44 protein-coding genes, 1 tRNA gene and 1 riboswitch are annotated in these 42,826 nt (G+C 72.1%); of the genes, 20 read left to right on the top strand and 25 right to left on the bottom strand.

The annotated features are described in order from the left end of the window. Positions 1-52 precede the first annotated feature (52 nt). The 4 genes from STRAU_RS26640 to STRAU_RS26625 form a co-directional block, all read right to left on the bottom strand. A complete protein-coding gene (locus STRAU_RS26640; protein WP_016643500.1) occupies positions 53-1,177 on the bottom strand; it encodes a GNAT family N-acetyltransferase in 1,125 nt (374 codons plus the stop codon). 9 nt (positions 1,178-1,186) lie between these two features. After that, positions 1,187-1,837, bottom strand: a complete 651-nt coding sequence (locus STRAU_RS26635; RefSeq protein ID WP_016643499.1) for an HD domain-containing protein — start codon at positions 1,835-1,837, stop codon at positions 1,187-1,189. A 170-nt stretch (positions 1,838-2,007) separates the two neighbouring features. Next, the gene (locus STRAU_RS26630; RefSeq protein WP_016643498.1) at positions 2,008-2,331 is read right to left on the bottom strand and encodes a DUF4031 domain-containing protein; all 324 of its coding nucleotides are present in this window, start codon (positions 2,329-2,331) and stop codon (positions 2,008-2,010) included. After that, positions 2,328-2,714, bottom strand: a complete 387-nt coding sequence (locus STRAU_RS26625; protein ID WP_016643496.1) for a hypothetical protein — start codon at positions 2,712-2,714, stop codon at positions 2,328-2,330. Before STRAU_RS26625 ends, STRAU_RS26630 begins: the two co-directional genes overlap by 4 nt. An 83-nt stretch (positions 2,715-2,797) precedes the next feature. Here STRAU_RS26625 and STRAU_RS26620 point away from each other — a divergent pair, with 83 nt between their 5' ends. Both STRAU_RS26620 and murQ read left to right on the top strand, forming a co-directional pair. Beyond that, positions 2,798-3,706 carry a MurR/RpiR family transcriptional regulator gene (locus STRAU_RS26620; RefSeq protein WP_016643497.1) on the top strand — a complete coding sequence of 303 codons (909 nt, stop codon included), beginning with the start codon at positions 2,798-2,800 and terminating at the stop codon, positions 3,704-3,706. A gap of 58 nt (positions 3,707-3,764) precedes the next feature. Further along, complete coding sequence (gene murQ, locus STRAU_RS26615) at positions 3,765-4,715, top strand: N-acetylmuramic acid 6-phosphate etherase (protein WP_016643495.1); 951 nt, start codon at positions 3,765-3,767, stop codon at positions 4,713-4,715. Between the two features lie 12 nt (positions 4,716-4,727). Here the strand turns inward: murQ and STRAU_RS26610 are convergent, their stop codons facing one another. From STRAU_RS26610 to thrC, 7 genes are all read right to left on the bottom strand, one after another. Next, positions 4,728-5,924: a mannosyltransferase family protein gene (locus tag STRAU_RS26610; protein WP_106968049.1), complete on the bottom strand. Its 1,197-nt coding sequence runs from the start codon at positions 5,922-5,924 to the stop codon at positions 4,728-4,730. 165 nt (positions 5,925-6,089) lie between these two features. Next, complete coding sequence (locus tag STRAU_RS26605; RefSeq protein WP_016643492.1) at positions 6,090-6,545, bottom strand: hypothetical protein; 456 nt, start codon at positions 6,543-6,545, stop codon at positions 6,090-6,092. Beyond that, the gene (locus STRAU_RS26600; protein WP_037662067.1) at positions 6,538-7,035 is read right to left on the bottom strand and encodes a SigE family RNA polymerase sigma factor; all 498 of its coding nucleotides are present in this window, start codon (positions 7,033-7,035) and stop codon (positions 6,538-6,540) included. The genes STRAU_RS26605 and STRAU_RS26600 overlap by 8 nt, the downstream gene beginning before the upstream one ends. Before the next feature lie 201 nt (positions 7,036-7,236). After that, the gene (groL, locus tag STRAU_RS26595; RefSeq protein WP_016643490.1) at positions 7,237-8,862 is read right to left on the bottom strand and encodes a chaperonin GroEL; all 1,626 of its coding nucleotides are present in this window, start codon (positions 8,860-8,862) and stop codon (positions 7,237-7,239) included. A 304-nt stretch (positions 8,863-9,166) separates the two neighbouring features. Next, positions 9,167-9,370, bottom strand: coding sequence for a cold-shock protein (locus STRAU_RS26590; protein ID WP_005315736.1), 204 nt, complete (start codon positions 9,368-9,370; stop codon positions 9,167-9,169). Between the two features lie 419 nt (positions 9,371-9,789). Continuing rightward, positions 9,790-10,065, bottom strand: coding sequence for a MoaD/ThiS family protein (locus STRAU_RS26585; protein WP_016643489.1), 276 nt, complete (start codon positions 10,063-10,065; stop codon positions 9,790-9,792). Positions 10,066-10,175: 110 nt separating this feature from the next. Then, entirely contained in the window at positions 10,176-11,507 is a 1,332-nt protein-coding gene (gene thrC / locus STRAU_RS26580; RefSeq protein ID WP_016643488.1) for a threonine synthase, read from the bottom strand. Further along, positions 11,501-11,658, bottom strand: a riboswitch (SAM riboswitch). (Overlaps the previous gene by 7 nt.) Positions 11,659-11,837: 179 nt before the next feature. Between thrC and STRAU_RS26575 the strand changes: the two genes are divergently transcribed. Together STRAU_RS26575 and STRAU_RS26570 are read left to right on the top strand one after the other, a co-directional pair. After that, positions 11,838-12,809 (top strand): glucosyl-3-phosphoglycerate synthase, encoded by a 972-nt coding sequence (locus tag STRAU_RS26575; protein WP_016643487.1) that lies wholly within the window; start codon positions 11,838-11,840, stop codon positions 12,807-12,809. A 99-nt stretch (positions 12,810-12,908) separates the two neighbouring features. Beyond that, on the top strand, positions 12,909-14,297 hold the full coding sequence (locus tag STRAU_RS26570; protein ID WP_016643486.1) for an alpha,alpha-trehalose-phosphate synthase (UDP-forming): 1,389 nt from the start codon (positions 12,909-12,911) through the stop codon (positions 14,295-14,297). Between the two features lie 171 nt (positions 14,298-14,468). On the opposite strand, the gene otsB is transcribed toward STRAU_RS26570, so the two are convergent. The 3 genes from otsB to STRAU_RS26555 are packed head-to-tail and all read right to left on the bottom strand — an operon-like array spanning position 14,469 to position 16,912. After that, positions 14,469-15,323 carry a trehalose-phosphatase gene (otsB, locus tag STRAU_RS26565; RefSeq protein ID WP_016643485.1) on the bottom strand — a complete coding sequence of 285 codons (855 nt, stop codon included), beginning with the start codon at positions 15,321-15,323 and terminating at the stop codon, positions 14,469-14,471. Positions 15,324-15,338: 15 nt separating this feature from the next. After that, a complete protein-coding gene (locus STRAU_RS26560; protein WP_052029292.1) occupies positions 15,339-15,611 on the bottom strand; it encodes a DUF3263 domain-containing protein in 273 nt (90 codons plus the stop codon). A gap of 29 nt (positions 15,612-15,640) precedes the next feature. Beyond that, positions 15,641-16,912, bottom strand: a complete 1,272-nt coding sequence (locus STRAU_RS26555; protein WP_037662044.1) for an ABC transporter substrate-binding protein — start codon at positions 16,910-16,912, stop codon at positions 15,641-15,643. Positions 16,913-17,123: 211 nt separating this feature from the next. On the opposite strand from STRAU_RS26555, the gene STRAU_RS26550 reads away from it, so the two are divergent. The 5 genes from STRAU_RS26550 to STRAU_RS26530 all read left to right on the top strand — a co-directional run bounded on the left by STRAU_RS26550 (position 17,124) and on the right by STRAU_RS26530 (position 22,223). Then, complete coding sequence (locus STRAU_RS26550) at positions 17,124-18,020, top strand: SIS domain-containing protein (RefSeq protein ID WP_016643482.1); 897 nt, start codon at positions 17,124-17,126, stop codon at positions 18,018-18,020. Between the two features lie 109 nt (positions 18,021-18,129). After that, entirely contained in the window at positions 18,130-19,101 is a 972-nt protein-coding gene (locus STRAU_RS26545) for an ROK family protein (protein ID WP_016643480.1), read from the top strand. A 7-nt stretch (positions 19,102-19,108) separates the two neighbouring features. Then, positions 19,109-20,257: an N-acetylglucosamine-6-phosphate deacetylase gene (gene nagA, locus STRAU_RS26540; protein ID WP_016643479.1), complete on the top strand. Its 1,149-nt coding sequence runs from the start codon at positions 19,109-19,111 to the stop codon at positions 20,255-20,257. 110 nt (positions 20,258-20,367) lie between these two features. Further along, on the top strand, positions 20,368-21,303 hold the full coding sequence (locus STRAU_RS26535; RefSeq protein WP_016643478.1) for a 1-phosphofructokinase family hexose kinase: 936 nt from the start codon (positions 20,368-20,370) through the stop codon (positions 21,301-21,303). 71 nt (positions 21,304-21,374) lie between these two features. Next, entirely contained in the window at positions 21,375-22,223 is an 849-nt protein-coding gene (locus tag STRAU_RS26530; RefSeq protein WP_016643477.1) for a class II fructose-bisphosphate aldolase, read from the top strand. Positions 22,224-22,288: 65 nt separating this feature from the next. Here STRAU_RS26530 and STRAU_RS26525 read toward each other — a convergent pair whose 3' ends face one another. Further along, entirely contained in the window at positions 22,289-23,323 is a 1,035-nt protein-coding gene (locus STRAU_RS26525) for a CBM35 domain-containing protein (RefSeq protein WP_016643476.1), read from the bottom strand. Positions 23,324-23,490: 167 nt separating this feature from the next. Then, a complete protein-coding gene (gene cdgB / locus STRAU_RS26520; protein ID WP_016643474.1) occupies positions 23,491-25,167 on the bottom strand; it encodes a diguanylate cyclase CdgB in 1,677 nt (558 codons plus the stop codon). A 362-nt stretch (positions 25,168-25,529) separates the two neighbouring features. Here cdgB and STRAU_RS26515 point away from each other — a divergent pair, with 362 nt between their 5' ends. Next, a complete protein-coding gene (locus tag STRAU_RS26515) occupies positions 25,530-26,102 on the top strand; it encodes a flavin reductase family protein (RefSeq protein WP_106968051.1) in 573 nt (190 codons plus the stop codon). Between the two features lie 29 nt (positions 26,103-26,131). Here the strand turns inward: STRAU_RS26515 and arfB are convergent, their stop codons facing one another. After that, positions 26,132-26,575 carry an alternative ribosome rescue aminoacyl-tRNA hydrolase ArfB gene (gene arfB / locus STRAU_RS26510; RefSeq protein ID WP_016643472.1) on the bottom strand — a complete coding sequence of 148 codons (444 nt, stop codon included), beginning with the start codon at positions 26,573-26,575 and terminating at the stop codon, positions 26,132-26,134. A gap of 251 nt (positions 26,576-26,826) precedes the next feature. Between arfB and STRAU_RS26505 the strand changes: the two genes are divergently transcribed. After that, positions 26,827-27,402, top strand: a complete 576-nt coding sequence (locus STRAU_RS26505) for a TerD family protein (RefSeq protein ID WP_016643471.1) — start codon at positions 26,827-26,829, stop codon at positions 27,400-27,402. Positions 27,403-27,490: 88 nt separating this feature from the next. Here the strand turns inward: STRAU_RS26505 and STRAU_RS26500 are convergent, their stop codons facing one another. Continuing rightward, positions 27,491-28,972 carry a M1 family metallopeptidase gene (locus STRAU_RS26500; RefSeq protein WP_016643469.1) on the bottom strand — a complete coding sequence of 494 codons (1,482 nt, stop codon included), beginning with the start codon at positions 28,970-28,972 and terminating at the stop codon, positions 27,491-27,493. Positions 28,973-28,984: 12 nt separating this feature from the next. On the opposite strand from STRAU_RS26500, the gene STRAU_RS26495 reads away from it, so the two are divergent. From STRAU_RS26495 to STRAU_RS26480, 4 genes are all read left to right on the top strand, one after another. Beyond that, positions 28,985-29,530: a hypothetical protein gene (locus STRAU_RS26495; protein ID WP_016643470.1), complete on the top strand. Its 546-nt coding sequence runs from the start codon at positions 28,985-28,987 to the stop codon at positions 29,528-29,530. Between the two features lie 102 nt (positions 29,531-29,632). Beyond that, positions 29,633-30,886 (top strand): NAD(P)-binding protein, encoded by a 1,254-nt coding sequence (locus STRAU_RS26490; protein ID WP_052029287.1) that lies wholly within the window; start codon positions 29,633-29,635, stop codon positions 30,884-30,886. Positions 30,887-30,989: 103 nt separating this feature from the next. Further along, positions 30,990-32,024 carry an alcohol dehydrogenase catalytic domain-containing protein gene (locus STRAU_RS26485; protein WP_016643467.1) on the top strand — a complete coding sequence of 345 codons (1,035 nt, stop codon included), beginning with the start codon at positions 30,990-30,992 and terminating at the stop codon, positions 32,022-32,024. An 84-nt stretch (positions 32,025-32,108) separates the two neighbouring features. After that, entirely contained in the window at positions 32,109-33,398 is a 1,290-nt protein-coding gene (locus STRAU_RS26480; protein WP_016643466.1) for a GNAT family N-acetyltransferase, read from the top strand. A gap of 61 nt (positions 33,399-33,459) precedes the next feature. Here the strand turns inward: STRAU_RS26480 and STRAU_RS26475 are convergent, their stop codons facing one another. The 3 genes from STRAU_RS26475 to STRAU_RS39200 form a co-directional block, all read right to left on the bottom strand. Continuing rightward, a complete protein-coding gene (locus STRAU_RS26475; RefSeq protein WP_016643465.1) occupies positions 33,460-33,936 on the bottom strand; it encodes a GNAT family N-acetyltransferase in 477 nt (158 codons plus the stop codon). A gap of 62 nt (positions 33,937-33,998) precedes the next feature. Continuing rightward, a complete protein-coding gene (locus STRAU_RS26470; protein ID WP_052029284.1) occupies positions 33,999-34,937 on the bottom strand; it encodes an aminoglycoside phosphotransferase family protein in 939 nt (312 codons plus the stop codon). Between the two features lie 95 nt (positions 34,938-35,032). Next, positions 35,033-35,869 carry a DsbA family protein gene (locus STRAU_RS39200; protein ID WP_016643462.1) on the bottom strand — a complete coding sequence of 279 codons (837 nt, stop codon included), beginning with the start codon at positions 35,867-35,869 and terminating at the stop codon, positions 35,033-35,035. Between the two features lie 58 nt (positions 35,870-35,927). On the opposite strand from STRAU_RS39200, the gene STRAU_RS26460 reads away from it, so the two are divergent. Further along, positions 35,928-37,328, top strand: a complete 1,401-nt coding sequence (locus STRAU_RS26460; protein WP_016643464.1) for an NAD(P)/FAD-dependent oxidoreductase — start codon at positions 35,928-35,930, stop codon at positions 37,326-37,328. A 61-nt stretch (positions 37,329-37,389) separates the two neighbouring features. Here STRAU_RS26460 and STRAU_RS44735 read toward each other — a convergent pair whose 3' ends face one another. The 3 genes from STRAU_RS44735 to STRAU_RS26450 form a co-directional block, all read right to left on the bottom strand. Continuing rightward, positions 37,390-37,485 carry a YceI family protein gene (locus tag STRAU_RS44735; RefSeq protein WP_016643461.1) on the bottom strand — a complete coding sequence of 32 codons (96 nt, stop codon included), beginning with the start codon at positions 37,483-37,485 and terminating at the stop codon, positions 37,390-37,392. A gap of 40 nt (positions 37,486-37,525) precedes the next feature. Continuing rightward, positions 37,526-37,921, bottom strand: coding sequence for a YceI family protein (locus STRAU_RS26455; protein WP_016643460.1), 396 nt, complete (start codon positions 37,919-37,921; stop codon positions 37,526-37,528). Positions 37,922-38,035: 114 nt separating this feature from the next. Beyond that, on the bottom strand, positions 38,036-38,509 hold the full coding sequence (locus tag STRAU_RS26450; protein WP_016643459.1) for a carboxymuconolactone decarboxylase family protein: 474 nt from the start codon (positions 38,507-38,509) through the stop codon (positions 38,036-38,038). 155 nt (positions 38,510-38,664) lie between these two features. On the opposite strand from STRAU_RS26450, the gene sigJ reads away from it, so the two are divergent. Further along, complete coding sequence (gene sigJ, locus STRAU_RS26445; protein WP_016643458.1) at positions 38,665-39,663, top strand: RNA polymerase sigma factor SigJ; 999 nt, start codon at positions 38,665-38,667, stop codon at positions 39,661-39,663. Positions 39,664-39,745: 82 nt separating this feature from the next. On the opposite strand, the gene STRAU_RS26440 is transcribed toward sigJ, so the two are convergent. Beyond that, positions 39,746-39,819: transfer RNA gene (locus STRAU_RS26440), tRNA-Thr, on the bottom strand. Between the two features lie 222 nt (positions 39,820-40,041). Here STRAU_RS26440 and STRAU_RS26435 point away from each other — a divergent pair. The 3 genes from STRAU_RS26435 to STRAU_RS26425 all read left to right on the top strand — a co-directional run bounded on the left by STRAU_RS26435 (position 40,042) and on the right by STRAU_RS26425 (position 42,747). After that, entirely contained in the window at positions 40,042-41,178 is a 1,137-nt protein-coding gene (locus STRAU_RS26435) for an ABC transporter ATP-binding protein (RefSeq protein ID WP_016643457.1), read from the top strand. A 243-nt stretch (positions 41,179-41,421) separates the two neighbouring features. Then, on the top strand, positions 41,422-41,880 hold the full coding sequence (locus tag STRAU_RS26430; RefSeq protein WP_016643456.1) for a hypothetical protein: 459 nt from the start codon (positions 41,422-41,424) through the stop codon (positions 41,878-41,880). 132 nt (positions 41,881-42,012) lie between these two features. Next, positions 42,013-42,747 carry a nucleotidyltransferase family protein gene (locus STRAU_RS26425; protein ID WP_016643455.1) on the top strand — a complete coding sequence of 245 codons (735 nt, stop codon included), beginning with the start codon at positions 42,013-42,015 and terminating at the stop codon, positions 42,745-42,747. Positions 42,748-42,826: the final 79 nt, after the last annotated feature.

Below are 42,826 nucleotides of genomic sequence, written 5' to 3'. Positions count from 1 at the left end.
GACCCCGCCGCGGAGCGGCGGGGTGCGGAGGGCGCGGCGGCCGGCGGTGTCCTCAGGGCCTGCGGAGCTCGAAGGCCGCGTCGGCGCCGCGGTCCGCGGTGCGGGTGAAGCCCGCGCGGGCGAGGACGGCGTGCGACGCGGCGTTGTCCGGGTCGGCGAGCGCACGCAGCCCGGTCGGGCCGGCGTGGTCGGCGTGGTCGCCTCCGGCGGCGCCGTCCGGGATGGCCAGGGCGAAGTCGGTGAGCGCGCGCAGCGCCTGCGTGGCGTACCCGTTGCCGCGGGCCGCCGGGGCCAGGTTGTAGCCGACCTCCGCCCAGCCCTCCTCGTCGGGCACCCCGTGGAACCCCGCGGCCCCGACCGCGAGCTGGTCCTCGGCACGGACGACGGCGAACATCCCCCACTCGGGCCGGTGCGTCCCGGCGGCGTACGCCTTCGCGACCCGGGAGGCGGCCCCCCGCGTCCCGTCGGAGGGCCCGCCCTCGGCCCAGGCGATGCCGCCCGTACCGCCCGCGGCGAGATCCGCGGCGGCGTCCGGGGCCACCTCGACCAGCTCGACGGGCCCGGCGGCCAGGTGGATCGGGTTGTGCCAGCGCCACCGCTCCAGGCGGGCGTGCCCCGCGCGCTCACCGCGCCCGGTGGCCCACAGCAGCACCGCCCAGTGCCCCTCCCCGTCCCGGGCGGGCGGCACCTGCGGGAACTGCCGCGCGAGCACCGCCTCGCACAGCTCCGCCGGAGGCTCGTAGGCGAGGTCGAAGGCCCGCAGGATGTCGTGCGTGTGCAGGATCAGCTCGATGACCCCCATCGCCGCGAAGCCGGCCGCGTCCGCGCTGCCGTGCGGGTACGGATGCCACCCCCGCACCCCGGCGGGCGTCGTCCGGACGACCGCCGCGAGCAGCCCCGCCGTCGCCTCGACGGCCCACACCGCGCCGTCCGCGCCGGTGCCCTCGTCCAGCTTGGCCTCGACGGGGACGTAGACGCCGGTGCCCGCCGTGCGCCCGGTGAGCTGCGTCGCGTACGCAGTGAAGTCACCGGCGATGTGCTCGGCCGTGTCCAGGCAGCTCCAGTCGAGGCCGCCCGCGGGGCGCGTCCAGTCGTACTCCGCCGTCGCCACCGCGCGCAGCGCCCGCACCGCGTGCGCCGTCGCCTCGTCGATCCGTTCCCCACCGTTGAAAAGCATGCGGCGAGGCTACGTGAGCAGGTCCAGCTCCGTCGTGAGGTTTTCCCGGGCGCGGGACTCCCAGTGCGCGGCGCCGTACTCCGTGCGGAACAGCCGGGGCAGCGCGAGCAGTTGGCGCAGCACGTCCGCCCGCCCCGCGCGGAACGCCTCGTCGGGCACGAACGCGTACTCCGCGCGGACGGCGGCGGCGTACGCGGCGTACGCGTCCGGCTCCGCCGCGAGGATCGCGAGGTCCGCGTCGCACAGCACCTCGCCGTTGCGGTCGCCGCCGGCCGGGTCGTGGGTGACCGTGAGCCGGACCAGGCGGGCCACCTCGGCGGTCGCCTCCGGCGCGAGCCCCGCCTCGGGCAGCGCGCGTTCCGCGAGGCGGGCGCTGCGCTCCTCGTTCTCCGAGCGGTCGGGGGCGTACACCGCGTCATGGAACCACGCCGCGAGCCGCACGAGGTGCGGGTCGTCCGCGTACCCCTGGAGGGTGTCGACGTGGGTGAGCACGGCGGCCAGGTGGGTGCGGGTGTGGTAGCGGCGGTGGGGCTCCGACCAGCGGGCGAGGAGGTTCTCGGCGTACGGGTCGGGGTCCGGGCCGTCGCCGGTTCCCCGGGCCTTGAGGAGGGCTTCGCGCCAGCGGGCTCGCAGGGACGTGAGGTCGACGTGGTCGGGCATGGGGCGACCCTAGTCGGCCCTAAGAAGGTCGGTGCGGTTCGTCGCAGTTCGGCAGCGCCCCCGAAGGGGCGCGGGGCTGTATCGATATGCGGCTCCGCCGCGCGGGCGCGACCAGCCACGACGAAGCCGCAGACATTTGATGGCCCATCGCGGCACTTCCAGCGGAGCGCTCAGTCTGCCTGCCCGGAGGGCTCTCCCGGGGCGGCACCGTCCGGCAAGGATCCGTCCGCCGCGGCCCGGCCCTTGGGCCGTCTCAACCCCGCCCCCGTAAGCCGCCGCACCAGCTCCTTGGAGCCGACCTCCACCGCCCCCGCCCGCACGGCGTCCTCGTACCGGTGCGAGGGCAGGTCGTAGTGGTCGCGCTCGAAGGCCCGCTCCGGCACCCCGATCCGCGCGGCGAAGGCGTGCAGTTCCTCGTACGAGACGTCGCTGACCAGGTGCGACCAGAGGCGTCCGTGCCCGGGCCAGGTGGGCGGGTCGATGTAGAGGGTCACCGCCGCACCGCCCCGAGCGACCCCACGGCCGCGACCACCACACCCGCCTTCGCGCACACCCAGTGCGGGTCGGCGCCCAACTCCGGCTCCACGTCCAGCGCGTGCAGGTCCTCGGAGCCGCACACCGGGCACAGCGGCCAGCGCCCGTACCGCTCCAGGAGGGCGTCCTGCACGTCCTGGGCGACGAGCCCGGCGACGTAGTCGACCCCGTCGGGCCACTGCTCCACCCACCAGCGCCGCTGCGCCACGGATTCCTCGACGAACGAGACCACGTCCGGCTCGGCCACCTCGTCCGCGACCAGGTCGGCGAGGACCAGCGCGCGGGCGGCGTGCAGCGCCCGCTCCAGCGGGCCGAGGGGGGCGGGGGATGCTGAGGAGTCCATACAGCCATTGTGCGCCCCGCCGCACACCGCACCCGGCCCGCCGGAGCCTTGACCCTCCCCCGCCCCGAAAATATCTTTCAGGAGTGACCAACAACGTGAAGGAAGTTTTCGCGGGTGGAGCGCCCCCGGCCCCCGCCGCCCTCGCGGCCAAGGTGCGCACGCTGGCGCCGTCGATGACCCGCTCCATGCAGCGGGTCGCCGAGGCCGTCGCGGGCGACCCGGCGGGGACCGCGGCGCTCACGGTCACCGGCCTCGCCGAGCTCACCGGCACCAGCGAGGCGACGGTGGTCCGCACCGCCCGCCTCCTCGGCTACCCCGGCTACCGGGACCTGCGCCTGGCCCTCGCGGGCCTCGCCGCCCAGCAGCAGTCGGGCCGCGCGCCCGCCGTCACCGCGGACATCGCCGTCGACGACCCGCTGGCGGACGTCGTCGCGAAACTCGCGTACGACGAGCAGCAGACCCTCGCCGACACCGCCGCCGGACTCGACACCGTCCAGCTCGGCGCGGCCGTCGGCGCGCTGGCGGCCGCCCGCCGCGTGGAGGTGTACGGCGTCGCGGCGTCCGGGCTCGTCGCCCAGGACCTCGCCCAGAAACTCCTGCGCATCGGCCAGATCGCGCACGCCCACTCCGATCCGCACCTCGCCGTCACCAACGCGGTGACGCTCCGCGCCAAGGACGTGGCGATCGCGATCACCCACTCCGGGTCGACCGGCGACGTCATCGAGCCGCTGCGGGTCGCCTTCGAGCACGGCGCCACGACGATCGCGATCACCGGGCGTCCCGACGGCCTGGTGTCCCAGTACGCCGACCACATACTGACCACGTCCACGGCCCGCGAGAGCGAGTTGCGTCCCGCGGCGATGTCCTCTCGGACGAGTCAGCTCCTTGTCGTGGACTGCCTGTTCGTCGGCGTCGCGCAGCGTACGTATGAAACAGCCGCACCCGCGCTGGCGGCTTCGTATGAGGCACTGGCACACCGACACCGCAGGTGACACCGAACGACCACCGCCCGACTGCCCACCCTTTGTGTAGCGAAAGAGCCGCACCCCTATGACCTCCACGCCCACCGGGCCCGCCGCCTACGGCGAGCTCCGTGCCCAGCTGGCGAATCTGACCACCGAGGCGTTCCGGCCCGAGTTCTCCGAGATCGACCGGCTGTCCACGGAGGAGATCGCGCGCATCATGAACGGCGAGGACGCCACCGTGCCCACGGCCGTCGCCGCGCAGCTGCCCCGCATCGCCGCCGCGATCGACGCCACGGCGGAGCGGATGGCGCGCGGCGGGCGTCTGGTCTACGCGGGCGCGGGCACCGCCGGACGCCTCGGTGTGCTCGACGCGTCCGAGTGCCCGCCGACGTTCAACACCGACCCGGGCGACGTCGTCGGCCTGATCGCGGGCGGCCCGACCGCGGTGGTCACCTCGATCGAGGGCGCGGAGGACCGCAAGGACCTGGCGGCCGCCGACCTGGACGCGCTGGCCCTCACCGCCGACGACACCGTGGTCGGCGTCTCCGCGTCCGGCCGCACCCCCTACGCCGTCGGCGCCGTCGAGCACGCCCGCGCCCGCGGGGCCCTGACGGTCGGCCTGTCCTGCAACGCCGGCAGCGCCCTCGCGGCGGCGGCCGAGCACGGCATCGAGGTCGTCGTGGGCCCCGAACTCCTCACCGGCTCCACCCGGTTGAAGGCGGGCACGGCCCAGAAGCTCGTCCTGAACATGCTCTCGACGATCACGATGATCCGCCTCGGCAAGACCTACGGGAACCTCATGGTCGACGTGCGCGCCTCCAACGAGAAGCTGCGCGCCCGCTCCCGCAGAATCGTCTCCCTCGCCACGGGCGCCTCCGACGAGGAGATCGAGGCCGCCCTCGCCGCCACCGACGGCGAGGTGAAGAACGCCATCCTCACCCTGCTGGGCGGAGTCGACGGCCCGACGGCCGCCCGCCTCCTGACCGCGTCCGACGGCCACCTCCGCGCGGCCCTCGACAACTCCCGTACAAAGTAGGGCGGTTGGACGTCACCCCGCCCACCGCCCGGTCGTGAACGCCAGCGCGAACACCGTCGTGAGCGGCGCGAGCACGCACACGAGGGTGTTCGTGACCCAGGCACGGCGCAGCGACCAGGCCGCGAGGCCGGTCCACAGGGGCCACCACAGGAGGGTGGCGCGGGGCAGGGACATGTACCAGTACGAGGTGCCGAGCGCCCAGAGGCTCAGGGCGAGGTACGTCGCCTCGGGCCAGCGGCGGCGGCGCAGCAGGACGGCCAGGAGCGCGAGCCCGACGACCATGGCCACGAGTTCGGCGAGGAACATGAGGGCGTACCCGGAGCGGTACTCGCCGTCGAAGGCGGCCCGCCAGGTGTTCGCCCACGCCTCCCACGGCGCGTGGAACTCCCGGTTCCAGCCGCGTTCCTGGGCGTGCTTCCAGGCCATCCAGTCGCCGGTGAGGGTGTGCAGGTACCAGGTGTAGAGGAGGGCGGGCAGCGCGGGCAGGGCCAGCCACGGCAGCGGGCGCCAGCGTCGCCCGGCCTCGCGGCGGCCCCGGCTCACGAGGAACTGCACGGCAAGCGCCGCGGCGAGGAAGAGGCCGCTGACCCGGGTGGCGGTGGCCGCCGTCGCGAGCAGCGCCGCCAGTGGCCAGCGCCCCCGCACCGCGGCGAGCCACGCGGGCAGGGCGAACGCCAGGAACAGGGACTCCGTGTAGCCGGCGGCGAGGAAGACGGCGCAGGGCGAGAGCAGTACGAGCACCACGGCCCGCCGTGCCAGTACCTCGCTTCCGTGGAGCCCCGCGATCCGGCCGAGCGCGACCATCGCCACCGCCCCGCTCACCAGCGAGATCAGCAGCCCGGCCAGGCCCCAGTGCGGCAGCACCGTGTGCACGGCCCGCAGCGCCATCGGGAAGCCGGGGAAGAACGCCTCCTCGTTGGTGAAGCCGGGCCGCGCCTCGGCCGCCCGCACATAGCCGTGCTCCGCTATGTGCTGGAAGTGCATCCAGTCCCACTGCTCCCAGACGCTCAGCACGGGCGCGCCGCGCTTGGCACCCGGGTCACGGGGGAACAGCCACGCCCCGCAGTAGGCGGTGAGCCACAGCCCGGCGCGGGTGAGCAGATAGATCTGGAGCACCTGCCGGTCACCGGGCGCGAGCCGGCCCCCGGCTGAGCCAGCCCCGGCCGCACGCGGCACCGTCCGGGCAGGACTCTGCAAGACCGTGGGCATAGGTGATCTCCGCTGCGAGAAAAAGGGGCGGGCGGCTGGGAAATAGCCCGTCCGGCGTTTGAGGACGAGGCCGTGGGGGGGGGGGGGGGGGGGGGCAGGCAAAGGCCGGAGGGGGCGCACCCGCTCGGGGGTAGCGGCACACCCCCTCCGGGGGAGCGGCAACCCCTACTCGGGGGGCGCCGCGCTGGTGGGCGGATACGTCCGCGTAGGCGGCGGCCCGGTCGAGGCCGCCGTGTTCGGCGGCGGCACCGTGCCGGACGCCCCCGTGGAGGGCGGCATCGTGGCCGAGGACGTCGGCGACGAGGACGTCGGCAACGAGGTGGGCGGCGGCGAGTCCCCCGAGGACGGCGCGGGCGCCTCCGTCCCGCCGGCGGGCCGCACGGTCTCCTCGCCCGGGCCCGCCGCCCCGACGAGCACCCCGCTCACCCCGCCGAAGACGACGACGGCGGCGGCCGCGAGAACCGCGAGGCGGCGCCGGCGCACGCGGTCGCCGCGCTCCGTGATGTGCGCCGCGGGCACCGGGGCGGCCCGCCCCTGCCCGCGGTCGGCGAGCCCCCTGAGCGCGGCGGCCAGGGTGATGTCGTCGTCGGGACGGTGCCCGTGGCGCGGCTCCTCAGCCACCGTGCGCCTCCTGCGTCTGGGAATCCCGCAGCCGGGGCGCGAGCGCGGCCCTGCCACGGGAGAGATGAGTCTTGACCGTGCCGGTGGACAGGCCCGTCTCCTGGGCGATCTGCTCGACGGACAGATCGCACACGTAGCGCAGGGCCACGGTCCTGCGCTGCTGCGGGGACAGCTCCTTGAGCGCCTCGACCAGGACGACCGAGCCCGGGTCGGGTGCCTCGGCCGCGCCCGGGCCGCCGTGCCGCTGCCAGGCCCGCTCGGCCCGGAACAGGCCCTGCCTGCGGCGCAGCGCGAGCCGCCAGGCGACCGTCCGTATCCATGCCTCGGGCGCGGCCTCGCGCCGCAGCCGCCCGCGCCTGCTCCACGCCTTGACGAACGCCTCCTGCACGACGTCCTGCGCCTCGTGCAGATCGCCGAGCATCACGTAGAGCTGTCCGGTGAGCCGTCTGACCGCGTGGGCGTAGAACTCCTCGAATTCCTCAGCGGTCAATGCCGTGCTCCCCATCTGGTCGGTACACCTTCTCTAGACCTGGCGGCCCTCCTCCGGTTGACACCGTCCGCGAACTTTTTTTCACGACCCCCTCGGCGCCCGGCGCCCGGGCCCCGGACACGCCGAAGGGGCGGCACCCTCCGCGAGGAGAGTGCCGCCCCTTCGTACAGCTCAGGACAGCCGATCAACCACTGGGGCCGATCAGAAGTCCATGTCACCGCCCGGCATGCCGCCCGGAGCGCCCGCCGCGGCGGCCTTCTCCGGCTTGTCGGCGATGACGGCCTCGGTGGTGAGGAACAGCGCGGCGATGGACGCGGCGTTCTGCAGGGCGGAACGCGTGACCTTCGCCGGGTCGATGATGCCCTCGGCGATCATGTCGACGTACTCGCCGGAGGCGGCGTTCAGGCCCTGGCCGACGGCCAGGTTGCGCACCTTCTCCACGACGACGCCGCCCTCGAGGCCGGCGTTGACCGCGATCTGCTTCAGCGGGGCCTCCAGGGCCAGCTTCACAGCGGCGGCACCGGTGGCCTCGTCACCCTCGAGCTCGAGCTTCTCGAAGACCGAGGAAGCCTGCAGCAGGGCCACGCCACCACCGGCGACGATGCCCTCCTCGACGGCCGCCTTGGCGTTGCGCACGGCGTCCTCGATGCGGTGCTTGCGCTCCTTGAGCTCGACCTCGGTCGCGGCACCGGCCTTGATGACCGCAACACCGCCGGCGAGCTTCGCCAGGCGCTCCTGCAGCTTCTCGCGGTCGTAGTCGCTGTCCGAGTTCTCGATCTCGGCGCGGATCTGGTTGACGCGGCCCTGGACCTGGTCGCTCTCACCGGCGCCGTCGACGATGGTCGTCTCGTCCTTGGTGATGACGACCTTGCGGGCGCGGCCGAGCAGGTCGAGACCGGCGTTCTCCAGCTTGAGGCCGACCTCCTCGGAGATGACCGTGCCACCGGTGAGGATGGCGATGTCGCCGAGCATGGCCTTGCGGCGGTCGCCGAAGCCCGGGGCCTTGACGGCGACGGACTTGAAGGTGCCACGGATCTTGTTGACGACCAGCGTGGACAGGGCCTCGCCCTCGACGTCCTCGGCGATGATCAGCAGCGGCTTGCCGGACTGCATGACCTTCTCGAGGAGCGGAAGGAGGTCCTTCACGTTCGAGATCTTGGAGTTGACGATCAGGATGTACGGGTCGTCGAGCGACGCCTCCATACGCTCCATGTCGGTGGCGAAGTACGCCGAGATGTAGCCCTTGTCGAAGCGCATGCCCTCGGTGAGCTCGAGCTCCAGACCGAAGGTCTGGGACTCCTCGACGGTGATGACGCCTTCCTTGCCGACCTTGTCCATGGCCTCGGCGATGAGCTCGCCGATCTGGGTGTCGGCGGCGGAGATGGAGGCGGTCGAAGCGATCTGCTCCTTGGTCTCCACGTCCTTGGCCTGCTCGAGCAGGGCGCCGGAGACGGCCTCGACGGCCTTCTCGATGCCGCGCTTGAGGGCCATCGGGTTGGCGCCGGCCGCGACGTTGCGCAGGCCTTCCTTGACGAGCGCCTGGGCCAGGACGGTCGCGGTCGTCGTGCCGTCACCGGCGACGTCGTCCGTCTTCTTCGCGACCTCCTTGACCAGCTCGGCGCCGATCTTCTCGTACGGGTCCTCGAGCTCGATCTCCTTGGCGATGGACACACCATCGTTGGTGATCGTGGGGGCGCCCCACTTCTTCTCGAGGACGACGTTGCGACCCTTGGGGCCCAGGGTCACCTTGACGGCGTCGGCGAGCTGGTTCATGCCGCGCTCGAGGCCGCGCCGTGCCTCCTCGTCGAACGCGATGATCTTGGCCATGTGAAGTGGTCCTCCCGGACAGGGGTGGAAAATCCGGACCGCACTGGTGCCCGCGACGGACGGCCTGCATCCCTTGTGGTTCCTTGCCCCACCCGGTCTGCGGACCTCACCGGCCCGATCCAAGTTCTGTCACTCTCACTCGTAGAGTGCTAACGCCAATGATTAGCACTCGACCCCCGAGAGTGCAAGGTCGCCTCGAAGAGGCGTCGAGCGTGCGCCCGGCGCGCGCGAAGGGCCCGCACCCCGTCTCCGGAGTGCGGGCCCTTCGTCTGCGTCGCTTCGGTGGCCGATCGCGTCAAGCCGCTCAGACGGCGAGCTTGACCATGTCCGCCTGCGGACCCTTCTGGCCCTGCGAGATCTCGAACTCGACTCGCTGACCTTCTTCAAGGGTGCGGTAGCCGTCCATCTGGATCGCGCTGTAGTGGACGAAAACATCCGCACCACCGTCGACCGCGATGAAGCCATATCCCTTCTCCGCGTTGAACCACTTGACGGTGCCCTGAGCCATGCCTAACTCCCCTATTACTGGCCCTTGCGCAGACCCGCACTTCGCGGACCCGGGTCAGACCTCACCCCCCATGGGTTGGGGGTGTGCGCCGGAACGCGTCGACCGCGGCTGAATGTATCTGTCCAACTGCCCTCTGCAACAGGTCAATCGGACGAGAATTCTGGGCACGCCCGATCGCCGATATGCGGAGAATTCAGCCGAGTTCGGGGCAAGTCGGGCCCGACAAATGCCACTTAAGGCGCAAAAGGGCAGGACACTTTGGCTGTTTCTTGTCGGCCTGAGACCGACTTCGAATATGCGCGGGGCACGGCGCGGGAGAAGAACGAAGCTCCATTCCCAACTGTACCGCGATCAACCATACAGAATTGCCCCCTCCGCTTCTCTCGCGGAGGGGGCAATCACGGTGACGCTGCGTACGTTCAGCCGCCCGCGACGGCCGGAATGATCGAGACACCGGCACCGTCCGGCGTCGCGGTCTCAAGACCCTGCTCGAACCGCACGTCGTCGTCGTTGACGTACACGTTCACGAACCGCCGCAGCTTGCCCTGGTCGTCCAGGACCCGGGCGGCGATCCCGGTGTGCTTCTTCTCCAGATCAGCGATGACCTCACCGAGGGTGCCCCCTTCGGCAGCGACTTCGGCCTTGCCACCGGTGTAGGTGCGAAGAATGGTAGGGATGCGGACTTTGACACTCATGGGTTCACCTCAGTGGTTCGGGAGGGAGAGCGCCCCGTAAGGGGCGCGGGGAACTGCGCGAGGACGGACCACGACCCGCAGTCGGCAGCGGGCACAAGCCCCTACGGCGCCTAGCCGGCCAGCCCCGCGGAGCGGAACGCGTCAAGGCTAGGAGCGATGGTGGCCGTCGCCTGCGACGTGGCCGCCACCGCGTCGAGGGTCTTCAGACCGTCACCGGTGTTGAGGACCACCGTGGTCAGGGAGGGGTCGATGAGGCCCGCCTCGACCAGCTTCTTGGCGACGCCGACCGTCACCCCGCCCGCGGTCTCCGCGAAGATCCCTTCCGTGCGAGCAAGAAGCTTGATCGCGTCGACGACCTGCTCGTCGTTCACATCCTCCACCGCACCACCGGTGCGCCGGGCGATGTCCAGGACGTACGGCCCGTCGGCCGGGTTGCCGATGGCGAGCGACTTGGCGATCGTGTCCGGCTTCTGCGGGCGCACGACGTCGTGCCCCGCCTTGAAGGCGGTCGACACCGGCGAGCACCCCTCGGCCTGCGCACCGAAGATCTTGTAGGGCTTGTCCTCCACGAGGCCGAGCGCGATGAGCTCCTTGAGACCCTTGTCGATCTTCGTGAGCTGCGAGCCCGAGGCGATCGGGATGACGAGCTGATCGGGAAGGACCCACCCCAGCTGCTCGCAGATCTCGTACGCGAGGGTCTTGGAGCCCTCGCCGTAGTACGGCCGCAGATTGACGTTCACGAAGCCCCAGCCCTCGCCCAGCGGGTCGCCGATGAGCTCGGAGCAGAAGCGGTTCACGTCGTCGTAGTTGCCCTCGATGCCGACGAGCTCGCCGCCGTAGACCGCGGCCATGACGACCTTGCCCTGCTCCAGGTCGTGCGGGATGAACACGCAGGACCGGAAGCCGGCGCGGGCCGCGGCCGCGCCCACCGCGCCCGCCAGGTTGCCCGTGGACGAGCAGGACAGCGTGGTGAACCCGAAGGCGCGGGCGGCCTCGAGGGCCTGCGCGACGACGCGGTCCTTGAAGGAGTGCGTGGGGTTGCCGGAGTCGTCCTTGATGAACAACTTGCCCGGCTCGACGCCGAGTTCCCGGGCGAGGTTGTCGGCCTGGACGAGCTTGGTCCAGCCGGGGTTGAGGTTCGGCTTGTCGGCCACGTCGGCGGGGACGGGCAGCAGCGGCGCGTACCGCCAGATGTTGGCGGGGCCGGACTCGATCTTCTCGCGGAGGGCTTCCGGGTCGCCGAGCGGCAGGTCGTAGGCGACTTCGAGGGGGCCGAAACACTCGGCACAGGCGAAGATCGGGCCCAGGTCGAAGCGGGTTCCGCACTCGCGGCAGGAGAGGCCGGACGCGGGGCCGAGGTCTACGGTGCCCGGGGCGGATGCGGCGGCGGGGGTGGTGGCGACAGTCTGCACAGCCATGGAGGCGAGGCCCTTTCTCCTCATCTTCCTCGCGACGCATCTCGCCGCGAGACGGAATTGGCACCTTCCCTAGCCGGGAGCCTCGCGGCGCCGCGACGGCGGCGTACGTACGAGACCGGCTGGAGGGTTGCCGGGGCTTCAACGGGCCGTATCCCTCTGCCCCTCTGGATGAGCGGTATTCGATTGTGGGTTTCAGTTGTGGGTTTCAGTTGTCGATCTTGTTGTCGATCCGGAACGCGGCGGCGACCCCCGACATGCGATGGTCACCGGCGTTGTTCAAGACTGTAACCGAAGCCTTGGACCCTTGAGATAGTCGTCCGATGCGCGAGATGGATCACAACCGGGAGGACGCGCGTGCTGGAAGAGGTCGAGCGCTGGCTGAGCAGGCGTTCCTGGTCCGTCGCCGACCGCCCGACGCATCAGCTCACCGCCGCCAAGCGTGCCGCAGGCGCCTCGGTGAGCGTCGTGCTGCCCGCGCTCGACGAGGAGGAGACGGTCGGTGAGATCGTCGCCGAGATCCGCCGTGAGCTGATGGAGAAGGTCCAGCTCGTCGACGAGCTGGTGGTCGTCGACTCCGGCTCGGCGGACCGCACGGCCGAGGTCGCCGCGGCCGCCGGGGCGCGGGTGGTGCACCGGGACGACATCCTGCCGCGGCTGCCCGCGATGCCGGGCAAGGGCGAGGTGCTGTGGCGCTCACTCCTGGTCACGGGCGGTGACATCGTGGCGTTCGTCGACGCCGACCTGAAGGAGTTCTCGGCGGACTTCGTCACCGGGATCGTGGGGCCGCTGCTCACCGATCCCGACGTGGACTTCGTGAAGGCGATGTACGACCGCCCGCTCGGCGAGGCCGCAGGTCGGGGCGGCCGTCTCGCCGGAGGCGAGCAAGGAGGAAGGGTGACCGAGCTGATGGCGCGCCCCCTGCTGAACATGCACTGGCCGCAGCTCGCGGGCTTCGTGCAGCCGCTCGGCGGGGAGTACGCGGCCCGCAGGTCGCTGCTCGAACGCCTCCCGTTCCCCGTCGGGTACGGCGTGGAGGTCGGCCTGCTCGTCGACGCGCTGCACACCGTGGGCCTGGACGCGCTCGCGCAGGTCGACGTCGGCGTGCGCAGGCACCGGCACCAGGACGGGCAGGCGCTGGGGCGGATGGCGGCGGCGATCTACCGCACCGCGCAGCTGCGGCTCGCCCGCGCCCATCTCGTACGCCCCGAACTCACGCAGTTCGTGCGCGGCGAGGACGGCTTCGAGCCGCGGACGTACGCGGTGGACACGGAGGAGCGGCCGCCGATGACGGAGGTGGCGGAGTACGCGGCGCGGCGGGTCGCCTGAGCCCGGCCGTATACGGCCCGGCGGGTTCGCCTCCGGCAGAGATGTGACGTTCCCCGGACGTACGTTTGAGGGTTTCCGTGAGCGGCTAGGTTTCGGCACATGGTTTCCGAGCAAGCGGTCGCCCAGGTCCTCGTCGCGTCCAACCGCGGCCCGGTGACGTACTCCCTCGGTGACGACGGGACGCTGGACGCCAAGCGGGGCGGTGGCGGGCTCGTCTCCGGGCTCAGCGCCATCGGTGACGAGGCGGACGCGCTGTGGGTGTGCTCCGCGCTGGGCGAGGGCGACCGGGAGGCCGTGCGGCGCGGCATCGGCGAGCCGGGCGTGCGGATGCTCGACATCGACGCCGCCGTGCACGCCGACGCGTACAACGGCATCGCGAACTCGGTGCTGTGGTTCGTGCACCACATGCTGTACCAGACGCCGTTGGAGCCCGCTTTCGGGCCGGAGTTCCGGGCGCAGTGGGCTTCGTACGAGACGTACAACCGGGCCTTCGCCGAGGCCCTCGCCGAGAGCGCCGCCGACGGCGCGGCGGTGCTCGTGCAGGACTACCACCTGACGCTGGTGCCGGGGATGCTCCGCGAGCTGCGCCCCGACCTGCGCATCGGGCACTTCTCGCACACGCCGTGGGCGCCCGTCGACTACTTCCGGATGCTGCCGGACGACATCGCGGAGCAGGTGCTGCGCGGGATGCTCGGCGCGGACCGGCTCGGGTTCCTCACCGGGCGGTGGGCGGACGCGTTCACCGAGTGCTGCGTGGCGGTCCTCGGCGGTACGTCGGGGACGCGCGTCGGGGTGCACGGGCTCGGGGCCGACGCGGACTTCCTGCGGGAGCGGGCGCGGCGGGCGGACGTCGAGGAGCGGCTTTCCGCGCTGCGGGAGCAGATCGGGCCCGACCGGAAGGTCATCGTCCGGGTGGACCGGACCGAGCTCTCCAAGAACATCGTGCGCGGGCTGCATGCCTACCGGCTGCTTCTGGAGGAGCGGCCGGAGTGGCGCGGGCGGGTCGTGCATGTCGCGTTCGCCTATCCCTCGCGGCAGGATCTCGCGGTGTACCGCGACTACACCGCGGAGGTGTCGCGGGTCGCCTCCGCGATCAACTCCGCGTACGGGACGGATGACTGGACGCCCGTCCTCCTCCACGTCAAGGACGACTTCGCGCGCTCGCTCGCGGCGTACCGGCTGGCCGACGTAGCCCTCGTCAATCCCATCCGGGACGGGATGAACCTCGTGGCCAAGGAGGTGCCGGTCGTCTCCGACGAGGGGTGTGCGCTGGTGCTTTCCCGGGAGGCCGGGGCCTTCGAGGAGCTCGGGGAGGACGCGGTCGTCGTCAATCCGTACGACGTTTCCGGCACGGGGCAGGCGCTGCATGCAGCGCTCACCATGTCCTCCGCGGAACGCGCGGAGCGCACGAAGCGGCTGGCCGCGGCCGCGACGGCTCTTCCGCCGTCCCAGTGGTTCCTGGACCAGTTGCACGCCCTGGCCCCCTGACAAGCCCCGCCGCTCCGCGGCGGGATCTCTCCCACCCGCCCACCCGTTTCCAGCCGACCAGCGGCTTCGGGCCGTAGTCCACGCCCCGGTCGGCCAACGGTCCGCGTCGGCCTGCCTCCCGGTGCCGGGCACGGCAGTTCGGCGTCTGCAGCAACCGGTTCTTACCTGCTGTCAAGGCAGTTGAGTGGCCAAGGTCGACAGGAGGGTCACCACGCCCGGGGGGCCGGGGACCACCAGGTCGGCTCGGTCGGAGAGTTCCGTGACCTCCGCGCTGCCGCTGCACACCAGGAGGCCGCGTACGTCCCCGCCGGAGCGCAGCTTGTCGACGGCGGCGAACGCGGGCAGGTCCCCGAGGTCGTCCCCGGCGTACAGGACGGACTCGGCGCCCACCTCACGTACGTAGTCGACGAGAGCCACCCCCTTGTCGACACCCGGGGGCCGCAACTCCAGGACGAGGCGGCCGGGTTCGACAATCAGCCCGTGGCGGGCGGCCAGCTCGGCCAGCGGTCCGCGCAGGGCGTCGAACGCGGCCTGCGGATCGCGCGCCCGCCGCGTGTGCACCGCGACAGCCCGCCCCTTCTCCTCGATCCAGGTACCCCGCCACGCGCCGATCGCGTCCAGGAACCCGGGAAGCTCGGCCCGCACCGCGGCGACCCCGGGGTGCGGCTCCGCGGCCTGGACGGTCCCGCTGACGGCGTCCCACCGCTCGGCGCCGTAGTGCCCGAGGACGACGAGGCGCTCGAGCCCGGGCACCCCGGCGAGCCCGCCGTAGCGGACGGCGACCCCGGCGGGCCGGCCGGTGACGACGGCGACGGAGCGGACCTTCGGCGCGAGCGCGGCAAGCGCGGGCACCGCGTCCGGGTGGGCCCGCGCCTGCTCCGGGTCGGGCACGATCGGCGCCAGCGTCCCGTCGAAGTCCAGGGCGATCACGGCGCGTTCGGGCCGGGCCAGGATCGCGGCGAGCCCGTCCCGCCCGGCGGGCGTCAGCGGCTGCGGCAACGGCGAGGAGTGCGTCAGGTCACCCATGGCCCGACCATAACCTCAACGCTCGGCGCGCCGCGCCTGTCGAACCCGCCGGAGTCGGTTCACGGTGACCGGATCGTGGGCGAGGGCGCGCTCGTCGTCGAGGAGCGCGTTGAGGATCTGGTAGTAGCGGACCGGGGCCAGCCCCAGCTCCTCACGGATGGCCCGCTCCTTGGCACCGGGCCCGGCCCAGTTGCGCCGCTCAAGGGCGAGCACCGCCTTGGCGCGCGCGGAGAGGCCGCCGTCGCCGGGGCGACCGTCGTGCTCCGGCAGGAGACCGTCGTCCGTCATGGCGTCCACGCTAACCCGCCCCGGACGCCTTACTGCGCGTTCTCCTCCGCGGCCGCCTTCGACTCGATCTGGCCGAGGATGGCCTTGGGGTTGCCGTTCGGGCCGACGGTCTTGCCGATGTACTTCTTGACCTGCACGGAGACCTGCGCCCACGACACCTTGCCGACGGGGTAGAGCTGCGAGGTCGGCAGCTCCTTCAGGAACTCGCCGAGCTTCGCCGCGTCCTTCTTGTTCCCCGCCATCTCCTGCGACGCGGAGGTCGTCACGGGCAGCAGGTCGTACTCCCGCGAGAAGTCCAGGACGTTCTTCTTGCTGTAGACGAAGTCGAGGAAGTCGCCGATCTCCTCGCGGTTGCCGTTCTGCTTGAAGGCCATCATCCAGTCGGCGACGCCCATCGTGGACTGGGCCTTGCCGTTGACGCCGGGCAGCGGCACCATGCCGTACTTCAGGCCCTTCTTGGCCGACATCTGCATCAGCGTCGGGTGGCCGTTGAGCATGCCGACGTCGCCGCGCGTGAAGGCCGCGAACGCCTCGGCGCGGTCCAGCTCGGCGGGCGGGGTCGGGCCGGTGAGGCCCTTGCCGACCATCTCGTCCTTCAGCCATTCGAAGGTGTTGATGTTCTGCTTGGAGTCGATGGCGTACGAGTCGACGTTGTCGGTGTAGCCGCCGCCACCGGCGAGCAGCCACTGCATCGTCTCGGCCTGCGCCTCCTCCGGGCCGAGCGGCAGCGCGAAGGGGATCTTCACGCCGCGGGCCTTCAGCTTCTGCGCGGCGGCCTGCAGCTCGGGCCAGCTCTGCGGCGGCTTCACGCCGGCGCTCTTGAACAGCTTCTCGTTGTAGAAGAGCAGGCGCGTGGACGCGGCGAACGGCATGCCGTACTGCACGCGGTTCACCTCGCCGGCCTTCGAGAGCGGCGCGAGGAAGTCGGCCTGGGTGGGGATGGAGAGCAGGTCGTCGGCGCTGTACAGCTTGTCCTGCGCGGCGTAGTCGGCGTACGCGCCGATCTGGGCGAGGTCGGGGGCCTCCCCGTCCTTCACCATCTCCTTGACCTTGCGGTCGACGTCCGTCCAGGAGTAGACGCTCACGTCGACCTTGATGTTCGGGTTCTCGGCCTCGAACTTCTTGGTCAGGTCGGCCCAGTACTTCTTGGAGCTGTTGGCCGGGGAGTCGCCGTAGTCGGCGGCGACGAGTTTGAGGGTGACGTCACCGGAGTCGCCGGAGTCACTGCCGCAGCCGGCGAGCAGCGCCGTCATGCTCAGCGCGGCCACCGCCGCGGTCAGACCTGTCACGCGCCGCTGCACTGCTGTTCCCACCCTCGTCGTTCCTTGCTGAACAGCGAGTTTCCCTCGCGTTCCGATACAAGGTCTACACCACCCGAGTATCACTTCTGCAACGGCCTTGGCTTATTGCCGGGTCCCGCGCCTTGCTGCTAAGCACTGCACTGGGCACGGCCCACCGTGCCGCACGTCCACCACCTGGGACAACTCCCGCACCGGCAAGGAGCCTTGGCACATGTCGCGTACCGCAGAAGAGATAGCCACCCAGCCCGACTGCTGGCGGCGGGCCGCCGAGGCCGCGGCCGCGTTCGACGGGCTGCCGAAGCCGGGCGAGCGGGTCGCCGTCACCGGGTGCGGCACGTCCTGGTTCATGGCGCTCGCGTACGCGGCGCTGCGGGAGGCGGCCGGGCAGGGCGAGACGGACGCGTTCGCGTCGTCCGAGTTCCCCTCGGGGCGGGCCTACGACCGGGTGGTCGCCATCACCCGGTCCGGTACGACGACGGAGGTCCTGGAACTCCTCGGCGCCCTCCGCGGTGTCGTACCGACGCTCGCCCTCACCGGCGACCCGGCCACTCCCGTCATGGACGCGGCGGACGCGGTGGCCGTCCTCGACTGGGCCGACGAGGAGTCCGTCGTGCAGACCCGGTTCGCCACGACGGCGCTCGCGTTCCTGCGGGCGGGGCTCGGCGACATCCCCGGGGTGAAGTCGGTCGCGGAGGCGGCGGCCGACGCGGAGGTCGCCGTCTCCGAGCCGCTGCCGCCCGCCGTCCTCGCGGCCGAGCAGTGGACGTTCCTGGGGCGGGGCTGGACGTACGGGCTCGCCCTCGAGGCGGCCCTGAAGCTGCGGGAGGCCGCCGGGGAGTGGACCGAGGCGTACCCGGCGATGGAGTACCGCCACGGGCCCATCGCCATCGCCGGGCACGGCCGGGTCGTCTGGATGTTCGGGGCGCTTCCGGAGGGCCTCGCCGACGATGTCGCCCGGGTCGGCGGCGTCCTCGTCGCCCACGACGCGGTGGACCCCCTCGCCGACCTCGTCCGCGCCCAACGCCTGGCCGTCGCCCGCGCCGAGTCCCGCGGCCAGAACCCCGACCGCCCCCGCAACCTGACGCGGAGCGTAATCCTGGGCGGCTAGCCCCCCGGGGGGTGGGCCTCGCGGGTGCGCTGGGGCGCCCCTGCGAGGCCCCCCGGCCGCAGCAACATGTGGACTAGACCTCTTGCGGGTCACACGCGACACTGTCCCCGTGAGACATGTCATCGCCCTGGACGTGGGCGGCACAGGAATGAAGGCCGCCCTGGTCGGGGCGGACGGCGCGCTGCTGCACGAGGCCCGCCGCCCGACCGGGCGGGACCGAGGCGCCGACGCGGTCGTGGAGTCGATCGTCGACTTCGCGGCCGACCTCCGCGCCCACGGCCTCGCCCACCTCGGCGAACCGGCGGCCGCGGCAGGCGTCGCGGTCCCCGGCATCGTCGACGCCGAGAACGGCATCGCGGTGTACGCGGCCAACCTGGGCTGGAGCGACGTACCCCTGCGCGGCCTCCTCAGCGCCCGCCTGGAAGGCATCCCCGTGGCGCTCGGCCACGACGTGCGCACCGGCGGCCTCGCCGAGGGCCGCCTGGGCGCGGGCAAGGGCGCCGACCGCTTCCTGTTCGTGCCGCTCGGCACCGGCATCGCGGGCGCCATCGGCATCGACGGCGGCATCGAGCCCGGCGCGCACGGCTCGGCCGGCGAGATCGGCCACATCGTCGTACGCCCCGGCGGCCCGCCCTGCGGCTGCGGCCAGCGCGGCTGCCTGGAGCGCCTCGCCTCCGCCTCCGCGGTGAGCGAGGCGTGGGCGAAGGCGAGCGGCGACCCGGCCGCGGACGCCGCGGACTGCGCGAAGGCCGTCCGCTCCGGCGACCCGCGCGCCCTGGACGTCTGGCAGAACGCGGTGGACGCCCTCGCCGACGGCCTGCTCACCGCCCTCACTCTGCTGGACCCGCACACCCTGATCATCGGTGGCGGCCTCGCGGAGGCCGGGGAAACCTTGTTCACACCGCTGCGCGCGGCCGTCGCCGCCCGCGTGGTCCAGTTCCAGACGCTGCCCGAGATCGTCCCCGCGGCGCTCGGCGACGCGGCGGGCTGCCTGGGCGCGGGCCTGCTCGCGTGGGACCTGCTGGACGCCGCAGAAGCCACGAACCCGACCACCCCCACAACCCCGACTCCCCGGAGGTAGCCACCTGATGGCCACTAGCAAGGTTCTCGCCGGTGCTCAGGTGGTACTGCCCACCGGGACCGTCCCAGGCGGCCGCGTGATCGTCACCGAGGGCGGCCGCATCGCGGGGAGCGCGCCCGCGGACCCCGAAGCGATCGAGACGATCGACCTGACCGGCCACTGGCTGGTCCCCGGCTTCGTCGACGTGCACAACCACGGCGGCGGCGGCGCATCCTTCACCAGCGGCACGGCCGAGGACATCCTGCGCGGCGTACAGACGCACCGCCTGCACGGCACCACGACGGTCGTGGCCTCGACGGTCACCGGCGAGATGGACGTTCTCGCGCAGCGCGCGGGCCTGCTCTCCGAGATCGCCGAGCAGGGCGACATCGCCGGCATCCACTTCGAGGGCCCCTTCATCTCCCCGTGCCGCAAGGGCGCCCACAGCGAGGCCCTGCTGCGCGACCCGGACCCGGCGGAGGTCCGCAAGCTCGTCGACGCGGCCCGCGGCCAGGCCCGCATGGTCACCCTCGCCACCGAACTCCCCGGCGGCATCGACTCCGTACGCCTGCTCGCCGAGCACGGCGTGATCGCGGCGATCGGCCACACCGACGCCACGTACGAGCAGACGAAGGCCGCCATCGACGCGGGCGCCACCGTCGCCACGCACCTCTACAACGCGATGCCCGGCCTCGGCCACCGCGCCCCCGGCCCCATCGCCGCCCTCCTGGAGGACGAGCGGATCACCGTCGAGCTGATCAACGACGGCACGCATCTGCACCCGGCCGCCTTCGAGCTGGCCTTCCACCACGCGGGCGCGGGCCGCGTCGCCCTCATCACGGACGCGATGGACGCGGCGGGCTTCGGCGACGGCACCTATCTGCTCGGCCCGCTGGAGGTCGAGGTGAAGGAGGGCGTCGCGCGGCTCACGGAGGGCGGCTCGATCGCCGGCTCGACGCTGACCATGGACCGCGCGTTCAAGCGCTCGGTGACCGTCGACAAGCTGCCCGTCGAGGACGTCGTCGCGGCGATCTCCGCGAACCCGGCCAAGCTCCTCGGCATGTACGACCGGATCGGCTCGCTGGAGCCCGGCAAGGACGCCGACATCGTGGTCCTGGACGCGGAGTTCACGCTCAAGGGCGTGATGCGCAAGGGCGATTGGGTCATCGAACCTTAATTCACCCGATACCCGAGGCGGTTGGTCCGAGGTCTGGGCCAACCGCCTTCTTTTTGGCATGATCAGGCCCCGAAAGCTGTACGTGGCACGCGCGGTCCGGGGGTGAAGCAGTGATCGTCACGGTCACGCTGAACGCCGCCCTGGACCTCACGTACAAGGTTCCCTCCCTCACCCCGCACGCCTCGCACCGCGTCACCGAAGTGACCGAACGCGCGGGCGGCAAGGGCCTGAACGTCGCCCGCGTGCTCGCCGCGCTCGGCCACGAGGTGACGGTGACCGGCTTCGCGGGCGGCGACACCGGCCGCACCCTGCGCGACCACCTCGCCCGCGTCCCCGGCGTCACGGACGGCCTGCGCGCCGTCGCCGGCGCCACCCGCCGCACCCTCGCCGTCGTGGACGCCCGCACCGGCGACACCACCCAGCTCAACGAGCCGGGCCCGACCGTCTCCCCCGCCGAGTGGGCCGGATTCGTCCTCTCCTACGAGGAGTTGCTGAGCGGCCCGGACGTGACGGCCGTGGCCCTGTGCGGCAGCCTGCCGCCCGGCGTGCCGGTGGGCGCGTACGCCCTGCTGATACGCGCCGCGCGCGCCGCCGCCGTGCCCGTGCTGCTCGACACCAGCGGCGAACCGCTGCGCCGCGGGGTCGCCGCCCGCCCCGACATCGTCAAGCCGAACGCCGACGAACTCGCCGAACTCACCGGCGCCCACGAACCCGCCCAGGCCACCCGCGACGCCCGCCGCCGCGGCGCCCACGCCGTCGTCGCCTCGCTCGGCGCCGAGGGCCTGCTCGCCCTCACCCCCGAGGGCACCTGGCGCGCCACCCCGCCCGGCCGCGTCCGCGGCAACCCGACCGGCGCGGGCGACTCGGCGGTCGCGGGCCTGCTCTCCGGCCTCGTCCGCCATCTGTCCTGGCCGGACCGGCTGAGCCGCGCGGTGGCTCTGTCGGCGGCGACGGTCGCGGCTCCGGCGGCGGGCGAGTTCGACGCGGCGGTGTACGAGGACGTGCTGCCGAAGGTCGCCGTGACGGGGAAGCCGTCGGCGGCGTGAGGGCGGGGTACGGCGGGGCTCAGGCGTAGCACAACGGGCCGTCACGGGCCCAGGAATGGGGATGGGTCAGCATGCCACTCACCACCACCGGCGAACTCGTCGCACGGGCGGCCGCGGAAGGGCGCGGCGTCGCGGCCTTCAACGTCATCACGCTGGAGCACGCGGAGGCCATCGCGCTGGGCGCGGAGCGCGCGGGCACCGCGGCGGTCCTCCAGATATCCGAGAACGCCGTCAAGTTCCACGGCGGCCGCCTCGCCGCGATCGCCGCGGCGGCCACCGCCGTCGCCCGCGCCTCCTCCGCCCCCCTCTCCCTCCACCTCGACCACGTCACGGACCCCGAGCTGCTGCGCGCCGCGCACGCGGAGGGCTTCAGCTCGGTGATGTTCGACGCGTCGAAGCTGAGTTACGCCGACAACGTCAAGGAGACCGCCGAGGCGGTGCGTTGGGGCCACGAGCGCGGCATCTGGATCGAGGCGGAGCTGGGCGAGGTGGGCGGCAAGGCCGGCGAGGCCCCCCTGGACGCGCACGCCCCCGGCGCCCGCACGGACCCCGCCGAGGCGGCCGCCTACGTCGCCGACACCGGCATCGACGCCCTGGCCGTGGCCGTCGGCTCCTCCCACGCGATGACGGAGCGCACGGCCACCCTGGACCACGACTTGATCCGCTCCCTGCGCCAGGCCGTGCCCGTCCCCCTGGTCCTGCACGGCTCAAGCGGCGTACCCGACCCGGAGATCCGCCAGGCCGTCGCCTCCGGCATGACAAAGATCAACGTGGGCACGGCCCTGAACACGGCGTTCACGGGCGAGGTGCGGGAGTACCTCGCGACGCATGCGACCGGGGTCGACCCCCGCAAATACCTGACCCCGGCCAGAGAGGCGATGGCCGGGGTGACGGAGTCGTTCCTGCGGCTCGTGGTTTAAGCCCGTCCGGCGTTTGAGGACGCGGCAGCCCCCTGGTTACGGGAAGGGGCGGGGTTGGGGAGAACTCACTCCTTGACGTGGCCCGCCTTCAACCACACCCGATCAAGCACAGCCTCACACTCGTCCCCCGCCTGGCAGGACACAGAGATCGTATTCGTGCCCTTGTTGAGCTGGACGAAGGCGAACGTCTTCGTCCACCCCTTGTCCCAGGCACCTTCCTTCGCCCCGGTGAAGTTGTCCATGTTGAGCTTCCGCCCGGAAGGGGTCCCGTTGATGCCGAGCGTGGTCTCGGCGGCCTTGCCCGGCACGGAGTACCCCACGAAGACGGTGTAGGCGCCGCTCTTGGGGATCCCGTCGACGTTCCAGGTCACCTGCGCGCCGGGCTTGTCGAGCCCGGCCACGTACACGCCGCCGGCGGACTTGGCCCCCTCGATGTCGGACGCGGTGGTGGTGCCGCCCTCCAGCTTGAGCGCCTTGGCGTCGGTCTTGGGCAGCTCGGCGTCGGGCTTCTTGCCGTCGTCGCCCTTGGAGGCGGTGGGGCTCGGCTCCTCGGGGGCGGACTGGTTCTGGGACGGACCCGCCTGGTCCTTGTCGTCGCCCCCGTCGCCCCCGCCGAACATCATCGCGGCCCCGATGCCGAGGGACACGACGGCGACGACGGCGATGGCGCCGATCAGCAGGCCCTTGGTGTTGGGCCCCCGCCCGCGCCCCCCGCCGCTCCCGGCTCCGGCGTGCGTGCCGGGCGCACCGGGCCCGCCCGCGTGCCGCATGGGCGCGGTGACGCCGTGCTGTGCCTCCGGCGCGGCGTAGTGGGCGTTGGGTTGCCCGGGCGCCTGCCGCGGCGCCTGGGCGGGCGGCGGGTAGCCGTACGCCGGGGCCTGGCCCTGGGCGTGACCCTGCTGGCCCTGCTGCCCGTACTGCCGCTCGCCGACCGCGCGCACGTGGTTGTACGAGGACCGCGGCCCCGGGTAGCCGTACCCGCCGCCCCCGGAGGGCGGTGTCGCGCCGGCCGCCTGGCCGTCCGCGTACAGGTAGCCGAACGGGTCGTCATCGCCCTCTGGCGCGCGCGGCGTGTGCTCGCCGTTATTGCCGGGCGTCATTCGCAGGTCACTCCCTCGCATCGCGGATGCGGCGAGCCTACCCGCTTCGGGTGACCGCCCAAGGTGACCTTGACAGCATCACGTACAACAACACGGACAACATCACAGACACCGCCACTGACGCCACCACAGGCGCCATCAGGGGCGACAGCGTGCGGAGTTGGCCCTCACCCGGCCCGCCGGTGCTGCTTGGCACGGGAACGTTTCTCGACGTACATCCGCTGATCCGCGGAATGCAACACTTCGTCCGCGGACATCCCGCAATGTGCCCATCCGATGCCGAAGCTGGCGCCCACGCGCACGGCGCGGCCGTCCACCCGGATCGGCGGGATGATCGCGTTCCGCAGCCGCACCGCGAGGTCCTGCGCGTCGGCCCGGCCGAGCCCGTCCGCGAGCACCACGAACTCGTCGCCGCCGAGCCGCGCCACCGTGTCGCCGTCCCGGACGCCGTTGGTCAGGCGCCGGGCGACCTCGATGAGGACGGCGTCACCGGTGTGGTGCCCGAAGCGGTCGTTGATCGACTTGAAGCCGTCGAGGTCGCAGAAGAGGACGGCGAGCCCCTTGGTGCCGTCGTCCGGGTCGGCCTCCTCGGGCGGGGCGACCGTGTGCACGTGGTGGTCGTAGCCGTCGCCGTGCATCCCGGTGTGTCCGCCCATGACCGGGCCGTGGCCGTTCCCGGAGGCGTGGCCGGGCGCGTAAAGACCGCTGTTGTCGTACGCCGCGTCCAGCGAGTCCACCGTGGACGGCTGCCCGGCGTGCGGCCTGCGGCAGAGGCGGGCGCTGAGCCGGGCGCGCAGCTCGGCGGAGTTCGGAAGGCCGGTCAGCGAGTCGTGCGAGGCGCGGTGCGCGAGCTGCAGCTCGCGCCGCTTGCGCTCCTCGATGTCCTCGACGTGCGTGAGCAGAAACCGGGGCCCGTCCGCGGCGTCGGCGACGACCGAGTTCCGCAGCGAGACCCAGACGTACGTCCCGTCCCTGCGCCCGAACCGCAGCTCGGCCCGCCCGCCCTCGGCCGACGTCCGCAGCAGCGTCCCGATGTCCTCGGGGTGGACGAGGTCGGAGAAGGAGTAGCGCCGCATCGCGGAGGCCGGGCGGCCGAGGAGGCGGCACAGCGCGTCATTGGTGCGCAGGATGCGCCCGTGCTGGTCGCCGCCCATCTCGGCGATGGCCATGCCGCTGGGCGCGTACTCGAACGCCTGCCGGAAGCTCTCCTCGCTGGCCCGCAGCGCCTGCTGCTCGCGCTCCAGGCGGACCAGGGCGCGCTGCATGTTGGCGCGCAGGCGTGCGTTGCTGATGGCGATGGCGGCCTGGAAGGCGTACATCTGGAGGGCTTCGCGCCCCCACGCGCCGGGCCTGCGCCCGTTGCGCGGGCGGTCCACGGAGATCACGCCGATCAGCTCGCCGCCCGACGCCCCGGTCGCGTACATGGGCGCGAAGAGCCGGTCGGAGGGGTGCCACTCGTCCTCGAAGCGGGGCTCGGGTCCTTCCGTGTACCACTGCGGCACGTCGTCCTCGTCGAGGACCCAGCCCTCCGTGTACGGGATGAAGCGCAGGGCGCCCCACGCCTCGCCCATGGCCAGGCGGCGCTCCCAGGACTCACGGGAGCCGACCCGGCCGGTGATCAGGGCCTCGGCGGCCGGGTTGCCCGCGAAGGCGGCGACGACGAGATCGCCGTCCGGGCGCACGAGATTGACGCACGCCAGCTCATAGCCAAGGCCGTTGACCACGCCGTCGGCGACGGTCTGCAGCGTGTCCGCGAGGCTGCGGGCCGTGTTGAGGTCCGCAACCACCTGATGGAGCTGCCGCAGGGTCGCAAGACGGACGTACGGCTCCGACTCGGTCTCCATGCTCGCTCTCCCCGAGACCTCGACAGCAACTCCAGGATCCGCAGCGTCCTCTGTGTCCTCGCTGAGGCTCCCCGCCTGCACGCTTCGTCGCGCTCGGCGCTGGTGTGCCATCAGCTTTTCTGTGTCTGTCCGATTGCCACGGTCACTGAATCACAGCGAGCTGCCCACTCGGTACACAGGGTCAACAAAATATGGGCCCTGTGACTCAAGTCACAGGTGAGAGGTCCGATTTGAGACCGGGAGTTGAGCCCGATTTGAGCTAGTGGACCTAGGTCTCGCCCTAGGACCGGCCTCGGCCCGGGGGCCGATGCGGAACGCTCGGGTCCGCGGCTAGCGTCGAGAGCGTGGCTGCCGACCTGACCATGAACACCCAGACCCTGTCCACCCCTCGCCCGGCGGGGGTTCATCCTGTGGGAGTGAGCAACGAAGAGTTCCGCGCCGCCATGTCCCGCCTGGCCGCGGGCGTGGTCCTGGTGACGGCCCACGAACCCCCGCTGGACCCGGACGACCCGAACGCCCCCGGCGGCGAGGACGTCGGCATGACGGCGACGGCCTTCCTCTCCGTCTCGCTGGACCCGCCGCTGGTCATGGTCAGCCTGCGCGAGGGCTCCCGCATGGACGACCTGCTCGCGGAGCAGCCGCTGTGGGCGGTGTCGGTCCTGTCCGAGAGCCAGCGCCACGTCGCGGGCCGCTTCGCCATGAAGGGCCGCATCAGCGACCGTCTGCTCTTCGACGACATCCCGTACGTACGCGGGGACACCTCCGGCGCCCCGCTGGTGGGCGGCGCGCTCGCGACCCTCGAGTGCCGCACGGAACAGACCGTGACGGCGGGTGACCACACGCTCGTGATCGGCCGCGTCCTGACGGCGGAACTGCCGAGCGCGGACGGGGGGCCGCTGATGTACTTCAAGGGCCGCTACCGGCAGCTGGGCTAGCGGCGCCGCGCCGACCCACCGGACAGGCCCTAGCCCCAGTCCTTGCCCGACCGGCCCTGCTTGGTCTCCCCGCGCCGTTTCTTCTCCCGCAGCCGCCGCTCGTTGATCCCGCGCGGAATGCGGGTGGCGCGGCGCGGCTTGGGCGGCGGGGCGGTGGCCTCGGCGAGCAGGGCGGCGAGGCGGGTGGCCGCCATCTCCCTGTTCCGCCACTGCGACCGGTGCTCGCTCGCCCGGACGCTGATGACGCCGTCCACGAGCCGGGACGCGAGCCGCTCGAGGGCCCGCTCCTTCCACACCTCGGGCAGCGCCTGCGTCCCCGCGAGGTCGAAGCGCACCTCGGCCTGCGAGTCACTGGTGTTGACGTGCTGCCCGCCGGGCCCGGAGGACCGCGAGAAACGCCACATCAGCTCGGCCTCGGGCAGCGAGACGGAGCCACGGATGACGTAAGGGCGGTGACCGGACATGTGCACCATGGTCCCGTGCCGGGGCCCGCACGTCACCCTCTTTTCAGCACAGGAGCGCAGGCCGGACAGCCACCGGCGCCCTTCCGCGCCTCCGTCGCGCCCGCGAGTAAAGAACGTAAAGAGAGTGCCCGGCATGTGGAACCTTCGATACCCCCCTCGGCGTTCATAGGGGTGTCGGTAGCTTCGTGCCAGCATGAAGCCCGCACAGTACGCAGGCAGTACTCGGTTGTACTCACGCAACTAGGAAGGGACTCCCAACAATGGCTGTAAGCCTGTCCAAGGGCGGCAACGTCTCGCTCACCAAGGAGGCACCGGGCCTGACCGCCGTCACGGTCGGCCTCGGCTGGGACGTCCGCACCACCACGGGCACCGACTTCGACCTGGACGCCTCCGCCATCGCGGTGAACCCCCAGGGCAAGGTCTTCTCGGACGCCCACTTCGTCTTCTTCAACAACAAGGCGACGCCGGACCAGACCATCGTCCACACCGGTGACAACGTCACCGGCCAGGGCGAGGGCGACGACGAGCAGATCAACGTCAACCTCGCGGGCCTCCCCGCCGACGTCGAGAAGATCGTCTTCCCGGTCTCGATCTACGACGCCGAGAACCGCTCGCAGAACTTCGGCCAGGTCCGCAACGCGTTCATCCGCATCGTGAACCAGGCCGGCGGCACCGAGATCGCCCGGTACGACCTGTCGGAGGACGCCGCCACCGAGACCGCCATGGTCTTCGGCGAGCTGTACCGCAGCGGCGCCGAGTGGAAGTTCCGCGCCGTCGGCCAGGGCTATGCCTCGGGCCTCGTCGGCATCGCGCAGGACTTCGGCGTCAACGTCTGAGTCCCGCAGGACAAGTGACGGGCCCCGACCGGGCACACCGGTCGGGGCCCGTCCCCGCTCCGTGGACGTGCCGTGGGCCTCCGTGGGCCTATGGGTTCTCCGGCTTCCCGTCCCCGTAGAGCCAGTCCGCCCACACCTGCTTCAGCTCCTCGCGCGACTCGTCGTCGCCCGCGTGCTTCTCGACGTACTCCGTGAAGTCCTTCGTGTTCGCGTTGCCGTGCCGGTGGGACTTCGCCCAGCCCTGGACGATGTCGTAGAAGGTGTCGTCGCCGACCGTCTCGCGGATCTTGTGGATCACCATCGCGCCCCGGTCGTACACCGGATCGTCCGAGATGCGCGCCGCGTCCGGCTGCCGCGCGGGCGGGAAGTCCCAGATGGCTTCGTTGTCCTCCTCGGTTTCGTAGTAGTCCCCCTCGTACAGCGCGTCGAAGGTGTCCTGGGCGCTGTCGCCGCCGTTGTCCTCCTCCCACAGCCACTCCGCGTAGGTCGCGAAACCCTCGTTGAGCCACATGTCCTGCCATGTCTTCGGCGTGACCGAGTTGCCGAACCACTGGTGGGCCAGCTCGTGGACGAGGGTCGACGTGTCGGCGTCGGAGACGGGGAACACCGGCTTGGTCTGGGTCTCCAGGGCATAGCCCAGGTTCACCCGGTCGTCGACGATCGCGCCGGTCGAGGAGAAGGGGTAGGCACCGAAGTTGAGTTCCGCCCAGTCCATGATCTCGGGGATCTTCGCCAGGACCTTCGCCGTCTTCTTGTACTTGTCCTCCGGCATCGTCGGGTCGATCGCCGTGAACACCGGGATGCCGGACTCCGACTTCGACGTCATCGACTTCTTCGTGTCGTACGCGCCGATCGCCACCGTCGCCAGATAGCCGGCCATGGGCTCGGCGTTGTGCCAGGCGAACGTGGTGCGGCCGTTCGTCGTGGTCTCGTTCGTCAACTCGCCGTTGGAAATGGCCTTCAGGCCCTTGGGCACGGTGATCCGTATGTCGTACGCGGCCTTGTCGCTCGGGTGGTTGCTGCCCGGGAACCACGCCATCGAGCCCGCCGGCTCGCCGACGGCGAGCGCGCTCTGCTCCCCCTTCAGCCAGCCTTCCTTGGAACCGTCCGCGTCGGTGACCGTCTGCGGTGTGCCGGAGTAGCGGACGGTCGCGCGGAACGTCTCGCCCCGGTCGAGGTCGTCGCGCGGGCGCACGGTCAGCTCGTCGCCCTCCCGGCTGAAGCGGGCCTCCTTGCCCTCGACGGTGACCTCCTCGACCTGAAGGCCCTTGAGGTCGAGGTTGAAGGCGCTGAGGTTCTTGGTGGCGCGGGCCGTGATCTCCGCCGTGCCGGTGAGGTGGCGGGACTCGGGGTCGTAGCCGAGGGTCAGGCCGTAGTGCGCCACGTCGTATCCCCCGTTGCCGAGCTTCGGGAAGAACGGGTCGCGGACCCCCGCGGCGCCGGGGGTGCCGTCCGCTCCGCCGCCGGTGCAGGCGGTGAGCGCGGTGAGGGTCAGGGCGGCCAGGGCGGCGGGCGCGGTGCGGCGGGCGCGGGGCCCCCTGGTCAGAGGGGCGGTGGCTCGGTAGTTCACCTCCGTGATCCTATGGCCACCGCCCTGCGGGGCTCCTGGCGTGGCACCATCGGGCGCGTGCTCGATATTGGTTACGCCCTTTCCCGCCGTTTTCCGGACCCGCCGCAGCTGGACTATCGCGAAGCGGACGCCCGCGCGCTGCGGCACGACCTGTTCTGCGGGGATGTGTATCTGGCGGACACCAAGGCGGACCGGGAGCTGGGTACGGCGTGGGGGTGGGTGCCGGTGCTCGACTTCGCGTGGGCGCTGTGCGACATCGTGGAGGAGCTGGACAAGGATCCGCTGGGGAGCAGGGCGTCGCGGCCGCGGTATGCCGAGCTGGACTTCACGGAGTCGACGGACCGGATGCTGTTCGTGCGGCGGTTCGGGTGGGTGGACATCGAGGCCGACTGGATGAGGGCGGAGGAGGAGCCGCTCACGTTCTCGCACGGGGAGCTGCGGAAGGAAGCGCGGGACTTCCTGCACGACCTGCTGGCCGACCTCATCGACCTGCATGACGGGCTGGGGGCGAATCCGCTGATCTGGACGTTGCAGGCGCGGTATCCGCGGGTGGGCTGACGGACGTCGGCGTGGGGATGTCACATTCGGGCGGGGTCGGTCCGTCGTACACGGTGACTGCGTTCCCGTGCCCGCGAGGGTCGACCGAAACGGAGGCCGTCCATGGCCCACGCCACCCGAGCAAACCACTCCCCCGGCCGTCCGGGGCCCCACGTCACCGTGGTCGGCGGCGGCTTCGCCGGGCTGACCGCCGCGATCACGGCCGCCGAGGCCGGGGCGCGGGTCACGTTGTACGAGTCGCATCACACCCTCGGCGGCCGGGCGCGCACGGCCGAAGGGCCGTACAGGACCAATGAGGGGCCGCACGCGCTGTACAACGGCGGGCCGCACTGGACGTGGCTGAAGCAGCGCGGGCTGATCGGGGACCTCGCGCCGATCCCGCCGATCGAAGGCACCCGGCTGCGCCTCCACCACCATGGCCGGCTCCGCCGTACCCCGCCCTTCGCGATGCTGAAGCTGCTGCGGCGCTCTCCCGAACAGGCGCCGGTGGACGTGGACTTCGCGACCTGGGCCGGCGCGCAGGTGGGAGAGGAGGGCGCGCGGGCCGCGGCGCACTACTCGGCGGTGGCGTTGTTCCACCACGACCCCGGCTCGCTGTCGGCGCGGTTCGTGCACACGCGGCTGCGCCGGGCGACGAAGTTCCCGCCGGAGGCGCACTATCCGGTGGGCGGCTGGGGCGCGCTCATCGACCGGATGGCGGGCATGGCGTGGAACCTGGGGGTGCGGATGGAGACGCTCACGCGGATCGACGACATCGGGGAGTTCGCGGCCCGGGGCCCGGTCGTCGTGGCGACGTCGCTCGACGCGGCGCGCCACCTCCTCGGGGACGACACGCTGCGCTGGGAGAGCGGACGTACGACGCTGGTCGATGTGGCGGTGCGGACCAGGCGCGGGGACCTGTTCGCGCTGTCGGACCTGGACGGCACCGGATGGATCGAGCGGTTCACCACACAGGACCGGACGCTCGCGCCCGCGGGTGAGCAGCTCATCCAGGCCCAGATCCCGATCGGCCCGGGCGAGTCCAAGGCGGACGGGGTCGCCCGCGCCGAGCGGCTGCTGGACCTCGGTTTCCGGGACTGGCGGGAGCGCGTGACGTGGCGGCGGGCCGCCGTGGCCAACGGCCGCACGGGGGCGCTCGACCGCCCCGGCACCACGTGGCGGGACCGGCCGGCGGTGGACCGCGGGGACGGCGTGTATCTCGCGGGCGATCAGGTGGCGGCGCCCGGGCTGCTGTCGGAGGTGTCGTTCAACAGCGCGATGGAGGCGGTGACGCTGGCGTTGACGGGCAAGGGCGGGTTGGCGGGAGCGGGCGGGCCGGACGACGGCACGCCGTGGGTTGACCTCAAGTCTGCTTGAGGTTGAAGAGTGGCGAAAGTCAGCGGTCCGGACGGACCCGCCCCGGCACACGCGGGCGGTCCGGACGGACCCGCCCCGGTGCACGCGTCAGCAGGGAGCCCTCATGCACGCCATCCGCCTCCACGCCTTCGGCCCCGCCGAGAACCTCACGTACGAGACGGTCGAGGATCCGCGTCCCGCGGCGGGGCAGGTGCGTATCGCCGTCGCCGCGGCGGGCGTTCACCTGGTCGACACGGCGATCCGCCGGGGCGAGAAGGGGCCGCTGCCGGAGTTGCCGACGCTGCCGACGATCCCCGGCCGCGAGGTCGCGGGAACCGTCGAGTCGGTGGGCGAGGGAGTGTCCGCCGGCTGGCTCGGCAAGCGTGTCGTCGCGCACATCGGCCTCGTGCCCGGCGGGTACGCCGAGCTGACGGTCGTCGACGCGGCCCGGCTGCACGAGCTTCCCGAGCGGGCCGAGGGCCCCGACGGACCGGAGGGGATGGACTTCGCGGAGGCGGTGGCGCTGATCGGGACGGGCCGTACGGCGATGGGCGTCCTGGGGTTCGTGGAGCTGGACGCGCGGTCGGTGGTGGCGATTCCGGCGGCGGCGGGCGGGATCGGGACGCTGCTCGTGCAGTACGCGAAGCATGTGGGGGCCACGGTGGTGGGGCTCGCGGGCGGGGCCGCGAAGGTGGCGCGGGTGCGGGGGTACGGGGCGGATCTCGCCGTGGACTACCGGCAGGCGGGGTGGCTGGACGAGGTGCGGGGGTTCCTCAAGGGGCTCGGGGACGGGGGGCGGTCCCTGACGGCTGTTCTCGACGGGGTGGGTGGTGACACGGGGCGGGCGCTCGTGGGGTTGCTGGGGCACGGCGGTACGCATGTGACGTTCGGGTGGTCGGAGCAGAAGGGGCCCGCGGTGCTGGGCGAGGACGAGCTTGCCGCTCGGGGGATCTCGCAGGTCAGTCCGTTGGGCCCGGCCATGTTGGCGAAGGCCGGCGGGGAGAACCCGCTGCGGGTGCTGGAGCTCGCGGCGCTGCGGGCGTACGCCGGGGGGTACTTCACGCCCGCCGTGCAGCGGTTTCCGCTGGCGGAGGCCGCCTCGGCGCACGCCGCGCTCGAGTCGCGCGGGACTTACGGGAAGGTGGTCCTCGTCCCGTAGGGAGTCGCCCCCGCCCCCTACGCAACAGCGGCCAATGGCGAAAATCAGGTGCTCGGGCGGGATACGGGAATTAGCGTCCGTTATATGGACTCCGCACCCTCGGCCACCCCCCTCGCCTCCTCCCTCCTCTCCATCCGCCCCCTCCCCGAGACCGACATCGACCGTGCCCTCGATCTGGCGTACCTCGTCTTTCACGACACGCCCGAGGACGAGAAGCGCAAACACCACCGCGACCTGCTCCTCGGCTGTCACCGGATCGGCGCGTACGACGGGGACGCGCTGGTCGGCGTGCTCGTCGCGTTCCCGTTCACCGTCTCCGTGCCCGGCGGCGAACTCCCCTGCCCCAGCCTGACGTTCGTCTCCGTGGCGCCGACGCACCGCCGTCGCGGCGTGCTCTCCGGGATGATCGCGAAGCTGTACGAGAAGTGCGTGGCGGACGGCCACCCGCTGGCCGCGCTGTGGGCCTCCGAGGACGCGATCTACGGCCGCTTCGGCTTCGGTCCCGCCACCTACGGCAACACCGTGGAGATCAACTCCGAGCGTCCGCTGGCCCTGCGCCTCACCCCGGACGACGGCCCCCTGCGCCTCGTCGACCCGGCGGAGGCCCCGGCCCTCCTCGGCGGGTACTACGACCGCACCCGCGCCCACCGCGCGGGCCGCATCGCCCGCAGTGAGGCGTGGTGGAGCGAGGAGTGGCTGGTCACGGAGGACGAGGAGGACGACGAGCTGTCGCCGCCGCGCGTCGTCGTCCTGGGCGCCCGCCCCGAGGCCGGCCGGCCCGGCGGCACCCCCGACATCACCGGCTACGCCGTCTACCGCACCAAGACCCGCGACGACACCTCCGGGCTCGTCCGCCTCGACGAGCTGGAGGCCGACACCCCGGGGGCCGCCGCCGCCCTGTGGCGCTACCTCGCCGGCATCGACCTCACGGGCGTGATCCGCGCCTGGGGCCGCCCCGTGGACGACCCGCTGCTCCTGTTCGCGGCGGACCGCGACCAGGTGCGGGTGACGGGCCACTTCCCGGCGCTGCGGCTGCGGCTCGTGGACGTACGCGCCGCGCTCCTCGCCCGCTCCTGGGCCGCGCCCGCCGACCTCGTCCTGGAGGTCACGGACGCCCACCTCCCCGCCAACGAGGGCCGCTTCCGCCTCACGGTGAACGGACAGGACGCGACGTACACGACGTACGAGCGCACGAGCGACCCCGCCGACCTCGCCATCGACGTACGCGACCTCGCCTCCGCCTACCTCGGCGGCACGCCGGTCACCTCGGTGGTCCGGGCGGGCCTGGCCACGGAGCACACCCCGGGCGCGGCGGCCACGCTGGACGCGGCCCTGCGCACGGAGCATCTCCCGCACACCGTGGACGAGTTCTAGAACCCTCGCTCCAGAGTTCCGGCCCACATAAGCCGGCGGGGCGCCCGCCGACGCGGCGCCGTCACCGCGCGCCGAGCTCGGCCAGCGCCCCGTCGGTCAGCCGGTACACCGTCCACTCGTCCTGCGGCCGCGCCCCCATCGCCTCGTAGAACGCGATGGACGGCGCGTTCCAGTTGAGGACGGACCACTCCAGGCGCTCGTAGCCGCGCTCGACGCAGATGCGGGCCAGCTCCCGCAGCAGCGCCTTGCCGTGCCCGCCGCCGCGCGCCTCGGGACGTACGTACAGATCCTCCAGGTAGATGCCGTGCACACCCCGCCACGTGGAGAAGTTCAGGAACCACAGGGAGAACCCGACGGGCCGGCCCGTCGCGTCGTCCACGGCGATGTGGGCGTACGCGGCGGGCCGCTCGCCGAACAACGCGTCGTGCAGCTGGGCCTCGGTCGCGCGCGCCTCGTGCGGCTCCTTCTCGTACTCGGCGAGCTCACGGACCAGGGTGTGGATGAGGGAGACGTCGTCGGGTGTGGCGGTACGAATCATGAGCGCAGCAAGCCACAGGCCGCGGCGGCGGGTCAACACCGGCCGGGACGCGCCTCAGCGCCTCAGCGCCCCAGCAGCCGCCGGGCCACCTCCAGATGGTCCGGCGGCAGCGGCCGCCCGTCCGGGATGTCCCAGAGCGCGTTCTGCAGCACCCGCCCCAGCGTCCAGGCCCGCGCCCGCTCCCGGTCGAGGCCGAGCACCTCGGTCATCGCGTCGAAGCGCCACAGCACCTCGTCCGCCTCGAAGAGGTTGTCGAGCGCGGGCCACAGGTCGAAGCCGGGGTCGCCGGCGAGGGGCTTGGGGTCGATGGCGAGCCACGGCTCGCGGTCGGCGGCGAGAACGTTGTCGAAGTGCAGGTCCCAGTGCAGCATCCGGTCGCCGGGCTCGCCCACGACCTCGCGCACGGCGTCCGCGCACCGCGCGATCAGGGCCCGCTCGGCGGGGTCGCGGAGGGCCTTCAGGGCGGCCGGGGTGTCGTCGAGCATCCGGCCCGCGATGTCGCCGAGGGTCCGCATGCCGGGCGGGGCGGGCACGGCGGTGAGGCGGGCGAGGAGTTCGGCGACGACGACGACCGCCTTGCGGGTCTCGGCGCGGCCCGCCTTGGCGTACGTGGACAACTCCTGGCCGTCCCGGGCGCGTTCCAGCAGCATCGTGCCGGTCGCGGCGTCGTGGTCGAGCAGCCGCACCGCGCCGTCGCCGTTCCAGATCCGCAGGCCGACCGGCTCGCTCTCGGTCTCCTCGTCGAGGACCTGGAACTTCACCACGGCGGCGCTCCCGTCGGCCCGCCGCACGGGCAGCACGAGCGCCGCCATGCCGTACCTGGAATCCCCGACGACCTCCAGCTCCCAGCGGTCGACGAACTCCGCGACGCGGGCGGGCAGCGCGGCGATGAAGGCGCGGCCCGCCTCGCCCGCGTACAGGTGCTGGGACTGGACCAGCTCTTCCGGAACCTTGATGTCGATCACGCGGGTGACGCTACTCAGGCGCCCCCGCCACCACATGCGATTTATCCCGGAACCCACAAGGTTCCGGACACCACTTATGTCGGACACCGCTCATGCCGGACAGGTCACCCTGGGCCGGACAGGCCACCGCTTCAGGAAATCCCGGCGTCCTTCAGGACCTTCTTGAAGTCACCCTCGCTGTACAGCGATTCGGAGGGCGCCTTCTCCCCGTCGACGACGACGGTCGGCGTCCCGCTGATGCCGTCCTTCCCGAACGCCTCCATGGCGGTGCCGACCCAGCTCTTGTACGTGCCGTTGTTCACCGCCTTCTTGAAGGCGGCGTCGCGCAGGCCGACCGTGTCGGCGATCTTCAGCAGGAAGGCGGGCGTGAACGCGTCCTCGCTCTCCTCCGGCTGGTTGGTGAAGACCGCGGAGTGGAACTGCGGGAACTTGCCCGCCTCCACGGCGGCCCGCAGGGCGTTCGCGGCGTTCACCGAGCCGCTGCCGCCGAAGTTCTTGTCGAGGAACGAGGCGATCGTGTACTCGACCTTCACGTCACCGGCGGACAGCGGCCCCACCAGCGCCTGCGCGCCGCCCTCCTCGAACTTCTTGCAGAACGGGCAGCGCGGGTCCTCGTACACCTTGACGGTGTGCTTGGCGGACGGCTTGCCGACCGTGATCACCCCGCCCTTCACCGCGGCGGGCACCTTGGCCAACTGCCCGGCGGAGACCGGCGGGACCTTCGCCTCCGGGACGGCCTCCGGGGAGGCTGAGGGCGTGGCCCCTTCGGAGGCGGACCCCTCGGACGCGGCGCCCTCGGACGGGGAGTCCGACTCCAGCCGCCCCTCCGAGCCCCGGGACTCCGTCACCTTGCGGCTCGCCCCCTTGCCGTCGTCGGAGTCGTCCGAGTCACACGCGGCGACGGCGACGCCCAGCAGCGCCACGGCGGCCACCGACGCGACCACGCGCCCGGCCTTGCGTACGGCCATGAACAGTCCTCCCGAAAGGGTCCCGAAAAGCGGTCCCGAAAGCGTAACCTCCCGCCCCATGAGCAGCACGAACACCGTGAACGGCGGCATCTCCCACTGGTACGCCGACGACGGCCTCCCCACCGCCCGCGAACCCCTCCCCGGCGACACGACGGCCGACGTCTGCGTGGTCGGCGGCGGCTACACGGGCCTGTGGACCGCGTACTACCTGAAGAAGGCCGCGCCCTTCCTGCGCATCACGGTCCTGGAGCAGAAGTTCTGCGGCTACGGCGCCTCGGGCCGCAACGGCGGCTGGCTCTACAACGGCATCGCGGGCCGCGACCGCTACGCCCGCCTGCACGGCCACGAGGCCGCCGTCCGCCTCCAGCAGGCCATGAACGCCACCGTCGACGAGGTGATCCGGGCCGCCGGCGAAGAGGGCATCGACGCCGACATCCACCACGGCGGCGTCCTCGAAGTCGCCTACACCCCCGCCCAGTTGGCCCGCCTGAAGGACTTTCACGCGGCGGAACTCTCGTACGGCGAGAGCGACCGGACGCTGCACGGCGCCCGCGAGACCGCCGAGCGGATCCGCGTCGCCGGGGCCGTCGGCTCGTCCTGGACCCCGCACGGCGCCCGGCTGCACCCGGTGAAGCTCGTGAAGGGCCTGGCGGCGGCCGTGGCAGCGCTCGGCGTCACGATCCACGAGTCGACGCCGGTCACGGAGATCAAGCCCAAGCACGCCGTCACTCCGTACGGCACGGTCCGCGCCCCCTACGTGCTGCGCTGCACGGAGGGCTTCACGGCCGCGCTCAAGGGCCAGCGCCGCACCTGGCTGCCGATGAACTCCTCGATGATCGCCACCGCCCCGCTGCCCGCCGACGCCTGGGACACCATCGGCTGGGCGGGCCGCGAGACGCTCGGCGACATGGCGCACGCGTACATGTACGCGCAGCGGACCGCCGACGACCGCATCGCGCTCGGCGGCCGCGGGATGCCGTACCGCTTCGGCTCCAGGACGGACAACGACGGGCGTACGCAGGCGGCCACCGTCGAGGCGCTGCGCGAGATCCTGGTCCGGTTCTTCCCGCAGCTCACCGGCGTCCGGATCGACCACGCCTGGTCGGGCGTCCTGGGCGTGCCGCGCGACTGGTGCGCCACGGTCACCCTGGACCGCGCGACGGGCCTCGGCTGGGCGGGCGGCTATGTCGGCTCGGGCGTCGCCACCGCCAACCTCGCCGCCCGCACCCTGCGCGACCTGGTCCAGCGGGACTCCGGCCAGGCCGGCTCCACCGACCTCACCGCCCTGCCCTGGGTGAACCACCGGGTCCGCAAGTGGGAGCCGGAGCCGCTGCGGTGGCTCGGGGTGCACGGGATGTACGCCACGTACCGCGCGGCGGACCGCAAGGAGCTGACGTCCCACACGGCCGAGGCGCCGAGGCGGGCGCGCCTTGCGGACCGGCTGTCGGGGCGTGCCTGAGCCAGGGCCCGGAGAACCGAGAGCCCAGGGCCCGGAAAACTGAGGGCTCAGCGCCCGGGACTCAGGACTCCCGGATCGCGGCGACGTCGAACTCCAGCGTCACCTTCGGGCTGATCATGGCCGAGGTGCCGGCGTTCCAGTTCACGCCCCAGTCCATGCGGTCGATCGTGACGCTGCCCGTGAAGCCGACGTGCGCGTCACCGTGCGCGTCGGTCCCGCCGCCGGTCAGGCACCGAGCGGGCGACCCCGCGCACGACGAGGTCACCGGAGACCTTGTAGTGGGTCTCGTCGAGCTGCGCCACCGCGGTCGAGGTGAAGGTGAGGGTCGGATACTTGCCCGCCTCCAGGAACTTGCCGCGCAGCAGCTTGTCCCGCTGCCGGTTGCGGGTCTGGACGCTGTTCGCCTGGATCGTGAGCCATACGCCGGACTCCGACGGGCGGTCACCGTCCAGGTACGCGCCGCCCGTGAACACCTCGAACCGCCCGCGCACCCGGGTGGACATCGTGTGCCGGGCGACGAAGGCGATCCGGGTGCGGGCGGCGTCGAAGACGTAGTCGCCGGTCAGCTCACTGAGCTTGCTGATGGTGGACATGCTGGGCCACTCCTGGGGGTGGAAGGGCTGACGGGAACGGACGGGACGGACGGGAACGGCCCCGGGCGGAGGCCGGGCGCCGGGGCGGGCGCCCGGCCACCGCGGAGCCACAGGTCAGCCGAACTGGCCGGGCTGGTAGTCGCCCGCGGGCCGCGCCGTGATGACGTTCAGACGGTTGAAGGCGTTGATGACGGCGATGGACGTCAGCAGGGCGCCGAGCTCCTCCTCGTCGTAGTGCTTGGCGGCGTTCGCCCATGCCTCGTCGGTGACGCCGCCGGCCGCGTCGGCGATGCGGGTGCCCTGCTCGGCCAGCTCCAGGGCGGCGCGCTCGGCGTCGGTGAACACGGTGGCCTCGCGCCAGACCGCGACCAGGTTGAGGCGCACCTGGCTCTCCCCGGCCGCGGCGGCGTCCTTGGTGTGCATGTCGACGCAGAAGCCGCAGCCGTTGATCTGGCTGACGCGGAGCAGGACGAGTTCCCTCGTCGTGGGCGACAGCGTCGACTCCGCGACCGCCTTGCCCGCAGCGACCAGGTGCTTCAGGGACTTGCCCGAGACCGGGTTGGTGATGAAGTCGAGCCGGGTGTCCATGGTGATCTCCTCTTCTCGGGACGGGCCGCGTGTGCGCCCCACCCGGTACGACGAGACAGCCCTCCGGAATGTGAGGTGACGCGCCGACCTCACATTTCGGCGGGCTGTCTCGTCGTACGAGTGACGGCAGACGCAGCCAAGGGAGCGCCGACACCATGAACCACCCGAACCCGCCCGAACCGGTGGACAACGGACCCGCACCGGGCGTGAACGCCGATCCGGACCTGGGCGCCGACCCCGGCCTGGACGCCGTCCGGAGCGAACGCCGCCACCTGATCAACCTCGCGTACCGGCTCCTCGGCTCGCTGGCCGACGCCGAGGACGTCGTGCAGGAGGCGTACGTCCGCTGGTACGCCATGACCCCGCGGCAGCAGGAGGCGATCGATTCCCCGGGGGCCTGGCTGACGCGGGTCGCGGGCCGCATCTGCCTCGACCAGCTCCGCTCGGCGCGGGTCCGGCGCGAGAGCTATGTGGGCGAGTGGATCCCGGAGCCGCTGCCCGATCGCACGGAGTGGATGGACGGCGGGTTCGGCGGCAGGACGGCCGACCCGGTCGACCCGGCGGACCGCGTCACCCTCGACGAGTCGGTCAACATGGCCTTCCTCGTCGTGCTCGACTCGATGACCCCGGCCGAACGCGTCGCGTTCATCCTGCACGACGTCTTCCGCTACTCCTTCGCCGAAGTGGCCGACATCGTCGGCCGGACCCCGGCGGCGTGCCGCCAGCTGGCCTCCTCGGCCCGTCGCCGCATGCGCACCTCGCCCGCGCCGGCGGCCGCGCCGACTCCGGCGGCCCGGCGCGCCGATCTCGTCAGGGACTTCAAGCGGGCCTGGGAGGCCAAGGACATCGGCGCCCTCATCGGCCTCCTCGACCCGGACGCCTCGGCACTGGCCGACGGCGGCGGCCTGGCCGCCGCCGCGCCGCACCCCATCGCAGGCGGCGAGGAGATCGCGCACTACCTGGTCGGCCTCGCCGACAAGCTCACCGGCCAGACCCTCCTGGAACGCACGGTCAACGGCCAGCCCGGCCTGGTGATCCAGCAGGACGGCGTCACCGTCGCGGTGCTCGCGTTCGACTTCGCGGACGGCCACATCACGCGCCTCTGGGCGGTACGGAACCCGGAGAAGCTCCGCCCGTGGACGACGGGCTGCTGACGCGCTGAAGATCCGAAACGCCGGAGCCCGAAACGCGAAGGCCCGGGACACCTCTTCGGTGTCCCGGGCCTTCGTCGTCCGGAGCCCCCTGTCGGATTCGAACCGACGACCTTCGCTTTACAAGAGCGGCGCTCTGACCAACTGAGCTAAGGAGGCGCGCACGGGCCCGGCGGCGGGGCGTGCCCGTGAAGTGTAACCAACACGACCGGTCCCCCTGTCGAAAATTTCCTCGAAGGTGAGGAAGGTGATGACGCCTCGGCTACTGACAGACCAACGACCTGCGGGGTACGGTCACGGGCAGTTCACCCACGTGGACTAGACCCATCCTTTACTCGGATCGTCCGGCACGTTCCTGCCGGTGAAGGGGGCCCATTCACCATGGCCACTGTTTCGTTCGACAAGGCGACCCGGATCTACCCGGGTTCCGACAAGCCCGCCGTCGACTCTCTCGAGATCGAGATCGAGGACGGCGAATTCCTCGTCCTGGTCGGCCCGTCCGGCTGCGGCAAGTCCACGTCCCTGCGCATGCTCGCGGGCCTGGAGGACGTGAACGCCGGCGCCATCCGCATCGGTGAGCGCGACGTCACGCACCTGCCGCCCAAGGACCGGGACATCGCCATGGTGTTCCAGAACTACGCGCTCTACCCGCACATGTCGGTCGCCGCGAACATGGGCTTCGCACTCAAGATCGCGGGCGTGAGCAAGGACGTCATCCGGCAGAAGGTCGAGGAGGCCGCGAAGATCCTCGACCTCACGGAGTATCTGGACCGCAAGCCCAAGGCCCTCTCCGGCGGTCAGCGCCAGCGCGTGGCGATGGGCCGCGCGATCGTCCGTGAGCCGCAGGTCTTCCTCATGGACGAGCCGCTGTCCAACCTCGACGCCAAGCTCCGCGTCTCCACGCGTACGCAGATCGCGAGCCTCCAGCGCCGCCTCGGCATCACCACGGTGTACGTCACCCACGACCAGGTCGAGGCCATGACGATGGGCGACCGGGTCGCCGTGCTCAAGGACGGCCTGCTCCAGCAGGTCGACTCCCCGCGCAACATGTACGACCGGCCGAACAACCTCTTCGTCGCCGGGTTCATCGGCTCCCCCGCCATGAACCTCGTCGAGGTCCCGATCACCGACGGCGGCGTGAAGTTCGGCAACTCGGTGGTGCCGGTGAACCGCGAGGCGCTGTCCGCCGCGGCCGACAAGGGCGACCGCACCGTCACCGTCGGCGTCCGCCCGGAGCACTTCGACATCGTCGAGACCAACGGCGCGGCCGCGAAGTCCCTGTCGAAGGAGACCGAGGACGCCCCGGCGGGCCTCGCCGTGTCCGTGAACGTCGTCGAGGAGCTCGGCGCCGACGGCTACGTCTACGGCACCGCCGAGGTCAGCGGCGAGCCGAAGGACCTCGTGGTCCGCGTGAACGGCCGCCAGGTCCCGGAGAAGGGCGCCCAGCTGCACGTCGTGCCGCGGCCGGGCGAGACCCACGTCTTCTCGACGTCGACGGGCGAGCGCCTCAGCGACTGACCGCCGGACACCGGCTTCTTCCGTACGCCCCAAGGGCCCCGCACCCCGGTGCGGGGCCCTTGGGCGTGCGCCGAGAACTCGGGACGCGGCCCGCGCCGCCCAAGACCGTGTCGACAAATACCCCGGCACATCCGTCATTTCGATCTGCGTACGTCAACGCGCAAACAGCCAAACAACTTTCCTGGTCACCCGACCGGGTGACTAAATGTCGCCAAATCATCACCTGGCGCTACTCTCACTCGCGTGACGCACTCCGCCAACCACACCCAGAAGTCGCGCCGGGGCCACCGCGGCCCCGGCCGCCGCATCGGGCGCACGCTCGCCCTCGTCCTGCCCGTCGTCCTGGTGCTGTCCGGCACGCTCGCGGTCACTCGGGTCAACTGGTCCGGAAACCCCTCGGATTCGGTCCTGACCGCGTCCGCGGGCGACCTGTCCGCACCGGCCAAGTCCCGCGCCCCGCAGGACATCCTGCGCGACCGGCTGCTCCTGGAACTCCAGGAGGAGAACCCGGGCGCCGCCCTCACGCATCTCCAGCAGGAGGTCGACCGGCACCCGTCGCTCGCCAAGCACTGCGTGTCCATCGCCCGCGCCCTCGGCCGCGCCGCCGTCCGGGCGTACGGCCCGACCCGCGCCCAGTCCTATGCGCGCCCGGTCTGCGACACGGCCTTCGCCTCGGGCGTGGCCGCCCACCAGAACGGCTGATCCGGGCGTGGCCGAGCCCACCCGGGACGGCCACGCCGAGAAAGGAGCCGGCGCGGGGCAAGGGCCGGTAGGGGCCCGGCAGGGGCCGGGGCGGCGCTGAAGCCCGCCCCGTCCGCCGCGTAGGGTGCCGTCATGACCACCGGTGCCCACCATCCCGTACGGCCCACGCAGGCCGTCGTCCTGGCCGGCGGCCAGGGCTCACGCCTTCGCCCGTACACCGACGACCGGCCCAAGCCGATGGTCGAGATCCCCGGCACGGGGACCCCGATCATCGGCCACCAGCTCGCCTGGCTCGCCGCCGAGGGCGTCACGGACGCCGTCGTCTCCTGCGGCCACCTCGCCGAGGTGCTCCAGGAGTGGCTCGACTCCTCCGAGCTGCCGCTGAAGGTCACCACGGTCGTCGAGAAGGAGCCCCTCGGCCGCGGCGGCGGCCTCAAGTACGCCGCCGCGCACCTGCCGCACGCCGACCAGCCCTGGTACGCGACCAACGGCGACATCTGGACGCGCTTCTCGCTGCGCGACATGGCCGCCTTCCACGCCGAGCGCGACGCCACCGCCACGCTGGCCCTCGCCCGCCCCCGGATCCCCTGGGGCGCCGTGGAGACGGACGCCTTCGGCCACATCACGGACTTCATCGAGGCGCCGCCGTCGCCGTACCTCATCAACGCGGGCGTGTACGTCTTCTCGGCGTCCTTCACCGCCCTGCTGCCCGACCGCGGCGACCACGAGCGCACCACGTTCCCGCGCCTGGCCCGCGAGAAGCGCCTGGCCGGCTTCCCGCTGCCGCAGGGCGCGTACTGGCGCGCCATCGACACCGCCAAGGACCTCACGGAAGCGGCCAAGGAGCTCGCGGCCCAGGCCCGTTGACCGGCCTCGGCAGGTAGCTCGTACACATACGTACGTCGACGGGGCCCCGCACACGTGCTGTGTGCGGGGCCCCGTCGAC

This window comes from Streptomyces aurantiacus JA 4570, assembly GCF_000414115.1.
GTDB classification, from domain to species: domain Bacteria; phylum Actinomycetota; class Actinomycetes; order Streptomycetales; family Streptomycetaceae; genus Streptomyces; species Streptomyces aurantiacus_A.
This window is presented reverse-complemented; position numbering and strand designations above follow the sequence as displayed.

Bases quoted from the DNA above. Each gene is read 5' to 3' on its own strand.
- cdgB (WP_016643474.1), bottom strand. From the start codon at position 25,167: ATGGAGACCGAGTCGGAGCCGTACGTCCGTCTTGCGACCCTGCGGCAG.
- STRAU_RS26475 (WP_016643465.1), bottom strand. From the start codon at position 33,936: ATGATTCGTACCGCCACACCCGACGACGTCTCCCTCATCCACACCCTG.
- STRAU_RS26505 (WP_016643471.1), top strand. From the start codon at position 26,827: ATGGCTGTAAGCCTGTCCAAGGGCGGCAACGTCTCGCTCACCAAGGAG.
- STRAU_RS26640 (WP_016643500.1), bottom strand. From the start codon at position 1,177: ATGCTTTTCAACGGTGGGGAACGGATCGACGAGGCGACGGCGCACGCG.
- sigJ (WP_016643458.1), top strand. From the start codon at position 38,665: ATGAACCACCCGAACCCGCCCGAACCGGTGGACAACGGACCCGCACCG.
- STRAU_RS26590 (WP_005315736.1), bottom strand. From the start codon at position 9,370: ATGGCTCAGGGCACCGTCAAGTGGTTCAACGCGGAGAAGGGATATGGC.
- STRAU_RS26495 (WP_016643470.1), top strand. From the start codon at position 28,985: ATGGCCACCGCCCTGCGGGGCTCCTGGCGTGGCACCATCGGGCGCGTG.
- STRAU_RS39200 (WP_016643462.1), bottom strand. From the start codon at position 35,869: ATGGCCGTACGCAAGGCCGGGCGCGTGGTCGCGTCGGTGGCCGCCGTG.
- STRAU_RS26470 (WP_052029284.1), bottom strand. From the start codon at position 34,937: ATGTGGTGGCGGGGGCGCCTGAGTAGCGTCACCCGCGTGATCGACATC.
- STRAU_RS26450 (WP_016643459.1), bottom strand. From the start codon at position 38,509: ATGGACACCCGGCTCGACTTCATCACCAACCCGGTCTCGGGCAAGTCC.
- groL (WP_016643490.1), bottom strand. From the start codon at position 8,862: ATGGCCAAGATCATCGCGTTCGACGAGGAGGCACGGCGCGGCCTCGAG.
- STRAU_RS26435 (WP_016643457.1), top strand. From the start codon at position 40,042: ATGGCCACTGTTTCGTTCGACAAGGCGACCCGGATCTACCCGGGTTCC.
- STRAU_RS26625 (WP_016643496.1), bottom strand. From the start codon at position 2,714: ATGGACTCCTCAGCATCCCCCGCCCCCCTCGGCCCGCTGGAGCGGGCG.
- STRAU_RS26530 (WP_016643477.1), top strand. From the start codon at position 21,375: ATGCCACTCACCACCACCGGCGAACTCGTCGCACGGGCGGCCGCGGAA.
- murQ (WP_016643495.1), top strand. From the start codon at position 3,765: ATGACCTCCACGCCCACCGGGCCCGCCGCCTACGGCGAGCTCCGTGCC.
- nagA (WP_016643479.1), top strand. From the start codon at position 19,109: ATGGCCACTAGCAAGGTTCTCGCCGGTGCTCAGGTGGTACTGCCCACC.
- STRAU_RS26585 (WP_016643489.1), bottom strand. From the start codon at position 10,065: ATGAGTGTCAAAGTCCGCATCCCTACCATTCTTCGCACCTACACCGGT.
- STRAU_RS26460 (WP_016643464.1), top strand. From the start codon at position 35,928: ATGAGCAGCACGAACACCGTGAACGGCGGCATCTCCCACTGGTACGCC.
- STRAU_RS26485 (WP_016643467.1), top strand. From the start codon at position 30,990: ATGCACGCCATCCGCCTCCACGCCTTCGGCCCCGCCGAGAACCTCACG.
- STRAU_RS26610 (WP_106968049.1), bottom strand. From the start codon at position 5,924: ATGCCCACGGTCTTGCAGAGTCCTGCCCGGACGGTGCCGCGTGCGGCC.
- STRAU_RS26550 (WP_016643482.1), top strand. From the start codon at position 17,124: ATGTCGCGTACCGCAGAAGAGATAGCCACCCAGCCCGACTGCTGGCGG.
- otsB (WP_016643485.1), bottom strand. From the start codon at position 15,323: ATGGGTGACCTGACGCACTCCTCGCCGTTGCCGCAGCCGCTGACGCCC.
- arfB (WP_016643472.1), bottom strand. From the start codon at position 26,575: ATGGTGCACATGTCCGGTCACCGCCCTTACGTCATCCGTGGCTCCGTC.
- STRAU_RS26480 (WP_016643466.1), top strand. From the start codon at position 32,109: ATGGACTCCGCACCCTCGGCCACCCCCCTCGCCTCCTCCCTCCTCTCC.
- STRAU_RS26570 (WP_016643486.1), top strand. From the start codon at position 12,909: ATGGTTTCCGAGCAAGCGGTCGCCCAGGTCCTCGTCGCGTCCAACCGC.
- thrC (WP_016643488.1), bottom strand. From the start codon at position 11,507: ATGAGGAGAAAGGGCCTCGCCTCCATGGCTGTGCAGACTGTCGCCACC.
- STRAU_RS26560 (WP_052029292.1), bottom strand. From the start codon at position 15,611: ATGACGGACGACGGTCTCCTGCCGGAGCACGACGGTCGCCCCGGCGAC.
- STRAU_RS26515 (WP_106968051.1), top strand. From the start codon at position 25,530: ATGAACACCCAGACCCTGTCCACCCCTCGCCCGGCGGGGGTTCATCCT.
- STRAU_RS26490 (WP_052029287.1), top strand. From the start codon at position 29,633: ATGGCCCACGCCACCCGAGCAAACCACTCCCCCGGCCGTCCGGGGCCC.
- STRAU_RS26525 (WP_016643476.1), bottom strand. From the start codon at position 23,323: ATGACGCCCGGCAATAACGGCGAGCACACGCCGCGCGCGCCAGAGGGC.
- STRAU_RS26455 (WP_016643460.1), bottom strand. From the start codon at position 37,921: ATGTCCACCATCAGCAAGCTCAGTGAGCTGACCGGCGACTACGTCTTC.
- STRAU_RS26425 (WP_016643455.1), top strand. From the start codon at position 42,013: ATGACCACCGGTGCCCACCATCCCGTACGGCCCACGCAGGCCGTCGTC.
- STRAU_RS44735 (WP_016643461.1), bottom strand. From the start codon at position 37,485: ATGGACTGGGGCGTGAACTGGAACGCCGGCACCTCGGCCATGATCAGC.
- STRAU_RS26635 (WP_016643499.1), bottom strand. From the start codon at position 1,837: ATGCCCGACCACGTCGACCTCACGTCCCTGCGAGCCCGCTGGCGCGAA.